Source organism: Ereboglobus sp. PH5-5 (assembly GCF_029504805.1).
Classification (GTDB): Bacteria; Verrucomicrobiota; Verrucomicrobiia; order Opitutales; family Opitutaceae; genus Ereboglobus.
The window spans coordinates 1-57,671 of the sequence record NZ_JAQFIT010000011.1; the positions used below are offsets into that span (position 1 = coordinate 1).

47 protein-coding genes, 2 tRNA genes and 1 pseudogene (1 of these 50 running past the window's edge) are annotated in these 57,671 nt (G+C 60.2%); 12 read left to right on the forward strand and 38 right to left on the reverse strand.

Annotated elements, in window-relative coordinates:
• The first annotated feature begins 69 nt into the window (after positions 1-69).
• The 4 genes and pseudogenes from M2103_RS08415 (at position 70) to tnpA (ending at position 4,568) form a co-directional block, all read left to right on the forward strand.
• Entirely contained in the window at positions 70-1,953 is a 1,884-nt protein-coding gene (locus tag M2103_RS08415) for an N-6 DNA methylase (protein ID WP_277509928.1), read from the forward strand.
• A gap of 13 nt (positions 1,954-1,966) precedes the next feature.
• Positions 1,967-3,496, forward strand: coding sequence for an SIR2 family protein (locus M2103_RS08420; RefSeq protein ID WP_277509929.1), 1,530 nt, complete (start codon positions 1,967-1,969; stop codon positions 3,494-3,496).
• 52 nt (positions 3,497-3,548) lie between these two features.
• Positions 3,549-3,995 (forward strand): annotated as a pseudogene (gene rhuM, locus M2103_RS08425) (RhuM family protein); the annotation flags it as partial.
• A gap of 120 nt (positions 3,996-4,115) precedes the next feature.
• The gene (tnpA, locus tag M2103_RS08430; RefSeq protein WP_277509932.1) at positions 4,116-4,568 is read left to right on the forward strand and encodes an IS200/IS605 family transposase; all 453 of its coding nucleotides are present in this window, start codon (positions 4,116-4,118) and stop codon (positions 4,566-4,568) included.
• Positions 4,569-4,687: 119 nt separating this feature from the next.
• On the opposite strand, the gene M2103_RS08435 is transcribed toward tnpA, so the two are convergent.
• The 14 genes from M2103_RS08435 to M2103_RS08500 form a co-directional block, all read right to left on the reverse strand.
• The gene (locus tag M2103_RS08435; RefSeq protein ID WP_277509935.1) at positions 4,688-4,834 is read right to left on the reverse strand and encodes a hypothetical protein; all 147 of its coding nucleotides are present in this window, start codon (positions 4,832-4,834) and stop codon (positions 4,688-4,690) included.
• Entirely contained in the window at positions 4,835-7,084 is a 2,250-nt protein-coding gene (gene feoB, locus M2103_RS08440) for a ferrous iron transport protein B (RefSeq protein WP_277509936.1), read from the reverse strand.
• Positions 7,085-7,098: 14 nt separating this feature from the next.
• Positions 7,099-8,091 carry a FeoA domain-containing protein gene (locus tag M2103_RS08445; RefSeq protein WP_277509937.1) on the reverse strand — a complete coding sequence of 331 codons (993 nt, stop codon included), beginning with the start codon at positions 8,089-8,091 and terminating at the stop codon, positions 7,099-7,101.
• Between the two features lie 116 nt (positions 8,092-8,207).
• Positions 8,208-9,587 (reverse strand): M20/M25/M40 family metallo-hydrolase, encoded by a 1,380-nt coding sequence (locus M2103_RS08450; protein ID WP_277509939.1) that lies wholly within the window; start codon positions 9,585-9,587, stop codon positions 8,208-8,210.
• A gap of 95 nt (positions 9,588-9,682) precedes the next feature.
• The gene (locus tag M2103_RS08455; RefSeq protein ID WP_277509940.1) at positions 9,683-10,486 is read right to left on the reverse strand and encodes a hypothetical protein; all 804 of its coding nucleotides are present in this window, start codon (positions 10,484-10,486) and stop codon (positions 9,683-9,685) included.
• A 36-nt stretch (positions 10,487-10,522) separates the two neighbouring features.
• Positions 10,523-10,963, reverse strand: coding sequence for a hypothetical protein (locus tag M2103_RS08460; protein WP_277509942.1), 441 nt, complete (start codon positions 10,961-10,963; stop codon positions 10,523-10,525).
• 112 nt (positions 10,964-11,075) lie between these two features.
• Positions 11,076-12,482, reverse strand: coding sequence for an efflux transporter outer membrane subunit (locus tag M2103_RS08465; RefSeq protein WP_277509944.1), 1,407 nt, complete (start codon positions 12,480-12,482; stop codon positions 11,076-11,078).
• 132 nt (positions 12,483-12,614) lie between these two features.
• Complete coding sequence (locus M2103_RS08470) at positions 12,615-15,800, reverse strand: efflux RND transporter permease subunit (protein ID WP_277509946.1); 3,186 nt, start codon at positions 15,798-15,800, stop codon at positions 12,615-12,617.
• A gap of 60 nt (positions 15,801-15,860) precedes the next feature.
• Positions 15,861-17,084, reverse strand: a complete 1,224-nt coding sequence (locus M2103_RS08475; RefSeq protein ID WP_277509947.1) for an efflux RND transporter periplasmic adaptor subunit — start codon at positions 17,082-17,084, stop codon at positions 15,861-15,863.
• Between the two features lie 137 nt (positions 17,085-17,221).
• Positions 17,222-17,893, reverse strand: coding sequence for a TetR/AcrR family transcriptional regulator (locus M2103_RS08480; RefSeq protein ID WP_277509949.1), 672 nt, complete (start codon positions 17,891-17,893; stop codon positions 17,222-17,224).
• 242 nt (positions 17,894-18,135) lie between these two features.
• Positions 18,136-19,590, reverse strand: coding sequence for an NAD(P)/FAD-dependent oxidoreductase (locus tag M2103_RS08485; RefSeq protein ID WP_277509951.1), 1,455 nt, complete (start codon positions 19,588-19,590; stop codon positions 18,136-18,138).
• Positions 19,591-19,655: 65 nt separating this feature from the next.
• Positions 19,656-20,231: an SIS domain-containing protein gene (locus M2103_RS08490; RefSeq protein ID WP_277509952.1), complete on the reverse strand. Its 576-nt coding sequence runs from the start codon at positions 20,229-20,231 to the stop codon at positions 19,656-19,658.
• Positions 20,232-20,321: 90 nt separating this feature from the next.
• The gene (locus tag M2103_RS08495; protein WP_277509953.1) at positions 20,322-20,984 is read right to left on the reverse strand and encodes a hypothetical protein; all 663 of its coding nucleotides are present in this window, start codon (positions 20,982-20,984) and stop codon (positions 20,322-20,324) included.
• 197 nt (positions 20,985-21,181) lie between these two features.
• A tRNA-Glu gene (locus M2103_RS08500) sits at positions 21,182-21,256 on the reverse strand.
• A gap of 89 nt (positions 21,257-21,345) precedes the next feature.
• Here M2103_RS08500 and M2103_RS08505 point away from each other — a divergent pair.
• Together M2103_RS08505 and M2103_RS08510 are read left to right on the forward strand one after the other, a co-directional pair.
• Positions 21,346-22,626, forward strand: coding sequence for an SAM-dependent methyltransferase (locus M2103_RS08505; protein ID WP_277509954.1), 1,281 nt, complete (start codon positions 21,346-21,348; stop codon positions 22,624-22,626).
• A gap of 24 nt (positions 22,627-22,650) precedes the next feature.
• Positions 22,651-23,400 carry an acyl-ACP thioesterase domain-containing protein gene (locus M2103_RS08510; RefSeq protein ID WP_277509955.1) on the forward strand — a complete coding sequence of 250 codons (750 nt, stop codon included), beginning with the start codon at positions 22,651-22,653 and terminating at the stop codon, positions 23,398-23,400.
• Between the two features lie 142 nt (positions 23,401-23,542).
• Here the strand turns inward: M2103_RS08510 and M2103_RS08515 are convergent, their stop codons facing one another.
• Positions 23,543-23,872, reverse strand: coding sequence for a ribbon-helix-helix protein, CopG family (locus M2103_RS08515; RefSeq protein WP_277509956.1), 330 nt, complete (start codon positions 23,870-23,872; stop codon positions 23,543-23,545).
• A 224-nt stretch (positions 23,873-24,096) separates the two neighbouring features.
• Here M2103_RS08515 and M2103_RS08520 point away from each other — a divergent pair, with 224 nt between their 5' ends.
• Positions 24,097-24,867 (forward strand): AMP nucleosidase, encoded by a 771-nt coding sequence (locus M2103_RS08520; RefSeq protein ID WP_277509958.1) that lies wholly within the window; start codon positions 24,097-24,099, stop codon positions 24,865-24,867.
• 24 nt (positions 24,868-24,891) lie between these two features.
• On the opposite strand, the gene M2103_RS08525 is transcribed toward M2103_RS08520, so the two are convergent.
• The 10 genes from M2103_RS08525 to M2103_RS08570 form a co-directional block, all read right to left on the reverse strand.
• Positions 24,892-25,689, reverse strand: a complete 798-nt coding sequence (locus M2103_RS08525; protein WP_277509959.1) for an RDD family protein — start codon at positions 25,687-25,689, stop codon at positions 24,892-24,894.
• Positions 25,686-26,702 (reverse strand): stage II sporulation protein M, encoded by a 1,017-nt coding sequence (locus tag M2103_RS08530; protein WP_277509960.1) that lies wholly within the window; start codon positions 26,700-26,702, stop codon positions 25,686-25,688. The genes M2103_RS08525 and M2103_RS08530 overlap by 4 nt, the downstream gene beginning before the upstream one ends.
• A 100-nt stretch (positions 26,703-26,802) precedes the next feature.
• Positions 26,803-28,146, reverse strand: coding sequence for a DUF58 domain-containing protein (locus M2103_RS08535; protein ID WP_277509961.1), 1,344 nt, complete (start codon positions 28,144-28,146; stop codon positions 26,803-26,805).
• Between the two features lie 105 nt (positions 28,147-28,251).
• Entirely contained in the window at positions 28,252-29,217 is a 966-nt protein-coding gene (locus tag M2103_RS08540; RefSeq protein ID WP_277509963.1) for a MoxR family ATPase, read from the reverse strand.
• Positions 29,214-30,521 carry a DUF4350 domain-containing protein gene (locus tag M2103_RS08545; protein ID WP_277509966.1) on the reverse strand — a complete coding sequence of 436 codons (1,308 nt, stop codon included), beginning with the start codon at positions 30,519-30,521 and terminating at the stop codon, positions 29,214-29,216. The genes M2103_RS08540 and M2103_RS08545 overlap by 4 nt, the downstream gene beginning before the upstream one ends.
• On the reverse strand, positions 30,518-32,212 hold the full coding sequence (locus tag M2103_RS08550) for a hypothetical protein (RefSeq protein ID WP_277509967.1): 1,695 nt from the start codon (positions 32,210-32,212) through the stop codon (positions 30,518-30,520). Before M2103_RS08550 ends, M2103_RS08545 begins: the two co-directional genes overlap by 4 nt.
• Positions 32,209-32,586 (reverse strand): hypothetical protein, encoded by a 378-nt coding sequence (locus M2103_RS08555; RefSeq protein ID WP_277509968.1) that lies wholly within the window; start codon positions 32,584-32,586, stop codon positions 32,209-32,211. Before M2103_RS08555 ends, M2103_RS08550 begins: the two co-directional genes overlap by 4 nt.
• A gap of 20 nt (positions 32,587-32,606) precedes the next feature.
• Positions 32,607-33,281 (reverse strand): ABC transporter permease, encoded by a 675-nt coding sequence (locus tag M2103_RS08560; RefSeq protein ID WP_277509969.1) that lies wholly within the window; start codon positions 33,279-33,281, stop codon positions 32,607-32,609.
• Positions 33,278-33,841: a hypothetical protein gene (locus M2103_RS08565; protein ID WP_277509970.1), complete on the reverse strand. Its 564-nt coding sequence runs from the start codon at positions 33,839-33,841 to the stop codon at positions 33,278-33,280. Before M2103_RS08565 ends, M2103_RS08560 begins: the two co-directional genes overlap by 4 nt.
• A gap of 50 nt (positions 33,842-33,891) precedes the next feature.
• Positions 33,892-34,656, reverse strand: coding sequence for an RDD family protein (locus tag M2103_RS08570; protein ID WP_277509971.1), 765 nt, complete (start codon positions 34,654-34,656; stop codon positions 33,892-33,894).
• A 213-nt stretch (positions 34,657-34,869) separates the two neighbouring features.
• Between M2103_RS08570 and M2103_RS08575 the strand changes: the two genes are divergently transcribed.
• Positions 34,870-37,569: a DEAD/DEAH box helicase gene (locus tag M2103_RS08575; protein WP_277509972.1), complete on the forward strand. Its 2,700-nt coding sequence runs from the start codon at positions 34,870-34,872 to the stop codon at positions 37,567-37,569.
• A 151-nt stretch (positions 37,570-37,720) separates the two neighbouring features.
• Positions 37,721-37,795, forward strand: a tRNA-Asn gene (locus M2103_RS08580).
• 183 nt (positions 37,796-37,978) lie between these two features.
• Here M2103_RS08580 and M2103_RS08585 read toward each other — a convergent pair.
• From M2103_RS08585 to M2103_RS08615, 7 genes are all read right to left on the reverse strand, one after another.
• A complete protein-coding gene (locus tag M2103_RS08585) occupies positions 37,979-39,883 on the reverse strand; it encodes a DNRLRE domain-containing protein (protein ID WP_277509974.1) in 1,905 nt (634 codons plus the stop codon).
• A 41-nt stretch (positions 39,884-39,924) separates the two neighbouring features.
• Positions 39,925-41,304 (reverse strand): FAD-dependent oxidoreductase, encoded by a 1,380-nt coding sequence (locus tag M2103_RS08590; protein ID WP_277509976.1) that lies wholly within the window; start codon positions 41,302-41,304, stop codon positions 39,925-39,927.
• 40 nt (positions 41,305-41,344) lie between these two features.
• Entirely contained in the window at positions 41,345-42,592 is a 1,248-nt protein-coding gene (locus M2103_RS08595; RefSeq protein WP_277509977.1) for an MFS transporter, read from the reverse strand.
• A gap of 210 nt (positions 42,593-42,802) precedes the next feature.
• Positions 42,803-44,188, reverse strand: a complete 1,386-nt coding sequence (locus tag M2103_RS08600) for an FAD-dependent oxidoreductase (protein WP_277509978.1) — start codon at positions 44,186-44,188, stop codon at positions 42,803-42,805.
• 22 nt (positions 44,189-44,210) lie between these two features.
• On the reverse strand, positions 44,211-45,878 hold the full coding sequence (locus M2103_RS08605; RefSeq protein WP_277509979.1) for a ribulokinase: 1,668 nt from the start codon (positions 45,876-45,878) through the stop codon (positions 44,211-44,213).
• 41 nt (positions 45,879-45,919) lie between these two features.
• Positions 45,920-46,591 (reverse strand): ribulose-phosphate 3-epimerase, encoded by a 672-nt coding sequence (locus tag M2103_RS08610; protein ID WP_277509980.1) that lies wholly within the window; start codon positions 46,589-46,591, stop codon positions 45,920-45,922.
• A 35-nt stretch (positions 46,592-46,626) separates the two neighbouring features.
• Positions 46,627-47,658, reverse strand: a complete 1,032-nt coding sequence (locus tag M2103_RS08615) for a galactitol-1-phosphate 5-dehydrogenase (RefSeq protein WP_277509981.1) — start codon at positions 47,656-47,658, stop codon at positions 46,627-46,629.
• Between the two features lie 287 nt (positions 47,659-47,945).
• On the opposite strand from M2103_RS08615, the gene M2103_RS08620 reads away from it, so the two are divergent.
• Together M2103_RS08620 and M2103_RS08625 are read left to right on the forward strand one after the other, a co-directional pair.
• Positions 47,946-48,983, forward strand: coding sequence for a LacI family DNA-binding transcriptional regulator (locus M2103_RS08620; RefSeq protein ID WP_277509982.1), 1,038 nt, complete (start codon positions 47,946-47,948; stop codon positions 48,981-48,983).
• Between the two features lie 136 nt (positions 48,984-49,119).
• Positions 49,120-49,866, forward strand: coding sequence for a phosphatase PAP2 family protein (locus tag M2103_RS08625; protein WP_277509983.1), 747 nt, complete (start codon positions 49,120-49,122; stop codon positions 49,864-49,866).
• A 145-nt stretch (positions 49,867-50,011) separates the two neighbouring features.
• Here M2103_RS08625 and rlmN read toward each other — a convergent pair whose 3' ends face one another.
• The 6 genes from rlmN to M2103_RS08655 form a co-directional block, all read right to left on the reverse strand.
• A complete protein-coding gene (gene rlmN, locus M2103_RS08630; protein ID WP_277509984.1) occupies positions 50,012-51,124 on the reverse strand; it encodes a 23S rRNA (adenine(2503)-C(2))-methyltransferase RlmN in 1,113 nt (370 codons plus the stop codon).
• Positions 51,125-51,152: 28 nt separating this feature from the next.
• On the reverse strand, positions 51,153-52,046 hold the full coding sequence (locus M2103_RS08635) for a DUF1266 domain-containing protein (RefSeq protein WP_277509985.1): 894 nt from the start codon (positions 52,044-52,046) through the stop codon (positions 51,153-51,155).
• Between the two features lie 111 nt (positions 52,047-52,157).
• On the reverse strand, positions 52,158-53,312 hold the full coding sequence (locus M2103_RS08640) for a sialidase family protein (protein ID WP_277509986.1): 1,155 nt from the start codon (positions 53,310-53,312) through the stop codon (positions 52,158-52,160).
• Between the two features lie 211 nt (positions 53,313-53,523).
• Positions 53,524-54,531, reverse strand: coding sequence for a glycoside hydrolase family 43 protein (locus M2103_RS08645; protein WP_277509987.1), 1,008 nt, complete (start codon positions 54,529-54,531; stop codon positions 53,524-53,526).
• A 97-nt stretch (positions 54,532-54,628) separates the two neighbouring features.
• Entirely contained in the window at positions 54,629-55,255 is a 627-nt protein-coding gene (locus M2103_RS08650) for an aquaporin (RefSeq protein WP_192881134.1), read from the reverse strand.
• 206 nt (positions 55,256-55,461) lie between these two features.
• Positions 55,462-55,992, reverse strand: a complete 531-nt coding sequence (locus M2103_RS08655) for a gamma carbonic anhydrase family protein (protein ID WP_277509988.1) — start codon at positions 55,990-55,992, stop codon at positions 55,462-55,464.
• A gap of 162 nt (positions 55,993-56,154) precedes the next feature.
• Between M2103_RS08655 and M2103_RS08660 the strand changes: the two genes are divergently transcribed.
• Positions 56,155-57,671, forward strand: the 5' portion of a protein-coding gene (locus M2103_RS08660) for a DegQ family serine endoprotease (protein ID WP_277509989.1). Its footprint extends 94 nt past the window's final position; the window shows 1,517 of its 1,611 coding nt (coding positions 1-1,517); its start codon is at positions 56,155-56,157; its stop codon lies beyond the right edge, outside the window.

The window sequence follows — 57,671 nt, forward strand, 5'->3', positions numbered from 1 at the left end:
CCGCCTTCATCTGGGTTTTCAGTTTTTTGGTTCATCGGGAGTAGTCCCCCGCTGCTATAGCTTTAAAAAATGTGCGCAAGATTCCGGACGTTATCAATCACCATCGCCCTCATCTACAAGTTCATGGACGACATGGATGCCGAGTCCGAGGAGCTCGGCGGCAGACGCAAATTCTTCACCGGCGTTTACGCCCGTTACGGTTGGGCCAAGCTCATGCGCGCCGGGCTCGGCGGACACGAAACGCTCAACCTTTACGCCGAGGGTATCACCAAGATGACCGAAAACGCCGGCCTGCCGCCGCTCTTTCGAGACATCTTCAAAAATGCCTATCTGCCCTACCGCGACCCCGAAACACTCAAAAGCTTTCTCAAGGTCATCAACGAATTCGCCTACGACCACAGCGAGCGCCTCGGCGATGCCTTCGAATACCTCCTCTCCGTCCTCGGCTCGCAGGGCGACGCCGGACAGTTCCGCACCCCGCGCCATATCATCGACTTCATTGTCGAAATAATAAAACCCCAAAAGCACGAAACCGTGCTCGACCCCGCCTGCGGCACCGCCGGCTTCCTCATCTCCGCCTACAAGCACATACTCCGCGCCAACACCGACTCCAAGGGTCGCACCAAGCTCACGCCAGACGAACGCGCCCGCCTTGCCCGCAATTTCACGGGCTACGATATTTCGCCCGACATGGTGCGCCTCTCCCTCGTCAACCTCTACCTCCACGGTTTCAGCGCCCCGCATATTTACGAATACGACACGCTCACGCAGGAGGAGCGATGGAACGATTATGCCGACGTTATCCTTGCCAACCCGCCCTTCATGTCGCCCAAGGGCGGCATCAAGCCGCACAAACGCTTCTCCATTCAGGCCAAGCGCAGTGAAGTTCTCTTTGTGGACTACATGGCCGAGCACCTGAATCCCGGTGGACGCGCCGGCATCATCGTGCCCGAGGGCATTATCTTCCAAAGCCAGACCGCCTACAAGGAATTGCGCAAGATGCTCGTCGAAAACAGCCTTGTCGCAGTCGTTTCGCTGCCCGCCGGCTGCTTCAACCCCTATTCCGGCGTCAAAACCTCCATCCTCATCCTCGACCGCGGCCTCGCAAAAAACGCCAGCACCATTGCCTTCTTCAAGGTCGAAAACGATGGCTACGGCCTCGGCGCGCAACGTCGCCCCATCGACAAAAACGATCTCCCAAAAGTTCAGGCTGACATCGAAACCTACCTCGCCGCCATCCGTTCCAAAACACCTGTCGAGGAATTGGAACTCACCACTGCACTCATCATTCCCAAGGGAAAAATCGCCGCCAATGGAGATTATAATTTGAGCGGGGAGAGGTATAGGAAGGGCGGGGTATTTAACCACGGATTCCCCTCCGTTTTATTGGGAGATGCAGGACTGTTTAGAATCGAAAGCGGCGGCACTCCAAAATCTGGGGTGGAGAGTTATTGGAATGGCGGCATCCCTTGGGCAACCCTTGTTGATCTTCCGGCGGATGATTTCGTTTCTGAAATCGACGGCACTCAACGAACGATCTCAGAAAAAGGCTTAAAGGAATCAGCTGCTAAGCTGATTCCCAAAAACTCTATTGTTGTTTCCACACGGGCCACTATCGGGCGAATCGCTATCAACCGTATTCCAATTGCAACAAATCAGGGATTTAAAAATATTGTCGTTGAGGATTCATCGCGCGCTATACCGGAATATGTCGCGTTTGCCTTGACAAAATTAGTTCCCACAATGAAGGCGTGGGCGACGGGAGGCACATTTGCTGAAATTTCCAAATCCAAATTCTCCGAACTTCAAATCCCCTTGCCGCCGCTGGAGGTGCAGAAGGAGATCGTTGCGGAGGTCAACGAGCATCTAAATAAAATAGAACGTTTGAAATCTGAGATCAATTCAGAGGAAAGGGCAATCCAATCCACCATCGCCCGCGTCTGGGGCGAGTAGAATTATATTTTTTATGAGTTCAGAAGCACAACTTGCACAAATATTAAGTAACCACAACCGATCACCGTTTCTTTTCATAGGCTCCGGTTTCAGCCGTCGTTATCTTAGAACTCCTTCTTGGGATGATTTATTACGACAATTCTCAGCCAAACTACCCCAGCCCTATGAATTTTATTACTCCCAAGCTGATTCCAAACTGCCTCTTTGCGCATCTTTGATAGCGAAAGACTATGCTGATTTTTGGTGGAAAGACCCGTCCTGTGAAAAAATGAGGGAGGGATACAAAAACGAAATAATATCAAGCAGTTCTCCGCTAAAAATAGCCATATCGGACATGTTGCGAACGCAGACTCGCATAGCTAAAGACCAACAGTTGGTAGATGAACTTCAGGGTTTTCGTTCCCTCAATGTAGAGGGAATAATAACTACAAATTGGGATAATTTATTAGAATATCTTTTTAGCGATTACAAAATTTACATAGGACAGCAATCAATAGTTACACAAACACCGCAGAACATAGGAGAAATTTATAAAATACATGGATGTTGTTCATGTCCCAATAGTCTTGTTTTGACTGATGATGATTACAAAAAATTCAAAGATCGCCAAGCATATCTAGCGGCAAAATTGATTACAATATTTGTTGAGCATCCTGTAATTTTTTTAGGATATTCTGTCAGCGACCCTAATATAATAGATTTGCTTAAATCAATACTTTTAGGATTAGGTTCCGATGAAATTTCCAAGATTCAAAAAAATCTAATTTTTGTTCAACGGGTCAAGGAAGGACGAGACCCAAGTATATCAAAAACCATCCTTGTAGTTGAGGAAACCCATTTGCCGATAACTCATATAGTTAGTGACAATTTCGAATTACTATATTCATCAATATCCCAAACGAAACTGAAGCTTCCTGCCCAAGTTCTTCGTTTTTGCAAAAGTCAAATATATGAAATTGTAACTTCCAAGGAACCATCGGAAAGGCTATGTTTGTTGGATATAGACGAAATTAAGAACAAGAAAAATGTTGAATTTGTTGTTGGGTTAGGTGTTGTGAAAAATCAATTAGGCGATAGGGGGTATCGTGGTATTTCATTGCGTGACATATTTGAATATGTTTTAGGAAAAAAGAAAAATCTCGATCCCGAAAAAACACTGAGGCAGGCAATTCCTGCTTTAGATAACGGTAAAAATTATATACCAGTATTTCATCTGTTAAAAGATGCTAATATGAGTGATAGAATTCCTTCGTTTGAACAACCTATTCAACGATTAGCCGCGGCCACTCGTGATTCATTTAAAACAATGATCTATCAAAAGGCCGCGCTTCGGGAGTTGCATGGAAAATCTTTTAAAGAAATACTAGAAACCTTTTCTCCTGAGAAAATAGCTATGTATGTTCCTCATTTAAACGATGAAAGAATTGATTTGATCAAATTGGCTGAATTTTTGAGTGAAAATATAGGCAAAGCATTCGATGACAAATATAGCACTTATTATAGAAAATTATTCTGTCTTTATGATTACTTGACTGGAAGATAGTATGTTTTTTGAATACAAGCTCCAGTATGATACATCCAGTGCGAATAACCCCATGAATCCCGGAAATTCGGAAATCATCATTTACCAAACCGAGGACGGACTGACAAAAATCTCCGTTCGCATGGAAAATGAAACCATTTTGCTCACACAAGCGCAGATGGCGGATCTGTTTCAGAAAGACGTGCGGACCATTAACGAGCACTTGATCAATATCTTCGACGAAGGAGAACTGCTTCGGGAGGCAACTATCCGGAAATTCCGGATAGTTAGTCAGGAGGGCAAAAGACAGGTGACTCGCGAAATGGAGCATTACAACTTGGAGGCCATTTTGTCAGTCGGCTACCGCGTGCGCTGTCTGCGCGGCACGCAATTTCGCCAATGGGCCACGCAGGTGCTGCATGAGTATTTGCAAAAGGGCTTCGCCATGAATGACGACTTCCTTAAAAATATGGGCGGCGGACTTTATTGGAAGGAACTGTTGGAGCGTATCCGTGATATTTGGATAAAACTTCAATTTGGCCCGGGCTTGGCCCCAACGGGGCATAATGTGATAGCCCAAGGCACCGCCTTGGGAACTTTGAACGTGTTATTTTTTAAGCCCTGAAAGGGCGTAATTGTCATGCCACAATCGCTCGCCCAAATCCTCGTGCATTTGGTGTTTTCGACAAAAAATCGGGAACGCCTGCTTGCGGATGATATTCGGGATGAGCTTCACGCCTATATTGGAGGCATTGCAGAAAACCACAGGGGGGCTTTGCTCAAGGCGGGATCGGTTGCGGATCATATTCATTTGTTGCTCGCGCATCCGCGAACTTCCTCACCCGCCAGATTGGTTGAGGAGATTAAAACGGGTTCGTCAAAGTGGCTGAAAACGCAAGGCACACGTTATTCAAATTTTCATTGGCAAGGCGGATACAGGATGTTCTCGGTCAGCCCGAGCCACCGCGCAGCCCTGGAGTCATACATTGGCAACCAAGCGGAGCATCATCGCACGGTGACATTTCAAGAGGAATACCGGCGGTTGTTGAACAAATACGAAATTCAATATGATGAACGTTATGTATGGGATTGAGCGTGGTTTCGCCCCTTCAGGGCTTGGTATGTTTGTCTCAACAACCCGGAGCGATGCTCCGGGCTCTCACATTGCGCCTCGTTGAGGCTGCCCCGCATCAAACCGCCCAATCCTGAAACCTACTCCAAAATCGTTTCCTTTGTGTTACGCGGGCGGATGACTGAGGCGGCGTCGCCTTGGTAGTAGGCGATGCTGTTGGCGGGCATCGATTGCATCAGCCACACGTTCGAGCCGACGACCGTGTTTGCGGCACAAGATTCGTTCAATCATCCGGCGGCCATGCGCCATACAAACGCGATCAGGCTGCAAAGGGCGACGCCGATGGCGATGGGCATGAAGGTCGCCAGCGCCGTCCATTTGGCCGAACGCGTTTCCTTGTAGATTGTGTAGATCGTCGTGCTGCAGGGGTTGTGGCAGAGGCTGAAAAGCATCAGGTTTATTCCCGTGAGGAGCGTCCAGCCACCCTGGGTCAGGAGCGTTTTCACACTGGCGTTGTCGGTTTCAAAAATCACGCCGGCTTCGCTTCCGGGCACGGCGTGGCCGGTCAGCAGCACCGTCAACATCAGGACTGTGGGGATGACGATTTCGTTGGCGGGTATCGCGATAATGTAAGCGAGCAGAATGACGCCGTTGAGCCCGATGAACCACGCGAGCGGATCAAGGCCGCCGACAATCCACCCGGCGAGGCTGGTGCCGCCGATGGTGACGTTGGCAACAAGCCAGATGACCGCGCCCGCCGGCGCCGCAAACACGATGGCGCGCCACAGGACAAAGAGCGTGCGGTCAATGAGCGACGTGTAGAGCGTGCGCAAAATATTCGGCGGACGATACGGCGGCAGCTCCAGGCTGAACGTGGACGCCTCGCCTCGCAGCACCGTGCGGCTGAGCGCCCACGAGGTGAGCAGCGTCAGCGCGAAACCGAGCACCGCGATCATGAAAACCGCGAGCGTGGCCGTCACGCCCGCGAGCGCGGCGGGTGCAAGCGCGCCGAGGAAAATCGTGGCGATGAGGATTTGCGTGGGCCAGCGTCCGTTGCAGATGGCAAAATTGTTCGTGATGATTGCGATCAGGCGTTCGCGAGGAGAGTCGATCACGCGCGCGGCGATGATTCCGGCGGCGTTGCAACCGTATCCCATCGCCATGGTGAGCGATTGTTTGCCGTGCGCGCCGACGCGCTGGAAAAGCCGGTCGAGATTGAACGCCACGCGCGGCAGGTATCCGAAATCCTCCAGTATTGTGAACAGTGGAAAGAAGATCGCCATCGGCGGCAGCATCACGCTGATCACCCACGCGGCGGCAAGGTAAACGCCGTCGATCATCAGCCCCGCCAGCCACGGCCAGAGGTGCGCGTGCGCCTGGTCGTGCAGAACGGGATAGATTTTGCCGAGCAGCAGGTCGTTGAGCAATTCACTGGGAACATTCGCCCCGCTGATTGTGATCCACAAAACGACGGCGAATGCCAGGCCCATGATCGGGAAACCCGTCCACGGCCCGGTGAGGAGCGCGTCGAGTTTGTTTTGCAAATCGACGCGGCGCGACGCGCCCTTGCGCGCGACCGAGCGCGAAACGATGCGCGAGGACTCCGCGTAAATGGCCTCGGTGAGCCGGTCGCGATAATTTGATGGCAGCTTCCAGCGCATGTGCAGGGCCGTCTCGACAATCGACACGCCTTCGGGATTGTCCGCAGCGGGCGAATTGGCGGCGGATTCGGAGCCTGAGTTCGCGGTGGCGGCGTGATCACCGGCGAGCGTGCCGATGCGCCCGCTTCGCACCAAGTCGGCAATGGAGCGGTCTCCCTCGAGCAGGCGCAACGCGATCCAGTCGGGATGCGCGAGCGCGGGAAATGCTTTTTCCAAGCGCTCCACGATGAGCGGAAGCGCGTCGCGGAGGCCGGGCACATCGAGTTGAAGGCGGCGGGGTTTGCACACCACAGCGCCCGTGGCGACGGCGTGGATTTCGGCGAGCAATTTGTCGATCCCCTCCCCTCGCCTCGCCGCGCACGGCACGACGGGGATGCCGAGGTCGGCGGAAAGGCGGCGCGCGTCGATCACAAGATTGTTGGCGCGCGCCTCGTCCATGAGGTTCAGGCAGAGCACGGCCTTGTCGGTGATCTGCAACACCTGCAAAACGAGATTGAGGTTTCGCTCGAGCGAGGATGCGTCGACCACGATCACCGAAACATCGGGCTGGCCGAACAAAATAAATTCGCGCGCAACGGTTTCGTCGGGACTCGCCGAGCGCAGTGAATACGTGCCGGGCAGATCGACGATTTTGTAGCGTTTGCCCTGATAGGAAAAACCGCCCTCGGCGCGCGCGATTGTCTTGCCGGGCCAGTTGCCGGTGTGCTGGCGCAATCCAGTGAGGCTGTTGAAGACGGTGCTCTTGCCGGTGTTCGGATTTCCCGCGAGCGCGATGACACAATCCCACTGGTCGATGCGCACGCCGAGCCGCTCCAGCCCTTCGCGCGGAGCGGAGGGGCAAGTTGAGCAGGAGGACGGGGGACAGGCGTCGGACATCGGGAGAAATGATTCTAATTTTGCGCCGCAGTGGCGTTTTCGGGCAGCGGACAAATCAAGACCTGCTCCGCCTGCTCGCGGCGGAGCGCGATTAACGTGCCGCGCACACTGAACGCCGCCGGCCCGTGAAACGGGCTTTGCATAGCGTATTCGATCCGGCTGCCGGGCACGAAGCCGAGGTCGAGCAGCCGCGAGCGCTCCACGCCGATGCAGCCGGGCAGCAAAAGCAGCACGTCCGCGCTTTTGCCAATGGTGAGATCGGAGAGCCGGCGCGCGCCCTCGGGCACGCGCTCGTCCGCGGCAACCGGCGGGCGCGCGCGGATCATTGTGGCGAGTTCGGATGGAAGCGATATCTCGCGCGCCTCGACGGAAAGCCGGCAGGCGGCGGCGTTTGTTTCCAACAGGGAGAAACGCATTCCGGCATAAACGCCCGCCTCGACCAGTCGCGAAAACAAGGCCGGCGGTTCGTCCTCGACGTGCTCGATCACTCCGCAATCGCCCGGGTGAAACGCCAGCAGCGACTGCCCCTTGTGCGCCGGCCAGGTGCCCTCGCGGGTCGGGATGGGATCGCCGTGCGGATCGAAGCGGGGATTGTCCAGCTGGTCCGAAAGGCGGTTGACCTCGTCGCGCGAAAGCTGGTGCTCCTCCTCGTGCGCAATCTCGTGCCAGCGCTCGGGCTTGACGCCCGATTGACGGGCAAGCCGCGTTTCCGTCAACCGGTGCGCGCGCATGATGAGCAGGCCAATTTCGCGCCCCTGCGGCGCAAGCGTCCAGTTGCCCGATTCGGAAACCGTCACCAGCCCGGCCTCGCGCGCCTTGCCCAGCGCGCGCAAGACATCCTGCAAGGGAATCCCCGAAACGCCCGCCAGGTGCTCGCCCGACGGCGCGTGATTTTGATACTCGCATTCGAGCATCACGCGGAGGATGTCCTCGATCAACTCCTGCCCCGCGTTGTGCCGCGACGGGGACGGAACTGACTGCGATGATAAACCGGGTTCGGTCGGCATGGCTTAGCCAAGGTAGCACAGACATTCCTGTCTGTGCGGAGAATTCGCGCAAATCACGGCACAGACAGGAATGTCTGTGCCACTTTCAACGAACCACGTTTTTTGAAAAAACGCGTTCATCCGCGCGCGATTTTTTCGTAAACCTTTTCCACTGCCAGAATGCCCTTTTCCATCACGCCGAGGTGGAAGCTCTCGTTCGGCGCGTGCAGATTGTCCTCGGGCAGGAACAGTCCGAGCATCATTGAGTCGAGGCCGAGCACGCGCTTGATGTCCGCGATGATCGGCACGCTGCCGCCCTCGCGCAAATACAGCGGCGCGTTGCCGAACACCTCTTTCACCGCCGAGTCGGTTGCGCGAAACGCGCGCGCAAGCACCGGCGACTGGTCCTTTGGCGTGTTGCTCCGGTCGGGCGGCACCACGACATAGGCCTGCGCGTCGTGCTGGTTGACCAGCTCGAACGTCACATCCTTCGGCATGCGCTCCTTGATCGTGTTGTAAACCAGCTCGCGGATTTTCACCGGGTCCTGATTGGAAACCAAGCGGCAGCTAATCTTCACAAACGCCTTGCTCGGGATGACCGTCTTCGTGCCCTCGCCCTGGTAACCGCCGCCGATGCCGTTGAACTCAAGCGTGGGTCCGTAGCGCGTGGCCTCGAACGGTGTGTAATCCTTCGCCGGATGAAACGCCGGAATGCCGAGGAACTCGCGGTATTCCTCCTCGCTTTGCCCGAACTTCGTCAGTTCGTCGCGCTCCCACTGCTCGACGGGCAGCACGTCGTCGTAAAAGCCGGGCACGTTCACGCGTCCGTCGGGCGAGTGCAGCGACGCGCACACCTCGGTCAGCGCCTGTATTGGATTTCTCAACACACCGCCGTGAAGCCCCGAATGGAGGTCCATTTTCGGCCCCGTCACAATCAGGTCGAGCAGCATCAATCCTCGCAATCCGCACGTCACGACGAGCTGGTCCTCGCGGGGACTGCCCGTGTCGGACAAAATCACGCAGTCGGCCTTGCCGAGACGGTCCTTGTATTGCTCAAGAAACGGCAGGAAGCTCGGGCTGCCCATCTCCTCCTCGCCCTCGATGACAAAAGTGATTTGCAGCGGCAGGTTCGGCTCGCGCTCAAGCAGTTTTGTGATCGCCGCGATGTGCACGAGCAGCGGCCCCTTGTTGTCCGCCGCGCCGCGCCCGTAGATGCGCCCGCCGCGAATCTCCGGCTCAAACGCCGGACTCTCCCACAGGTTGAGCGGATCGGCGGGTTGCACATCGTAGTGCCCGTAAACAATCACGTGCGGCCAGCTTTCGTCGCCGCCGCGGTGCGCGCAAATAACGGGATGCACTCCCGTGGGAATCGAAACCACATCGACCTTGAAGCCGGACGATTTCAGCAGGTCGACCACCAGATCGCGCGCCGCCGCCATGCCGGCCTTGGCGGACGAATCCGTGGAAATACTCGCGCAACGAATGAACTCTTTCAGTTTTTCAACAGGATTAAACATGCCGCACACCGTGGCGCAAAAATCCGCGCTGCGCTAGCCGAAAGATGGCGCAACACAGTCCGCGTTGCGCCGAAAAACAAACAAGGGAAAATCCCTCACGCTTTTTCAACCAGTTCGTGCAGGCGCTCGATGGTCGGCTCTTTTTCGCTGATTGAGGCGAGCGAGACGTAGCGCGGCTTGGGAAGCTCGGCTTGCTGGTTGGTTTCCTCGGGGCGGCCGGCGGCGAGCTCGAAGGGCACGGCCATGCGCAGTTTTCTCATGCTGGGAATGCGCATGCGCGTGCCGGAGAGTTTTTGCCCGAAACCCGTGGGTTTCTCGACCGTGATTTGCACGGAAAGGCGATGAAAGCCCGTGAGAATGTTGGCGTTCGTGCGCACGGGCATCGCGTAAACCGCGGCCTGTCCCGCCGCGAGGTGGAACTTCGTGTAGGTGGCCTTGGGGCGTCCGATGTCGGGAAGGTGGCCGAGGCGCACGGTCACCACGCTTTGGCGCGAGCGGTAGTTTTCGAGGAAGAGAAAGAATGTCGTCGAGCCCGAGCGCACCAGCGAGTCGGGCACAAAAAACGCCGTGGCGGCGACGCCGCGGCAGGTGGCGAGCAGGTCGAAGCCGAGCTCGCCCGCGAGCACGTTGTGCGACTTGGGCGCGTCCACCCGGTCGCGATAGCTCCGGTAAATGCACCAGATGCCGTAGACGCAGGGCGCGCCCAGCGCCACCGCAGGCATCCAGGCCCAAGGTTTGCAGCCCTCCACTTGCATGCCCGCAACCGTGAGGACGATGGCGGCGAGGCCGGCCACGATGGTCCAGAACCACACGGCGGTGCCGCCGCGCCGGGTCGGGCCCGCGTCGGGTGTGCGGTCGGGCGTTTCAGTGTAAAGAATGTCAGAGTCTTTGGTGTTCATGGCGGTTTCGGTGTTTGTGTTTCGGCGCTTTCTTGCTCAACCCGAGTGGCGGCGGCGGTAGCCCGTGCGCACGGCGATTATCAGGCCGAGCATGATGAGGACCTTGGGCACGATGCCGTCGAACATGTGCAGCGGATAAAAGATGCCGATGAGCACCTGGAGGGTCACATAAAACACAAGCGCGGTAACGGAGGCGCGGAACGGCGCGTATTTGCCCCATCCCCACAGGATCGCGAGCACCGTGCCGACGACAACCATGCCGATGGCCATGCCGAGGTCTTTTTCCACGGCCGGATTGATGTCCGTTATGGCCATGGCGTAGTTGATGCACCGGTAAATGGGAAACAGCGCCGAGATAAACTGCACAAGGGCGGTGGCGAACAACCAATCGCGGCCCGAGAGGATCTGCTGCTCGCGCGCGGAGCGCGACTGGCACTCGCGCAGCATTCGCAATGTGTTTTGTAGATTTGTGCTCATGTGGGAATTTTCGATTTTGGATTTTCGATTTGGCGCTTCCGCGCCGTGGGATTTCCGCAAGCGTTTTATACGCCCCGAATCCGAAAACGAAAACTCAAAAAATTGTTAATTGTTATTGTTGCTGCTCCTGGACCCAGCCGCCGCCGAGGGATTTGTAGAGCGTGACGTAGTTGGCCAGTTGCGCGAGGCGGGCCTGCACGAGGCCTTGCTGCGCGGAGAAGAGGCCTTGCTGCGCGGTCAGCACGGTGAGGTAGCTGTCAACGCCCTGCTTGTAGCGGGTGTCGGAAAGGTCGTAGCGGCGTTGCTCCGAGGCGACGCGGAGTTCCTGCGCCTTGATCTGATCGACGTAGGTCGTGCGCGCCACGAGCGCGTCGGACACTTCCTTGAAGGCCGTCTGGATCGTTTTTTCATACTGCGCGAGCATGATTTTCTGGTTGGCCTCGGTGACGGCGAGGTTGGCCTTGAGGCGTCCGCCGGTGAAGATGGGCACGTTTATGCTCGGCGCGAAGCTCCACATGAAGGAGTCGCTTTTGAAGAGGTTGTCGAGTTCGACGCTGCCGAAGCCGCCGTTGCCGGTGAGCGAGATCGATGGGAAGAACGCGGCGCGCGCGGCGCCGATGCTGGCGTTGGCGCCGCGGAGCGTATGCTCGGCCTGGAGGATGTCGGGGCGGCGCGTGAGCAGGTCGGAGGGCACGCCGGCGGGAAGCTCGGCGATGATGCCCTGCCGTCCGAGCGGGAGCGGCGCGGGGAGGTCGGCGGGGAGCGGCGCGCCGACGAGGAGCACGAGCGCGTTGCGGGCTTGCGCGAGCTGGCGCTTGATGTCGGCCACGCTGGCGCGCGTGCTGTGGACTTGCGTCTCGGCGGTCTTCAGGTCGAGTTCGGAAACGACTTCGCCGTCATACATTTTTTTGATGAGGTCGTATGAGCCTTCGACGGTTTTGAGCGTGTCCTCGGCGATGGCGAGTTGCTCGTCGAGCGCGCGCTCGGCGAGGTATTGCGAGGCGACGCCGGCGATGAGCGTGATCTCGGCGCTGCGGCGCGCCTCCTCGGTGGCGAGGTAGTTTTCAAGCGCGGCGTCCTTGAGGCTGCGGACGCGTCCGAAGAAATCGAGTTCGTAGGACGCGATGCCGACGCCGACGGTGAACTGGTTGCCGGTGGAGGGCTGCCTGGTCATGGAGAACTCCGCGGGCGTGCGCGAGCGGGTGTAGCCGCCCGAGCCGGCGACGGTGGGCAGGAGCGCGGCGCGCTCAATGCGGTATTGCGCGGCGGCCTGCTCGACGCGGAGGGCGGCGACGCGCAGGTCGCGGTTGTTTTCGAGCGTGAGGTTGATGATCGCCTTGAGGCGCGGATCGCCGAAGAAATCCTGCCACGCGATGTCCTTCACCGCTGCGGGTTCGTCGGTCGCGCCCGCGTAGGCGGCCTCGACGGGCATGGGCGGTTGCTCGTATTTCGGAGCCATGGTGCAACCGGCGAGGAGCACCAGCGCGATGGCGCCAAGGGTTAAAGTTTTTGTCTTCATTGAGAGTTCTGGAAAATTTTTGAATTTAAAATTGGTTTGTTTTTTAACCACGGAGTTCACTGGGGAGCACGGAGGCGGACGTTGTTTTTATTCATGTTTCCCCGCGCGCTCCGTGGTTAATTCTTTGTTCGTTTATCCGATTTTGTTCGGTTTGCTGCGGAATAGTTTCGTAACGACGACGAAGAGCACCGGGACGAAGAAGAGGGCGAGGACGGTGCCGGTGATGACGCCGCCGAGCACGCTGGTGCCGATGGCGTTTTGCGAGCCGGCGCCCGCGCCGGTGGAGATGGCGAGCGGAACGACGCCGCAGCCGAAGGCGAGCGAGGTCATCAGAATCGGGCGCAAGCGGAGCTTGGCGGCGTGCACGGTGGCCTCGAGCAGCCCCATGCCCTCGTCAAAGGCGTCCTTCGCAAATTCGACGATCAGAATCGCGTTCTTACAAGAGAGGCCGACGGTGGTGATCATGCCGACTTGGAAATAAACGTCGTTGGTCATGTTGCGCGACCAGACGGCGAGCACGGCGCCGATGAGGCCGAGCGGCACGACGAGGATGACTGAGATGGGCACCGTCCAGCTTTCATAGAGCGCGGCAAGACAGAGGAACACGACGATGAGCGAGATGGCGTAGAGCGGGCCGGCTTGCGCGCCGGACTGCTTTTCCTCGTAGGAGAGTCCGCTCCAGGCGACGCTGACGCCGGCGGGGAGTTTTTCGCTTACGATTTGCTCCATGGTGTCCATGGCGAGGCCGGTGCTTTTCCCGGGGAATTCGCTGCCCTGGATGGTGACGGAGGGAAAGCCGTTGAAGCGGTCGAGCGCGGTGGAGCCGTATTCCCAGTGGGTGGTGGTGAAGTCCGAGAAGGGCACCATTTCACCCTTGTTGTTGCGCGCATACCAGAGGCCGATGTCCTCGGGCATCATGCGGTATGGGGCGTCGCCCTGGATGTAGATTTTCTTGACGCGTCCGCGGTCGATAAAGTCGCCGATGTAGCGCGAGGCCCAGCCGATGGAGAGGGTCTGGTTCACCTCGGCGATGGAGAGGCCGAGGGCGCTGACTTTTTCGAGGTCAATGTTGAGGTGGAATTGCGGGGTGTCGTCCATGCCGTTGAGGCGCACCGCGGCCAGATTCTGGTTGTAGGCGGGATCCATGTTAGCGGAATAGATGAGTTGCTGGCGCGCGGCGGTGAGCGCGTCGTGCCCCATGCCCTCGCGGTCGAGGAGTCGCATTTCGAAGCCGCCGGCAACGCCGAGCTCGGCGATGGCGGGGGGCGTGAAGGCGAAGGTGAGCGCGACTTTGATCTTGCTGAAGTGCGCCATGGCGCGGCCGACGACGGCGTCAACGCTGTTGTCTTTTTTGTCGCTCTTTATGCCGAAGAGTTTGCGCACCTTGGCGGAGAAGCTGCTGTCCAGGCGCTCGTCCCAGTCATACAGCTTGATGAAGCCGAGGGAGGCGTTCTGGCCGCGGCCGCCGAAGCTGAAGCCGCAAATGGTGAAGATGGTTTCGACGGCGTCCTTTTCCTCCTCGAGGAAGTAGCGTTCCACCTCCTTGAGCACGTTAACGGTCTGCTCCTGGGTGGAGCCGGGGGGCAGGATGGCCTGCATGACGGCGTAACCCTGGTCTTCCGAGGGAAGGAATGATTTCGGGAGGCGCACGAAGATGAGCCCCATGGCGACGGTGATGCCGACGTAGATGAGCATGACGCGCAGGGGGCGCTTGACGAAGCCCGCGACGCTGCGTTCGTAGCCGTTGGTGCTGCGGTCGAAGACCTTGTTGAACCAGCCGAAGAAGCCGCGCTTCTTTTCGCCGTGGGCTCCGGCCTTGACGGGCTTGAGCATGGTGGCGCAGAGGGCGGGCGTGAGCACGATGGCGATGACCACCGAGAGGATCATGGCCGAGGCGATGGTGATCGAGAACTGCCGGTAAATGACGCCGGTCGATCCGCCGAAGAACGCCATCGGGGTGAACACCGCGGCGAGCACCATGGCGATGCCGACGAGCGCGCCGGTGATCTGGCCCATTGATTTTTTCGTCGCCTCCTTCGGCGACAATCCTTCCTCGGACATGACGCGCTCGACGTTTTCGACGACGACGATGGCGTCGTCAACCAGCAGGCCGATGGCGAGCACGAGGCCGAACATGGTGAGCGTGTTGATGGTGAACCCGAAGATCGAGAGCACGGCGAACGTGCCGAGCAAAACCACGGGCACGGCGATCGTGGGGATGATCGTGGCGCGGATGTTTTGCAGGAAGAGGAACATGACGAGGAACACGAGCACGATCGCCTCGATGAGGGTCTTGACGACCTCCTCGATCGAGATGCGCACGAAGGGCGCGGTGTCCATCGGGTAGATGGCGGCGAGGCTGGGCGGGAAAAACTTGGAGAGGTTCTCGACCTCGGCGTGGATGCGGTCGGAGGTGGCGAGCGCGTTCGCTCCGGAGGCGAGCTTGATGCCGCAACCGGCGGAGGGCTGGCCCTTGTAGCGAGCCTCGAAGTAGTAGCTCTGCTTGTCCTTCTCGATGCGGGCGACGTCCTTGAGGAGCACTTGCGAGCCGTCGGGGTTGACGCGCACCATGATGTTTTCAAATTCCTCGGCGGTGGTGAGGTAGGTCTGCGCGGTGATGGTGGCGGTGAGGCGCTGGCCCTTGGGCGAGGGCGTGCCGCTGAGCTCGCCGACGGAGACCTGGGCGTTTTGCGCCGAGATGGCGGCGAGCACCTCGGATATGCTCATGTTGTAGTTGGTGAGGGCGTGCGGATTGACCCAGATGCGCATGGCATACTTGGCGCCGAAGAACATGACGTCGCCGACGCCGGCCACGCGGCTGAGCGGGTCGCGCACCTGCGTCTCGACATAGTCGGCGATGTCGGAGTCCGACATGGAGTTGTCCGTCGAGTAGAAGGACACCATCATGAGGAAGTTGCGCGTGGCTTTTTGCACGGTCACGCCCTGGTCCTGCACTTCGTCGGGCAGGAGCGGGAGGGCGAGCTGCATCTTGTTTTGCACCTGCATTTGCGCGATGTCGGGATCGGTGCCGACCTCGAAGGTGATGGTCATCGAGAGCGAGCCGTCGCTGTTGCTCGTCGATTCCATGTAGCGCATGTTGTCGATGCCGGTCATCTGTTGCTCGATGATCTGGGCGACGCTGTCCTGCACGGTTTTTGCGGAGGCGCCGGGATACATCGCGCTGATCGAGATCGCGGGCGGCGAGACGTCGGGATATTGCGAGACGGAAAGCGTGTTGATGGACAACAGGCCCGCCAGCATCATGAAGATAGCGATAACCCATGCGAACACGGGGCGGTCGATAAAAAATTTGGCCATGAGAGAATCCTCCTCGGAGGTTTGGAAAACGGTGTGAATTGCTGCGCGCTCGCGCGGTGATTATTCGATGGGCATGGAGCCGGGCGTCTGGCCGGCGGGCCTGGGCTTGACCGGAATGCCGGGCTGGCGGATGTATTGGAGCCCCTCGACGACGACTTGCTCGCCGGCCTTGATGCCATCGGTGATGAGCCACTTGGCGCCGATGGTGCGGTCGGCCTTGAGGACGCGCAGCTCGACGGTGTCGCCGCCGTCCTTGCCCTTGGCGACGACGTAGGCGATGGGCTGCCCCTTGGTGTTGCGCGAGACGCCTTGCTGGGGAACGAGGATCGCCTGGGGCGCGACGCCCTCGACGATCTCAACGTGGACAAACAGGCCCGGCAGCAACTCGGGCACGCCGCCCTTGGTGGTGTTGGCAAATTCAGCGCGCATCATGATCGACGATGTCGAGGGGTTCACGGAAATGTCGGCGAACTGGATTTTGCCGGTCTTGCCGTATTGCTTTCCGGTGAACATGTGGAGGATCGCCTTGTCGAAGCCCTCTTTCGGAGCCTGGAGGAGGCCCGCCTCGCGATATTCCTCAAGCTGGAGCGCCTGGCCCGCCGGCTGGGTGATGTCCACGTAGATCGGGTCGAGCTGCTGCACGGTCGCCAGAAGCGTGGCCGTGGCCGCCTGCACATAGGCGCCCTCGGTGACCTCGGATTTTCCGATGCGGCCGGTGATCGGCGAATACACTTTCGTGTAGGAAAGATTGATCTCGGCGTTTGTGACCGCGGCCTCGGCGGCCTTGACGTCGGCGACGGCGGCCTTGGCCTGCGCGACGACGTTGTCGTAGTCCTGCTTGCTGACCGAGTTGGTCTTGATCAGTTCCGAGTAGCGATCTGCCATCGCCTGCGAGGAAACGAGGCTGGCCTGCGCGCGGGCGAGAGTCGCCTTGGCGCTTTCGAGCGTGGCCACGTAGGGCGCGTCATCGATCTGGTAGAGTTGCTGGCCCTCCTTGACCTCGGAGCCCTCGTTGAAGAGGCGCTTTTGCACGATACCATTGACGCGGGCGCGCACCTCGGCGACGCGGTAGGCGGATGTGCGGCCGGGCAGTTTGCGCGTGAGCGTGACCGGCTCCGCCTTGACTGTGTAAACGCCGACTTCCAAGGCGGCCATCTGACGTCCGCCCTGCTGGGCTTTCTTTGAGCAGCCCGCGGCGAATGCCGTGGCGACGAGCGTCGCAAGGAGCGGAAGGATGACACGGGAAACGGAGCGTCCGTCTCGGGAGTTTTTGCTAGGCTTCATTGTAGGATTAAAAGTGGATGTTTGTTGGTTTTTTGGTGGGAGATGTTCCGTTTCGCAGTAAAAAAAACATGGATGGTCAACGTGGGTGCCGGACGGTCGCGCTTGGCGCATAAACGGCGTTTGAAACAAGCGTCCGCCTAATGCGCGCACGCGCCGTCGAGCGACGCCCTCATGCCCGCCGAGCAGAACGTCAGCAGGCGGCGCAGCTCCTTTTTCACGCTGAGGTTTTTGCCGAGCTTGTGGCAGCGCAGGTCGGCGAAAAGCATGTGGTGGTGCAGTATGGCGAACACCTGGACGGTGCGCCATTCCAGCTCATCCTTGTTCATGTCGGGCAGCGCGCGGGCGAGCATTTTCAAAATGCGATCCTTGAACGGAAGGATAAACGGCGTGAGAAACGAGGTGATCTCGTCGTCGGGATCGAGAAAAAAGCGGCTGATCATCTTGGCGGTGTGCGCGTATTTGTTGCGCTCGTCCTGGTCGGTGTGCAGCAGCGGACGGATCGCGGCCTCAAGGATCGCCTCGACTGTCGGCGCGCGGTCGCCCGCCGCGGCTTCCACCTCCTTGAGCAGCGCCATGCGCTCGTCGTTGAGGGCGGTGATGCGGTGCGCGAGCACCTCGGCGATGAGCCGTTCCTTGGAGCCGAAGTGGTAATTGATCGCGGCGAGGTTGACCCCCGCCTCCTGGGTGATCTCGCGAATGGAAACCTGCTGGACCCCGCGCCCCGCGATCATGCGCTCGGCGACGTCGAGAATGCGCGACTTGGTGTCGCGCTCGGCCTCGGCTGCGTGGTTTTTGTTTCTATCGGTCATTTGAAACGGTTGTTTGAAACGCACGTTGCAATTTTTGGTTTTAGTGTCAAGCGGCTGTTTTTTGCGGCGCATGAAAAAGGCATGGTGCCGCGCCGCGCAACCCGCGCGCAATCACGCTGTTGTCAAAATTATGGCAAAATGTTTTTTTTATTTTTCCAAGCAGGGCGGCTCCCCTGCCCCGCCCCCATGCGGTGACGGCGCGATGCGTGAGCACCAAACCCGCGGTTGCGCGTTTGCCTTGCCTATTTTTTCAACCCGTGCAGGTAGCTGTCGATTTTATTGGCGGTGATCACGCCGTAGTTGATCGTGCCGAGCCAGCCGGACATGATGATGCCAACGCTGCCGGCGTGATAAAGGCCGGGGAGTTTTTCGCCGAGATTCATCGAGACGGGCAACCCCTCGAATTTCGTGCCGAACGACGCGCCCTGGTAATGCCGCGTGTAGCGCTCGACCGTGCGCGGCGTGGCGGCCTCGGTCCAGTCGATCTTTTCGCGCACGCCGGGGATGAAGCGTTCGAGCGCGGTGATGGCCTCGTCGATGAGGCGCGTTTTGTTTTCCTCGTAAGTGGCGTCGTCCATTTTTTCCCAGTCGGGATAGCGGCCGTTGAGCGAGGCGACGACGGTGTGGCGGGGCTCGGGCGCATGGGGGCGCGTTTCGGGATAATAGACGGAAAAGGTGCGGCTGGTCGTGCGCAGGTCGGTGAGCGCGGCGCTGTCGTATTCGGGCTCGTCGGACGTGAAGATAAGGTCGCCGATGCGCGGAATCGTTTCGCCCTTGCGAATGCCGAGATACACCTGGCACGAGCTCGTGTTGATGCGCACGGCGCGGGCCTGCGCGACAAAATCGGCGGGGAAGTTTTCCGCGCCCGCGAGCTTGAAGATGGTGTTGTGGATGTTGGCGTTGGAGAGGACGGCCTTGGCGCGGATGACGCGGCCGCTGGAGGCGACGATGCCGCGGGCGGTTTTGCGCGTCACGCCGTCCGCGCCGGTTGTTTCCTCGACGAGGATTTTTTCGACGAGAACTTTTTTGCGCAGCTCGACTCCGTTTTTGCGGAGTTCGTCGCACATTTTTTTGATGAGCAGATCGGAGCCGCCGCGAAAGGTGAACACGCCCGCGCCCATGAAATTCGAGAAGACGATGCCGTAGGTGATCGCGGGGTCGTCGAAGTTGGAGCCGTTGGCGTAGGAGATCGGCTCCATGAGAAGGCGGTGCACGTCGGGGCGTCCGGGGAAGAAGCGCTCGAACATTTGGCCGGTCGTCTCGGTGTTGTTGTCGTAGTAATTCATCGCGCGCAGGTGGTCGTAGAACGCCTCCACCTGGGCGCGCGGGAGCTTGAACTGCTCGACGAGCACGCGCGTGTAGTCCTCGCGGGTGAATGTCGTCCACACGTCCATTTGCGGATTCACGAAGCGCACGTCCTTGAGTTGCTCGATGGAGTCGGCGATTTCCCGCGTCCAGTAGCGGCGGCAGGATTTGATCATGCCGGAGGGGAAGCCGTGGAGCGAGATGTCGAAAATGTGCCCGCCCTTGCGCGTGAACCAGGTGGCGAGCCCGCCGAATTGGTAATGGTGTTCGAGCAGGAGCACGCGATGGCCGGCCTTCGCGAGGACGTTTGCCCCGGTCAAGCCACCCAAACCGCTGCCGATAACAATGACGTCATATTCATCAGCGACTCCTTTTAACCAATCGTAAGCCATGCAAAATAAACAGAAATGCAAATCGAAGGGCGCGGCGCGCCCTTTGGAAAAATTTTGGATCAGCGTTACTCGACCGCCGCGTCGATCAGGTCGCAGAAATGGTGAACGAGGAACAGGTGCGCCTCCTGCGCGCATCGTCCCGAGTCGCCGGGGATGATCAGGTCGACCGTCGCCATTCCCCTGGCCTTGCCGCCGCCCCTGCCTAGGAAGCTGATGCTTTCGAGGCCGAGCTTTTTGGCCGTTTCGAGGGCGGCGAGGATGTTGGCGGAGTTGCCGCTCGAGGTGATCCCAATCACGACATCGCCCGGTTTCGCGAGCCCCTCGATTTGGCGCGAGAACGCGGCGTCAAACCCGTAGTCGTTGCCGATGCAGGTGATCAGCGAACCGTCCGCATTCAACGCGACGGACGGGAGCGAGCGCCTGTTCTTGAAATAGCGTCCGACGAGTTCCGTTGAGAAATGCTGCGCCTCCGCCGCGCTGCCGCCGTTGCCGCAAATGAGCAGTTTGTTGCCCGAGCGCACGGCCTTGAGAATCAGCTCCGCCGCGCGGTCGATTTCGGCGCGGATTTCCTTGAGCGATTCGATGCAACGCGCGGTTGCGGCGATTGAGTTGTCGAGAAGGTTGGTTGGTGTCGTGCTCATGGTTGGTATTTTCTATTGGAGGAAAATGGATTTCGCGATTCAGTGTGCAGGAAAATGCGGCGGGGCGCGAGGAGGGGCAGCCGGACAGGCTCAATCAAAGTCGTCCTCGGCGGGCAACTCTATGGCCTCGCGGCAGTCCTCCATCATGCGGAGTGATATCTCGCGCAGATCAAAAAGCATGCACAACGCCTCGGCGCGATACTTGGCCAGCGCGGACGAATGCCTGGCCGCCTTTTCGTCGAGGATGGCGATGGCTCTGTTTATTTCGCCAAACATCCGTTTGAACAAGCTGACCGCCATGGCGAAATCCCCGAAGTCCAGCGCGTGCACGGCGAGCACGGCATGCGATTCGCCGCGATGCAACGCGGCCGCGAATGCGACGGCGAGCGGCTGGGGCACGGACGCCGGGTTCGCGGCGATGCGCTCCCATTCGCGCGAGAGCTTCAGGTGGATGGCCTTGAGCGCCACATAAATGTAGTTCTTGTGAACAGTGTAGGGGCCTTGATCGTCGTCCTCCGCGTCGTCGTCATCGTCATCATCCGCCTCGCTTGAGCTGAGCCGCCAGCCCATGTTCGCGGCCACTTTTTCGAGACGTCCCTCGTCGCGAAGAAACAACTCATAACAGCCAATGTAACGATGAATCGTGTCGTCCTGCTCGCGCAGGTAATGCTCCCAGTCGAACTCATTCCAAGCCACGCCGCCGACATCGTCGTCGTCGGAATCGGATGGGTTGTTTGGATCGAAGCTGCTCATTGCTGCATTAAGGAACGCAACGTGTTGCGCCATTCAGCAAAAGGCAATGTTAGAAACGCAAAAAATCACAACACATTGCACTTCAAAATAATGCAAGCCGCATCAAGAAAAAGCGAAACAGCCCGCCGAGTGGCTCCTTTGGCAACGGGCTTTGAACGCTCCAAGGAGAAATCCGAGCCCCTGACGGGGTGGTAAATTGGCGCCCTCACGGGGAATCGAACCCCGCTTTGAAGAATGAGAATCTTCCGTCCTAACCGATAGACGATGAGGGCATTTGCTGTGCAAGAACGCAAAACAGTGCGCATTGCCGCGCTCAGGTCAAGCATTGCGTTTCCCTTTTCACTGTGCCAATGCACTCCCTATGTCACAACCAGCCGCCCGCGAACAATTTTTCGACCTGCTGCGCGCGTCCATTTCCGACGATTCGCTTTCGAAACTCACGCTCGGCAAATATCGCGGCGCCGACGCCTCGTTGCGCAATGTCTTTGTCCGCCCGGTCTCCCTCAAGGGCGGCCCGCACCTCAGCTTCGTTTATCGCCATGCCACGCGCGACATAACCAAAAACCATCAGCCGCGCGAGGCGCTCGCCCTTCTTGAAAAACTCATCGGCGCCGAGTTTCTCGACGCGCACCTTTTTACCGTCGCGCAATCCGCGCAGCTCTCGCACGATTCAAATGGGGGTGCTCGTCTTCGCGTCAAAAAAACAGACGCCGCTCCAAACGCGCCGGCATCCGCCATCGGCGGCATTCCCGCCGCGCATGATCGCGCGCGACGGCAGGCCATTCCGCTCGACGCGCCCTGGCTGCACGCGCTCGGCATCACAAACAAATACGGAAAGCCGCGCGAGGGCATGTCGGCGAAACTTCGCCAGATAAACAAATTCGCCGAGCTGCTTTCGCACCTCGCAACGGAGGCCGCTCTCATCGAAGCGCCCGCAATCATTCCGGGGCTTGGTGAAGAAGCGCGTCGCGACACCGCCTCCATGTTGCGCATTGCCGACATGGGTTGCGGCAAGGGTTACCTCACCTTCGCCACCGCCGCGCTCCTCGGGTCGCGCGCAAGCATTCAAGGCATCGAGACCCGCCCCGAGCTCGTTTCGTTTTGCAACCGCATCGCGCGGGAAACTGGATTTTCCAATTTGAAATTTGTCCAGGGAACCATCGCTGATGCGCAACTGGATGCGGATGTGGAACTCGCGCACGACGCGCCGCAAAACACACTCGACATCCTCATCGCGCTCCATGCCTGTGACACGGCGACCGACGACGCCATTGCCAGGGGAATCCAATCCGGCGCGCGCCTGATCGTCGTTTCCCCCTGCTGCCAAAAGGAACTCCGCCCGCAACTGACCGCGCCGCCCGTCCTTGCCGGGGCGCTGCGCCACGGTATTTTTCAGGAGCGGCAGGCCGAGTTTGTCACCGACGCCCTGCGCGCGCAACTCCTCGAATACGCCGGCTACCGCGCAAAGGTGTTCGAGTTCATCTCGACCGAGCACACCGCGAAAAACCTCATGATTGCCGCGATTAAGACGCGCGCGCCGGGCGACGAAACCGCGCTGGAAAACGCGCGCGCATTCGCCCGTTTCTACGGCATTCGAAAACACGCGCTCGCGACGCATCTCGGCATTGACCTGAACTTTTGATCCACAAATAAAATCACCGCATTCATGACACACGAAGAATTCCGCGTCCGTTACTACGAACTTGCCCCCGATGGCGCCATCCCGCTGCACAAGCTCTGCGATTATTTTCAGGACGCCGCCGGCATCGACGCGCACACACTCGCCTTTGGCAGCGAAGACCTGGGAGACGCCGCCGGGCTGACATGGGTGCTCACGCGCATGCAACTCACCCCGCTATGCCCCGCCAGGGCCGCGGGCGGCGACACTTTCACCGTGCACACATGGCACAGCCGCTCCGAGCGGCTCATGAGCCGGAGGGAATTTTACATAACCAACGGAAAAGGAGAAACCGTTTTGAAGGGGTCAACGTGGTGGCTGTTGATAGACATCTCCACGCGCCGAATCGCGCGCACACCGCAAATGCTCATCGACATGAACCCGCCAACCCCGGAGTTCGTCGTTGAGGAAAACAATCCCAAGATGCCCGATTTCAGCGGAGTCCAACCGGCGGCGACACTTCCAATCATCGTGCGCAACGAGGACATCGACAGCAACGCCCACGTGAACAACACCCACTTCACCGCATGGGCGCTCGAAAGCGCGCCGCCGGAAATCGCCTCCAGCCGCGCGCTCAAGGAATTGGTGATCACCTTCAAGAACGAGTGCTTCGCAAAGGACAAGCTCACCATGTCCGTCCATGAACAGCCCGTCGAAAACGGCAAAGCCCTCTGGCACATCCTCACCCGCGAAAACGACGGCAAGGAAACCGCGCGCATTTACACGCGCTGGGAGTGAGAAAACCGTTCGCGTGACAGTGGCGCGGAAAAATTTTTATCGGTAGGGCGAAGCCTCCGGGTGAGCCGCAACATTAACGGCTCACCCGGAGGCTTCGCCCCTACCAAAGGCATTTCCTTGCGACAATTTAAGCCGAAAAAGCCTAACCGCGCCGGCCTTTTTTGACCGCGGCCTTGGGCGCGTAGGATTCGAGCGCAACGCGCAAAATTTCGCCGATGCTGACCTTTTTCTTTTTGGCCGCCTTGGTGAGTTTGGCCTTCATCTCGGCGGGCAAACGGACGGAAATCTGCCTGTGCGGCTCGCCGGCGGAAACACAACGCTCAATGTCAAAACTTGCGACCGCCTCGCGCACCAATTCGCTTGTGAAGCGGAATCCGTGTTTTTTTTGAGTGGCGTCAATTTTTGCAATCAGCGACACCGGCAAATCAAATGTGAGGGGGGAGGTAACGGGGTTCTTCTTTTTTCTGGCCATGATGGTGGATGGGTTTGGTTCAGTGATGGATGGAGGTCGAGGCGATGGATTTTAAAAGAATGCACAACTCCATTTCCAGCAACGCCAAAACGCAATTCTTATTGGCGCCAACTTCCTCCGCGTTTGGACGCGCCAAATGCCGCGCTTTCATCCTTTCCAACCATACCCACCGCCTCCATGCTGCGCCGCGACAGCAACAGTTTTGCTCCGTCGCCCCTCACATTATGAAAACACGCCAAGACATAGTCGAAAACTGGCTGCCGCGCTACACGGGCGTGCCGCTCAACGAATTCGGAGACCACATCCTGCTCACGAACTTTCAGCGTTACGTGCAGCTCTTTGCCGAATGGCACGGCGTCCCCGTGCGCGGGCTCGACAAACCCATGTCCAGCGCCACCGCCGGGCGCATCACGATGATCAACTTCGGCATGGGCAGCGCCACCGCAGCGACAATCATGGATCTGCTCGGCGCCATCCGGCCCAAGGCGGTGCTCTTCCTCGGCAAATGCGGCGGCGTGAAACACCGCGCCGAAGTCGGCCAGCTCATTCTGCCCATCGCGGCCGTCCGCGGCGAGGGCACAAGCAACGACTACTTCCCGCCCGAGGTTCCCGCCCTGCCCGCCTTCGCGCTGCAAAAAGCCATCTCCACCACGATCCGCGATTACGCGCGGGATTACTGGACGGGCACTGTTTACACGACCAACCGCCGCGTCTGGGAACACGACGATGACTTTAAAAAATACCTGCAAAAAATCCGCGTCATGTGCGTGGACATGGAAACGGCGACGATCTTCACCGTCGGCTTTTTCAACGACATTCCCACCGGCGCGCTCCTACTCGTGAGCGACCATCCGATGACGCCCGAAGGCGTGAAAACCACGGAAAGCGACCGGCGCGTTGACGCCGACCATGTCGAGCCGCACATCCGAATCGGCATTGATTCATTAAACCAGCTCATCAACCGGGGATTAACGGTGAAGCATCTGAAATTTTGACCGCCGCCAAGCCCGGCGGCAGGCTCACCGCGCCTCCGTGGATAAGTGCCTTTCCACAAACAGCACATCCACCACGTTGCGCACGAACTGCTCGTTGCTCACACCGTCGGTCACACTCTCGGGAAAAGCCGTCAGCGATTTGAAATGCTCCGCGAGATCGGCAAACAACTCCGCGCGCGCCGCGTCATCAAGCTTGTCGCGCCGGGCCAGCGCCAGCCACGCCACGCGCGCCTCCTCCGGGGAAACCGCCTGCCGCAAACGCGCCACCACCGGCGCGTGGCCGCGCAGTGTGTTGTATTTTTCACTCCCCAGCAACGCCGGATCGGGCGCCGGCTCCGAAGCCTCCCAAATCACAAGCGTTCCCGCCGCCAGGTCGCCGAGCCGCTGGCAGCGCCGGCTCAGCAACGCCGTCGCGCCGCCCGCGAAATAACCAAGCGGAAGCGCGTCAATCGCCCGCAGCAAATTGCGCAGCACCACCTGCCACAGGGACAGCCGCAAGCCTCGCTCGTCGATCACGCGCAACCGCAGCATCCGCTTGCCCGGCGTAAGGCCGCGCCAGCGCCACTCGAAAAAAATCGAGTAACCCTGCGACACCACAAAATACCCGATCACGCTCACCGCGCGCATCGCGTCCACGCTCACGATCGCCAGCAGGCTGATCGCCACGCTCACAATCCCCCACCCCGCGCTCACAATCATCCAGTCGGCCAGCAGCGCGAGCATCCGCGGCACCGGACTCGCCAGCCGGTGCGAAAATACCGCGCACTCCGGAGTGCGCACGCGGATTGTATCCAGCCTTTCAATACCTTTCACGCCGTTCATGAATTTTCCTCCCCCTCTTTTTTGCGTCCGCAAAACCCCAAATACCACAACAGCACCGCGCCTTCGATCACACCAAGGCCGATCTTGACCCAATACGGCAGCACCGGCGCGTGGTATTGCGAAATGAACGCCTCCACAACGCCCGCCCACACGAGCATCAACGCCGCGCCCGCGCACAACGTCACCACATCCGGCGCGGCCGCCCGCAGGCGCATCGCAAGCCCCTTGCTCTGGCCGCGCCCAATCAACGCGCCCGCCAGCACAAACCCGGCCTGCCCGCCCACGAGAATCGCGGGGATTTCAATCATGCCGTGCGGCAGCAGCCATCCGAACAGGAACGTCGTCTGCCCCGCGAGCACGTAGTCCGCCACCACCGCGCCGAGAATCACGCCATTGTAGAACAACAGCACCAGCGTCCCCGCGCCCCACGTCATGCCGAGCGCCATCACGAGCAAGGTCACGCGAATGTTGTGCGTCATCAAATAACCGGCAAACGTGCCCTTCGAGCCGTCCAGCCGATTGTAATCCTCGCCCGATTCCTCCTTCGCAACGCGCTCCGCCGGATCGCCGAGCAAGTGCGAAAACGGCATCAGCACCTGCTTGGCATCGGGATCAAGCGCCACCGCGAAGCCCCCGAAAACCGCGCCTCCCAGCATCAACGCCAGCGCGAACCAGAACGCGCGTATTCGTTTCCTGAATACACCGGGCAGCGTGACAGCGAACCATTTCCCGGGCCGCCAGTGCTCGACTGAGCGCCCGCCCGCGCCGCCGTGGATTTCCGCGTAACCGCGCGCGACAAGATTCTCCAGATACGCGCGCGTCTCCGGCTCCGCGGAAAACGTGGCCAGGCGCGCCAGGTCCGCCGAGGCCCTTTGATATAAATGCTCCATCTCGCGCACTTCCTCAAGCGGCGGCCTGCGCCAGGGATCGTTCGCCATGCGGTTCAGAATTTTGTCGAGCCGCTCCCACTTTGGACGTTCCGTCTCGATGAATTTGTCCAGGTTTACGATCATGAAAAATCCTCCTGAAAAAAAACGCTGAATGCGCGGAGAATCACAGGGACAAATGCGGCCCGTCCCGTTCCCCGTGCTCCGTCTGTTCGAGAGTCGGCCTTCATAGCAACTGCCTCCGCTTCACCTGCAAATATTGCGTCACCAAGTTCGCCACGAACGCATCGTCATCGAGCACCGCCGCCGTGATGTTGACCTGCTTGAGCGCGCGGATCAGCGCCTGCGTTTCCTCCCAGCGCATGTGGCCCGCAAGCCTCGCGTAAAGATCGCCGCGCCCGTCCGCCCTCCTGCTTGCGAAAAGCGGCTCCACGCCCGGCCCGCGCAACTGGCTCACCAGCATCAAATGCTGGCGCGCCAGCAATGGAGCGTGTCTCGCGAAATCCTCCGCCAGCACGGGGTCGCCCAGGTCGGTCAGAAAAAACAACAGCGCGCGCTGGCGTTGCCGCAACCGAATGTGACGCGCCACCTCGGCCATGTCGGGTGTCACGCCGCCCGGTTGGAGCGTGTGCAACGCCTCGCGGCATGCCGCGTAATGCGCTGCGCCGTTGCCCGCGCGCAAACTCACGCGCACGCGATCATCGTAGGCGATCACGCCGAAGCGATCCCCCTGCCGCTGTGCCGCGAGAAACAAAACCAGCGCCGCGGTCAGGTAGCGCTCGAGCACCGTTTGAGTGACCCCCTCGTGCGTGACGAGCCGCCCCGACAAACGCGACATGTCGATCACCACATAAATCTCCTGCGTGCGCTCGGCCTGAAAAACCTTCGTCACCGGATGCCCGCGCTTCGCCGTCGCCTTCCAGTGGATTTCGTCAAACCCGTCGCCCGGCAAATACTCGCGCAACTTTTCAAACTCGCGCCCGCGCCCGACCGTGCGCTGCAGCTTCGCGCCAAACTGGCCGCGATCCAGAAAAACCGCCGCGAGCTGACGCCGCTCGGAAAACAAATTCGGATACACGCGCAGCTCGCACTCCAGCCGCGCGCGCGCGCGCAACCGCCACAAACCCAGTCGCGATCCCGCCTCGCAACACGCCAGCGCCGCATTCGCAAAACGCCCGCGTCGCGAAGGCGTGCACGCCCATTCGATTTGCGCGCGCGATTTGTCCGCCCCCGCCGGCAGGCGCACCCACAACTCATTGTCCTTTGCCGCAAACACCTTCGGCAATCCGAGCGCAAAACGCAGCTCCATCGCGCGCCCTGTCTCATTTAAAAAACGCACCGGGATCGCGCCGGGCCGGTCCTTCGAAAAACGCACGACCTCCGGAGCCGACACAACCGGCATCCTCACGCTGCGCAGACTCAACGCCAGGTCGGCCAACGCCAGCAACGCCACGATTGCCAGCGCGGCGAAGCACACCGGCATCAACCCGGGCATCGGCCCCGCCGGTATCGCAAGAATCACGACGGCGAAGACAAGCCAGAGCAAGCGTGTTGAGGGAAGAAAGGTCATGTTGTTATTTTCGATTTTGGATTTCCGATTTTCGATTGGGAGTTACCGCTCCATTTTCGATTTCGAGACCGCGCGGTGGCGCGCAATCGAAAACCCCAAACTTCTTCATCTTGGCACCGCCACTTGTTCGAGTATCCGCGAGAGCACCTCGTCGATTGTCAGTCCCTCGATTTCGAACTCGGGGCGCAATATCAGGCGGTGTCCGAGCACCGCGCTTGCAAGGCCGCGCACATCGTCCGGCGTCACATAGTCGCGGCCGTCGAGCGCGGCGCGCGCGCGGCTGCCAAGCAGCAGCGCCTGCGTGGCGCGCGGCCCCGCGCCGACCAGCATGCTCTCGTGGCTGCGCGTCGCGCGCACAAGATCGACCACGTAGCTCGTCAGCTCCTCGCGCAACGTCACCGTGTCGAGCGCGGCGCGCATTGAGGCCAGTTCGCCCGCGCCAAGCACAGCGCGCACTTCGCCCGCGGCAAGCGCGCCCTCCGGCGTGTTGTTTCCGACCATGCGCCGCGCCAGCGAAAGTTCCTCGTCGCGCGCCGGCGGCTCCATTTTGATCTTGAGCATGAAGCGATCCTTCTGGGCCTCGGGCAGCGGATAAGTGCCCTCGGAATCCGCCGGGTTTTGCGTGGCGAACACGGTGAAGTTCTCATCAAGCGAGTGGGTCTCGCGGTCGATCGACACCACGCGCTCCTGCATCGCCTGCAAAAGCGCAGCCTGGGTTTTCGCGGGCGCGCGATTGATTTCATCCGCGAGCAGGAACGACGTGAACACCGGCCCGCGAATCAGCGTGAATGAATTTGCCTGCAAATTAAACACGTTCGTGCCCGTGATGTCGGACGGCATGAGGTCGGGCGTGAATTGCACGCGCCCGCCCGGCACGCCGAGCACGTGCGCGAGCGTGCGCACGAGCAGCGTCTTCGCCACGCCCGGCACGCCCTCGATGAGCGCGTGCTGGCGCGACAGCAAGGTGATGAGCGAAAGCTCGACCGCCTCCTGCTGGCCGATGACGACTTTCGCCACCTCGGCGCGGGCGGCGGTTAGTTTTTCCGTAAACGATTCAATGGTTGGGTTCATAAAATTGATTTCTTTTTTTGGCGGGGCGAAACCCCTCCTGATTTTCTCAGCGCTTCCCGCGCTGTTGTGTAGATTGTCCACGGCGACGCGTTTCGCTCCAGCGTGGCGAGCGCCTTGTCCACGCGCGCAATGTCGGCGGGCGAAGCCGTTTTTTTCCACTCGTCGAGGCACACGCGCGCCACCTGCGCGCGGGGCACCGAGCGGCGCAGCAACGCCTCCAAGCCCGCCGTCGGCTCGTAGCCCGCGCGCTCCTCATCCTCGTCGGCGGGCGGCGGCACGAACAGCGCCATGCGATGCCACACCCACAACACCGCCAGCAACATCGCCAGGCACGCAGCCCCCGTCAGCCCATAGCGCCGCGCAAGCGCGGCCACGCCATGATCCTCCGTCATGCCGAGATGATATTCGTCGAAAATAACAACGCCGTCGCCGCCCGGCGCGGTCACGAGCCATGCGAGCAATGAGGTCGCGCGCGCGCGTTGCAGCGCCTCGTTGCTCAGGAAAAACGAATCCGCCGCCAGCACGATCGAGCCTGTTCCAAGCGCGCGCTCAATCATCACGGGACGCCCCTCGCGCGTGTAAAGCACGCGCCAGTCCGCGCTTTTTTCCGTGTCGAAATACAACTCGCTCATCCAGTCGAGTCTTCCCGGCCATTCGCCCGGTTGTCCTTCCGCGCGCACCGCGGGGGGCAGCCTGCCGTCGTCGTCGGGCTTGATGATGCGCGTCACGATTTTCACGCCCCATTGCCCGCCCGCATCGACAAACACATGTTTCTTGCGACTGCCTTTTTTCTCCGCGGGCTCCGGGGTTTCCCCGGGCGCGACCTCGGGGGCGTCGCGCTTCTCCAAGGCATGCGCGGCAAAATCCGGCGCGCCCGCGAAATTGTATTTTGAATAATCGTCATCGGTGCGCGAATCGCGCCAGCGCTTCAACTCGCGCTCGCCGAAGCCCGCCTTGAACGTCACGACCACGCGCGCGCCGCCGCGAGCGAGCGAGTCGAGTTTTTTCGCGGTGACGCGGTCAGTCCGCAACCACCCGGCGGAATTCACCCCCGCAAACACAATCGTCCCTCGCATGCCGGCCGGCAATTTTTCCGGCTCGCGCAGCCATCGTTGCGCGCGCGCGCCGGGCACAAGCTCCAGGCTTTCATAAAACGCCTTTGTGCCGAGCGGGTCGGCGCGATAGGTCGAGTAAAGCGGATACACATCGCCGCGCGAAATCCTCATGCGCAGCAATTCGGCGATGCCGCCGAGCAACAGCACGACCAGCGCGGCGAGCAGAATCATCGAGGCTCGGCGCCTCATATTTTCGCTCCTTTCTCCATCTCGTCGAACCACGCGCGCACGCGCGCCTCGTCCGTCTGCTCGCGGCCATACCACGCCGCCTCGAACTCGCGCCGCCTCGCGGCAAACCATTCCGGCAGTCCCGCGCGCTGCAGCGCGCGACGCCGCAGTTCGCGCTCGTAATCAAGATTCGTCTTGTGCCGGCGCAGCGTCAGCAATCCCTCCGCGCCGAGGCGCGCGAGTTGCGCGAGGTAGAGCGCGCGCAGCGCCAGTCGCCACTCTCCGAGCGCGATCTGCTCGCGCGCGAGTTGCAGCCACTCGTCCCAAGGCAGTTGCGCCGCCTGCACGTTTTCATCGCGCAAATCCGGTTTCCCCTCGATCTCCGCGACGCCCGCCGCCGCCTCCACAATTTTGCGCCGCCCACCTCGCACCGTTATATAAATCACCCAAACGAGCAATCCCGCCAGCACCGCGAGAAGCGTGTAGAGAAAAAATTTCAACAGCGACAGGTCTCCCGTGCCCGATCGCTCCTTCATTACAACCGGCGAGGAATTATCATTGTCGCTCGAAAGCAGATTCGCCAGCCATTCGACAAAACGCCCCAGCGCGCGAAAAACTGATTTCACACCGCTCCCCATCCAGTTAAAAAAACGCTCGATTGCGCTCGCCTCGTCATCCGAAGGGCGCGCTTTTTCATCCGGCTGCAACTGCCATTGAAAATCGCTGCGCGCCAGCACTTCGTCGATGGCTTGGTCGAGCTCGGCGGGCTGGACTTGTTGCTGCTGTTGCCGGACGGAATCGGAGTCTTGCTCCGCGGCCGGCGCGTCCCCCGAAAACATCAGCGCGCCCGCGAGCAGCGCGACGAGTGTGAAACCTGTTTTGGCGCGCCCCTGTTTTCGGGCGGCGGCAATTTCGATGCGCAAATCCGCGCCGGTGCGCAGGGCGCGCCCGCGAAAAACACGCAGCACGCAAAACGCCTTCGCAAGCGGATCGACCGCGAGCCATGTGAGCGCCGTCACGCACATGAGGAATGTGGTGTTGAGCATCGACCAGCCGTCCAGCGACATGAAGTTTTCCATCCCGAGCAATGTGCGCGCCAGCCACGGCAGCATGTAGAACAAGGCCGCCACGTTTGCAAAAACCACAAGCGAAAGCGCGCTGATCACGAGCAGCCCCACATGCCCCTGCCGCGGCCAGAGTTTCGCAAGCCGCCACACATCCGCCCCCGCCGCTCCGGGTTGCTCCGGGACTTGCCCGGAGCCAAGCGCCGTCGCCGTTTGAAAATACAGCCACACATAACCGAATGGCAGCAGCAGCACACCCGACACCGCCAGCGCCGCCGGTCCCCACGCGTGGATTTTGAATTGCGAGACCGCCAGGCGCGCCGCCCTGCGCCATGTGAATTTCTCCGGCTTCGCGCCAAGGCGAAACGCCAGCAACCGCGCGCACATTTCCGCCTGCGCGACCTTCATCCACGCATACAGCAGCACGAGCGCGCACGCGCCCAGCGCGAGCTCGTCGCGCGACGGCCTGAACCACGAGACGTAAGCCCACGCGAACAAAACCGCCAGCGCCCACGCCCCCGCGCCGAGAAGGTGAAGCACAAACACTCCCGCCGGCGCGCGACGGAGCAGGTGCGCGGATTCCTCGATCAGTGCCAGCGCGGACGGTTCCGTCTCGCGACGGCGCGCGGTTGTTCCCTTGCGCGTCATTCCTCGCCCAGCGCCTCCTCCGCCGCCTGCGCCCACACCGTGCCCTCATGCACCGACTGCGGCAGTTTTTCGATCAGCAAACCCGCCAGGTAAAAACACAACCAGAGCCACGCCACGCCCGCCGCGAGCGACGCCGCGCGTTTCACCGAGTCCGCCGTCAGCGCGAAAAGACCGCGATTGCTCCCGTCCGCATCCGCCTTCGCGTTCGCAACGATTTTCTCCAGGCACGCCGCGCACAACAAGCGCCCCTCGTATTCCGAGACGCACTCGCGGCAAAACGGCAGCCCGCACTCCGCGCAACACGCCGCCGCCTCGCGTTCCGAGTGCCGCGTGCAGCGCAGCCTGCGCATCGGTCCGCCGGCTCGCGACGGCAAAGGTGGATTTTCCGCCGTGCTCATGCCGCGCCCGGGCCTCCGTCCGGATTTTGCGCGTCCGAAGTTTGCCGTGGTTGCATTTGCGGCAGCTCCGGCTGCGAGGGCAACTCGGGCATTGGCGGTTGCGCGGCGGCCTGATTTTCCAACGCCGTTTGCTCAACGGCGGCATCGACCGCGTCCGACACCTGTTCCGCCATCGTCGGTTGCGCGCGCGTCAAATCCGCCTGCGACGCATTGATCAACGGCGTGAGTTGCTCGATCAATTTGTCCGCCTGCCATTTCCGCGCCACGGAGCGCAACAGCACCGTTTGCAATTCCGTCACCACGTAAACTTTCACCGTGCGCCCGCGCCACAGGAACAGGAGCGCGACCGCGAGCATTATCAAAAAACACACCAGCAAACCGGGCGAGCCGCCGCCCTCCCTGCTTGTCATCGCGGTCAAAAACCACATGAGGCCAAAAAAGAACGCGATGAATCCGCAGACAAAGCCGCCGACCTTGGCCGAAAAACCCTCGCCAACCATGATCGCCTTGATGTCGCGCAAATAGAAACGCCGGTAGCGCTCATGCAGTCCGGTCGAGGTGATTTGCAGCACATGGTCGTCCGCGAGCCACAGGCTCCCGCGCGAAAACAGCCCGCCGTTTTGACAGCGCAGATGTTTGTATCGCGGATTATTGCCGTCGTTCGCGCTCATTTTGAAAACATCTCCACAAACAGCCACACCCATCCGGCAATCTGCGCCAGCGAAAGCGCGCCCGCCACCCAGCGCTGCCAGCGAAAGCGCCTCACGATGCTTGCGGGTTTGTTCCAGTTCAACAACACCAGCGCGAACGCCGCCGGCGCCGTCGCAATCGTGAGCGGCCAGGCAATCAGCGGCAGCACCGCGAGCCAAAGCGCGGTGGTGTCCGCTATCCACTTGTCCCGCTCAACCCGCGCCGGGGATGTTTTCCCGCCCGCGATGCACGCCGGGCACAAAACGCGTCCGCCAAAATCGACCGCGCACACGGGGCACAAAAATCGTCCGCACGACGAACACACGCCCTCGGCCTGGTTTTGCGCGTGGAAGAAACAAGTCGCGTCGTCACCGCCCGCCAGTTCGTGCGGCTTCGTCACGACGCGCTCCGCCCGAAACGCCGGGAACTCCACAAACTGGTAGCCATCCTTGCACACCTCGCATTGCGCGCGCCCCGGCGTGAGCAAATAACGTCCGCCGCAAGAGCACGGGCCGTTCAGTGTTGGAGATTTGTTGCTCACGGAATCAAAAAATGCGCATGGAAGATTAAACGCGCGCCGGAAGCTCGCGATTATTTGCGCACCACGCGCGTGTCGCAGATGATGTCATGCAACGCGCGCTTCTGCTCGTCCCAGCCGGCCATTATGTAGCCGATGCACAGGATCAACGCGCTGACACCCTTCGCAAAATTGCGCCCGATAATCCGGCCCACCGAAAGTTTCTCGCCATCGGCGCGCAGAATCTTCAAGCCCAGCGCAAGTTTGCCGGGAGTCGCGTCATACTTTCGAATGAAAAACACGTCGTAGGCCAGCGCCACGGCAAACTGCACAAGATAGAGGGACAATTGCAGAATCAAGACAACCGGTGTCATGCCATCGCTTCCAGACGCGGACGCGATGCCGCCAAGCGCCATCAGGACAAACATGAAACCCATGCTGAAAACCATGTTGATCGCCCACAGGCACATCATGTCGATAATGACCGCGGCGAACCGAATCCAGAATCCCGCGTAACGCATCTCCCCCGGCATCGCGGTGTGTTGCACGCCCTCGCGAATGCGCTGGAAAAACGCGTCCTTGTGCTCGGCGCTCACCCAGCGCCCCTGGTATTCGAGCATCTCGCGCTTCGGGTAAAGGCGCCCGCTCACCGCGCACACGGCCGAGTCGCTTTCCCCGGCGATCCGCGCCGCCGTTTGCGCCCACGGCAGCCACTCCGCCATGCCCGCGTGCCAGACGAGCGTCTCGCCCATGATCGTGCCCGCCTGCGCAAGCTGGTCAAATTGCTCCTGTGAAACCGGCCCGACGCGCTCGCCGTTTAAAACATAATACCATTGCATGAGATTAAAAAAGATTTGGGAAATTTAAACCCAAACGCAAATGTCGGGCGGAAAGCTTGGCAACGGTATATTAACGTCGCGTTTACAATGAATTTGGTCGCGTCGCCTGCCATTGTCCCGAGGGTATGTTTCGCCCGCATCCAAAAAACAATGACACTCGAAAAAGGGATTGCTCCACACTCATGCGATTCTAGCGTTGAACCTTTTCGCGTCATGCAAAAGCACGCCGCAAAACGCATCTACAGTCCGCAATCGCTCGAGTTTTGGTTTGAGAAACTCGAAGGCGATTGGTTCGCCGTGTTCACGGACAGCCAGCTCGCGCACGGCCGCCGCATTTACCGCGACAGCGAAATCCGCGAACTCGAACTCACCAACAAGGACGCCATCATCCACCGCCGCGTTGAAAAACGCGACGAATACGCCGTCATCGAATGGGAAAACGGCGAGCTCAACATCCGCGCATCGACCGACGACACCGAAAAAGCCCGCGCCATCGCGGTCGCCGGCATTCACGAAATCGAGGAGCTCCTTTGCGACGAACTCCCTCCCCTGCCCGCCGAGCCGTCCGCCAATGGCAACGGCGCCCGCGCGCCCGCGCCGCAATCCTCCGGCGCGACAACCAACGGCAAAACCGCCCCGGCACCCTCCGATGCGCCGCCTCCGCGCACCCTCGTCCTCACCTTCGCCACCAGCCACAACGGACTCTCGTTCGAGGCGTTCTGGAAAGACCCGGCCAATGCCCGCGCGCCGCGCGCCCCGGCGTTCACACCGGACAACACCGCCTCGTCCGCCCGCCCCGCAACCACGCGGGCGGAACGCGCCAAGCTCATCGGACTCGCCGCCCTCGCGCGCAAATCACACTTCACCTACAACGCCCAAACCGGCCACTACCTCCTCTCGAACATCATCGAGATTCCATCTTATCTGAAAAACACCCTCCCCGCCTGGCGGCGCGCCTACGAAATCGAGCTCGCCCCCGAAACGGAAAAACTCCTCCACACCGCGCAAACCCTCGAAGTCAGCGTCATCGCCACCCGGCGCAACGGGAAAAAAACACCGGGCGCAAAAACCACATCCAACGACAACGATACCGCCCTCGACTTGCGCTGGATATTCAAATCCGGCGAACGCCTTCTCACCGACGACGAAGTCGCCCTCGTCACCAAACGCGGCGCCTCGCCCACCCTGCTCCCCGGCGTGGGCATCGTCACCCTCCCCGCCGACCGCCTCGAAACGCTGGAAAACTGGCAACGCAACATCGCCGAGGCGGAAACACCCGACGGCAAACTCCCCCCCTACCTCATATTCTCCCTCTTCAATGACGCGCGCCTCAAACTGACCCTTTCGCCCGAAATCGAGACGTGGCGCCGGGCCGTCACCACCCCCGCGCCCTTCACCAAGCCACTCCCCGAAATTCTCCGCCCCTACCAACGCCACGGCGTCGAATGGATGCACCACCTGTGCGACACCGGATGCCACGGACTCCTCGCCGACGAAATGGGCCTCGGCAAAACCCTTCAGACAATCTCGCTTCTCTCCGTCCGCCCCGCCAACGATCCCTCGCTCCCCACGCTCATCGTTTGCCCCGCCAGCGTCGTTCCCGTCTGGCAGGAGGAATTCGCGAAATTCGCCCCGCACATTCGCATCAAAGTCCTGAAAAACGGAAATCCCTTTGTCGGCAACGCCACCGAAACGAATCACGACGCCGAGCCCGAAGCCGGAATCGCAAACGGCAAACTGCAAACCGCGCCCCCCACTGTCTCCGAGCGCATCGTCTGGATCGCCAGCTACGCGCAACTCCGCAAACACCGCGCCCGCCTAGACACCGCGCGCTTCGGCTACACCATCCTCGACGAGGGCCAGTTCATCAAAAACCCCGTCGCCAAAACCACGCAAACCTGCTTCGCCATCCGTGCCCAGCACCGCATCGTCCTCTCCGGCACCCCGCTCGAAAACCGCCAGCTCGACCTGTGGTCCATCTTCCGCTTCCTCCTGCCCGGGCTGCTTGGCACGCGCGCCGTTTTTGAAGCCGCGCTCGCCGCCGACCGCGAAGGCGCGTTCACCCGCCTCCGCGCGCAACTCGCCCCCTTCATCCTGCGCCGCACCAAAAGCGATGTCGCCACCGAGCTTCCGCCCAAAGTTGAAATGGAACTCGTCTGCCCGCTCACCGATGTGCAACGCGCCGAATACGCCCGCGTCTGCGCCGAGGGCCTGCAACGCCTCGGTGACGACATGGACGCCGCCCTGCGCGAGCGCAGCTTCGGATTCCTCGCCCTGCTCACGCGCCTGCGCCAGATCTGTTGCGACCCCGACATGCTCCCCTGGCTGAACACCCCGCTTGCCGACTCCGGCAAAATCAACCTCCTCGTTGAAAAACTCGCCGAAATCATCAGCGGCGGGCACAAAGTTGTCATCTTCTCGCAATTCGTGATGCTCCTTGAGCGCGTCCACGAAGCCATCGCCCTCGCCTACCCCGACCTGCCGCGCTATGAAATCACGGGCATGACCAAGGACCGCCTCAAACCCGTGCAGGCCTTCCAAAACGCGAAAGGCGCCGCAGCGATGCTCGTCTCGCTCAAGGCCGGCGGCACCGGCATCACGCTGCACGCCGCGGACTACGTCTTTCTCCTCGATCCATGGTGGAACCCCGCCGTCGAGGCGCAGGCCGTTGACCGCGTCCACCGCATCGGCCAGTCGAACACGGTTTTCGTTTACCGCATGGTGACCGCCGGAACAATCGAGGAGCGCATCCAAAGCCTGAAGGACAGCAAACGCGGCCTCTTTGAGCGCATCGTTGGCGGCACCGAAGGCAACGACCTCGCCGCGCACTTCAAGACGCTCCACGAACTGGTGCAACTCACAACAGCCGAAGTCGTGGAGCCCGAGCAAACCCCCGACTACGTCCCGATCTGATAAAAGCCGGCCCGAAGTGAAACCAAGCTGGTTCGATTGTGGAAACCGAGAAGTGACAAAAAAATGATTTTTCTACTTGCGCCAAAAATCAAACCCTCCGTAATGACGCCCCTTCACCGGCTGTTCTGAAAAGGACGGCGGAAGAAACTGATGCCCGGTAGCTCAGTGGCAGAGCAGGTGACTGTTAATCACTTGGTCGCTGGTTCGACCCCAGCCCGGGCAGCCACTTTAACCTCAAAGACTCGCACAAGTTTTTGAGGTCTTTTTTTGCCCCATTAAAAAAGTGACCGCCCCCTTACGGCTCCCTCCCTTGCCCCCGCCGCACATCATTTCCCGTGAGACGGTAGAGACCCGCAAAGTCGCCGCCCGAAGGGGGATTTGACCTTGGGCCTTCCTCAACGAGTTTTCTTTATTTCACCGAAGCGTGAATGAATGACTGGAGTTCGGTGCGGGTTGTTTTTTTGGCGTCCGAAATCTCGGCATACCATTCATACACCGAGTTGGCCGCCCTGCCCTTCCAATTGTATTTCGCCCCGGCGCCTGATTCGGCCTTCACTGTGGCGAGTTTTTTGAAGGGTTCGATCTTGGTCCCAAAATCGTAGGCAAGCGTGTATTGCGCCGCGGGATCCGTGCGCGATTTGCCTGTGTAGGGCGAATAGGTGGCCACGCGGATTTCGTTGGTGCGCGGCGAAAAAGTAAGCACGCCGAGAAACCCCGCGCCGCCGTTTTCATCAAACTGAAAGTCCTGAACGATGGAATGCGTCACGGAGCCGTTGCAAGTGTCCGTGCGATGCCCCTCGCCCGTTGTGTGTCCGCCCACGATGAGCATGAGGTTTTTGTGCGATTTTAACGCGGCATAAACGGCCTCACCATCCTCCTGAAATTCGCCCGGGATTCCGGGGAAAAGCGTCGCGTGCGTAATGACAATCGCATGACGATCCGCATGCTTGGTCAAAACATCGCCGGCCCACTTGAGGATTCCGGGATCGTTTCTGAGGCGACCGAATTCCAAGCTGAGCACGACAATCTTCGTTCCGCCTGATTCAAACAGCGTGTAGTGATTGTTATTATTATCGCCGTAGTTTCCGCCGTAATAACTTTTCCCCTTAAAATGATTCACCCCGAAATATTTATTAAACAGTTTCGCCGGACCGTCCCTTTTAAGCTCCCCGTCGGAACCGGGATAACGCTGGTCGTGGTTGCCGACGGCCAGGCAATAGGGAACCCCCTCGGGCAGTCCGCTCAGTTTTGTATCCTCAAGTTTATAGAGCGCCCGGCGGGCAAGTTTCCATTGATCTTCATGAATATCCCCGTGATCCGTGATGTCCCCGAGATGGAGCACGCCGGCTATGTTGCGCGCCCTGGCATTTCGGGCGATCCATTCCGTCTGGGCGTCAAACATTTCCGATTTCCCGCCGAGCCGCTCGTTTGTGTAATATTGCGTGTCGGGAAGGAGAATAATCTGAAAGTCATCCGCGGCGGCGGCCTGTTTGCGTCCGTAAAATGCGACACTCAGGGCGTCCTTGTTGGAGTCAGTCACACGCAGGGAAAGCGTGGCGGTGGTCGCGTTTGCATGCGTCGAGGAAAGGTTTGTCGCCTCGGGCGCGATATTGGACGGATTGGCGTCGTAGGTGACGCGGAGCAGTGGACGCAATTCCCGCCTGTCCACCCGTGACGTGATAAAGGCCGCCGGCACATGGTGCGTGCGTGTTGAATATAAAACCCAGCCGTTGTTCGGCTGCCCGCCCGCCCACGCGCGCAGCGACTCGGTGACATCAATCTCGTAGGCGGTGTTGTTGAGATTGGGGACAAAGAGCGCGTCGGGAGCGGCGACTGCCTCGCGTCCATCGTATTGGATTCCATCGTCACCCCACGCCTTGTATTTCCACGCTGCATCCTTCCCCCACGGCACAAGCATGCGGCTGAGAAATATCCGGTGATAAGTTATCGCGTCCTTTTTCGAGCCCACATTGAGGCGCAATGTCGCCTTGGAAATTTTTGCGCCGAGAGGAATTTGCGAGGCTCCCGAACCGAAAATATTATCAAAACGAACCAGCGCCTGCTTCGCCTTCAGTTGCTCGCCCTTGCTTTCATGCCGCTCGATCCAAAGGTTGTTTGCCTTGTTGCCGAGCACGCCCGGATTTCCCTGGTCGATGCCGATCTCCATCGCGCCCGAGTAGTTATCAAGGCCGTTTTGGAATGTCAGTGTTTTGTCATCCAGATTGGAGTCGGCATGAGCCGGGGAAAGCAAAAGCGCGCATGTCGCTATCGCAAAATAAACGCGAAAAAAACCGGGACGGTTATGCTGCTTCATATTTTCTAGTATATATAAATTTAAGAACACCCGCCTTGTTATTACGCGCGCAAATAGGCTCCGCTTGACTGTAATTTTTCGCGTAATTTTTTAACATCGAGCGACGCCGGCGCGATTCCCCCGGCGGCGCACATTGCGGCGGCGCGACCGGCGGCCTCGCCGACCGCCATGCAGGTGGACATCACGCGCGTGGCGGCCATGGCCTCGTGCGTCGTGCCTATGCAGCGACCCGCGATGAAGAGGTTCTCGATCTTTTGCGGCACGAGCGAGCGGTAGGGAATGTCATAACAATCGCCGCACCATTCGAGCGTGCAGTCGTTGTCGTTTGGCCGGTGAATATCAATCGGATAGCTGCCTACGGCGATCGCGTCGTCAAACTTGCCGCAGTTCAGGAGATCGTCGCGATTCAACATGTAATTGCACACCACGCGACGGGACTCGCGAATGCCGAGAAATGGCGCGGTGTTGGACAACCATGCGTTCTCAAAGCCGGGCACATAACCGGTCAGGTATTTAACGATGCCGTCGATTTGTTTGCGCGCGGTGATCTCGCCGTCGGTGAGACTGTGCGGATCGGAGCCGTCGATATCCTTGACGCGCGTCATGTTGATCCACGCCTCGCCCTTCCTGATGCCGGTTATAATAATCGTGCGATCAGTCGGGATCTGCACGCCGTCCGCGCGGGCTTTTTCTATCAGGTTGCGCAACCCGACCGTGATGAAGCGGCTGTTTTTGCCAAAATAATCCGGAGGGATGAAGTCCATCTGATACGAGTCCGGTTGCCCTGCAATGCTGTTGCGGAGCTTGTCCGTGTCCACGCTGTCGAGGCGGAACATGAGCGTCGGTGGCTGCATGCCGCCCTTGTCGTCGCCCTTCTCGCAAGGCGCGCCCGCGAGGAAAGCCACGTCGCCGTCCCCCGTGCAATCAATCACCTGTTTGGCAAGAATCGCCTCGCGACGCGCCTTGCCCTGGAAAACGCATCCCTTGATTTTGCCGTCCTCCACAATCGCATCGGCAAACATCATGTGCAGGAGAATCTCCACGCCCGCCTCGAGAAGCATGTTCATCGCCTCGGTCTTGACGGCCTCCGGGTCGATGATTGTGAGGCTGACATGCAGCGGGCAGGCTTGGTGCTCGCTGGCCGCGCCCTTCGCCTTGAGCCGCTCCATGAGTTTTTGCGGCAGGCCTTTTATAATCAACTCCTGCTTCTGGCTGAGAAACCCGAGGATGGGAAGCCCGGTGGTGAGATTGCCCCCCACATGGCTGAGCCCCTCGACAAGCGTCACGCGCTGTCCGCCCTCCGCCGCGCCCAGCGCGGCCATGATGCCGGCGGGGCCTCCGCCGACGACCAGCACGTCTGTTTCCTTGTATATTGGCGTTTCCCTTGACGGTTCGATAATCGTATTGTTTTCGGTTTTCATGATAATATTATTTTAATAAGTTATATATATAAATTATAAACTAACGCGCGGACGGCGGGTTTTCTTTTCGCGCCATTGTCCAAAGCACGGCAACGGCAACCAAGTGAAGTCCGCCCATGACGGCGAAGATGGGAACGGGGCCGACCGTATCAAGCGCGCGTCCTACGAAGAGATTGAAGATCACGGAGCCGAGGGCGCCAAAGCCTGCCGAGATGCCAAGCACTCCGCTGACGTTGCGCGTGGGAAAGGTCTCGGTCAGGATGACGGGGACGTTGAAAAGCCAGCTCAGGCAGATGGCGCACACGACGCTGAATATGGCGATGACAACAACGGGGCTGGCGATGTGCGGGGTGAACGCGAAGACCGGCATGACGATGGCCATGACGGTAAGGAGGACTTTGCGGGCGCGAAGCGGCGCCATGCCGGAGCGCACCATGAAGTCGGAGACAATGCCGCTGCCGATGCCGCCAAGCGCGGCAAAGAGAAACGGAATCCATCCGAACATGCCAACTTGCTGCTCGCTTAGGCCGGCGGACTTGAGGTAGCCGGGAAGCCAGAAAAGGCAGAAATACCAGACGGGATCGCTGATGAAGCGAATGAGAATGACGCCCCAGAGCGTGCGGGTTTTCCAGAGTTGCGGCCAGGTGAACGCGGTGCCTTTCGCGGCGGAAGCCTCGCCGGTGTTTTCGGCGAGCACATCCGCGGGCGGGTTGCGGTAAAAGGCAAACCACAGGACCGCCACGACAATACCGAGCACACCGGGAACGAGAAACGCGGCGCGCCAATCGTAGGTTTCCTTGAGGCCGACGAGGAGCGGAGCGGCGATGACCATGCCGATCGTGCCGCCGGCAACGCAAAGGCTGTTGGCCGTCGCGCGAAGTTTCTTGGGAAACCATTCCGTGACGGCGCGGAGCTGCGCGGCGTAGGCCATCGGCTCGGCGGCGCCAAGGACGGCGCGGCAGGCGCCAAACGTCCAGGCAACGCGAGTGAACACCGCCGCGATGCAGGCGGATGACCAGACCAGAATGCCGCCAAACATAAACCGCCGGACGCCGTCGCCGTGTCCGAATCGGTCAATAAGCCAGCCGGAAACGGGATACATGATGGCGTAAAAGAAAATAAACACGTTGGCGATCAGCGCGTAACCGAAATTATCGAGGCCAAACATCGTCTGGATTTCATCCTTGAGGAAGGAGATGGTTACCCGGTCGATGTAGTTGAGCACCATCGCCGCGAATATGATCGCGACAATAATCCAGCGGCGGAGCGAGGGTTTTAGAAAGGGCATAAAATTGGGCAACGATTGAGTTTTGCAGTTTATATTAAATCGGTCTCCGTTGTTTTCGGATTGCGCGCTACACGAGTTTTCATGAATGGGCTAAATGGCGTTGGGATGAGTCCGGCGGGATACTAAGCGGAGGCAGGAGAATTGGCTCCTGTCCGAGCCCAAGGCAGGGCATAATAAAAAAGCGGTCAATATTTTATCTTGAATGAATATTCACGGGGCCAACGGGCGCAGGTATGCGCCTTTTTCGAGGAGCTCCTTTTGAACTTCCGCAACATTCACGCCGGATGGTTTCATGCCCCCGCGCAAGGCGATCCTTGCCGCCCGCCCCGCCGCCTCGCCCAACGCCATGCAGGTGGACATAACGCGGGTGGACGCCATCGCCTCGTGACTCATCGAGGAGCAGCGCCCGGCGACCAGCAGGTTTTCCACAGTTGCCGGAAGCAGCGAGCGGTAGGGAATGTCGTAGCTGTCCGCGCAAAACTCCATCGTGCAATCCGCGCCCTTGGCGTGGTGGATGTCAACCGGGTAGCCCGCCACCGCAATCGCGTCGTCGAAGCGGCGGCAGTTCACGATGTCGTCGCTCGTGAGGATGTATTTTCCGACGATGACGCGGCTTTCGCGGATGCCGAGGAAGGGCGCGGTTTTCTCAGGCCGGGCGTTTTCAAAACCGGGCACGTATTTTTTCAGGTATCGGACGAGTTCCTTGTTTTGTTTGCGCGCCTCGATTTCGCCAAAGGTGCTGCTGACCGGGTCGGTGGAGTCCACGCCGCTCACGCGCGACATGTTCACCCAGATTTCGTCGTCGCCCAGGCCGGTGATCAATATGGTTCGTGCCACGGAAATTTTGAGACCGTCGGCAAGGGCCTGCTTGATTTTTCCACGCAAGCCCACGGTTATGAATTTGCCCTCCCTAAACTGCTCGGGCGGCATCACGTCCATGTCGTATTCCCCGGGATGGTTGACGATGGCGTCGCGGAGTTTTTGAGTTTCAACACCGCGCATGCAGAACATTAGCGTGGGCGGCTGCATGCCGCCGTCACTGTCCCCCTTGCGGCATTCGACACCCGCGCGGAAGGCAACATCGGCGTCACCGGTGCAGTCGATAATCACCTTTGCCATGATCGCCTCGCGGCCCGCCTTGCTCTCGATGATGACGCCTTTGATTTCGTTTCCATCCATGATCGCGTCCACACACAGGGCATACATCAGCACCTCAACGCCCGCGTCCGCCATCGTTTGAAGGGCGACGGATTTTGCCTCCTCCGAGTCGATGATCGTCAGGCTCATGTGATTTTTGCAGGGCTTGTGTTCGCTGGCCGCGCCGCGCTCGCGCAGACGGTCGATAAATTTTTGCGGCAGGCCCTTGATGACCTGCTCGCCCTTGCAATTGAGGAAGGCCAGGATGGGCAGGCCGATTGTCAGGTTGCCGCCAAGAAAGCTCCGGCTTTCGAGCAGCATCACGCTCAGCCCCTCGCCGGCGGCGGCTTGCGCCGCCATGATTCCGGCGGGGCCGCCGCCGACAACGAGGACGTCCACCGAGCGGCGCACGGGAGTTTCACGCGCGGGTTCGCGCAGGGTTTTCGCTTTGTTTTCCATAATGTTTTTCGGGAGGTTGGTTTTAGTTTTTTGCCAGGGTTCTCGTGAATGCGTCAGCCGTCTTGTATCGCTCGTAGCCGCGAAGATGGCCGCGGTGTTTGAGCATGTCCGGCCGGTAAACGGTGACGGCGGGTTTGCAGAGTATTTTTTGCGCGGCGGCCACGCTGCCATGGACGCCCGCAACGACGGACGCAAACACCGCCGCGCCCAGGGCGCAGGTGTGGGGGCAGCCTGTCACGCGGATTTCGCGCCCCAGCACATCGGAGAGCGTTTGCATGACGAAGGGGGATTTTTGCGAGATGCCGCCGGCGGCGACCAGGTGGTCGATTTCCAGGTTGTTGGCGGCGAGGTGATCGACGATGGCCCTTGTCGCAAAGGCTGTCGCCTCGACGAGCGCGCGGTAGAGTTGCGGCGCGGTCGAGGAAAGCCGCAGTCCCGTGATGCCGCCGGACAAGGCTGCGTCGGGCGCGGGGCTGCGGCGTCCGTTCAGCCAGTCGGTGGCGAAGGGCGCGTTTTCGCCGGGCGTGGTTGCGGCGGCGGCGTCCAGTTCGCGGAGAATGTTGGCGCGGATTTCGGCGATGAGTTTTTGCGCGGTGTCCGCGTCGAGCAGTTTGCTTTTGGCGAGTATTTCCGTGAGCGGATAGGCAAGCAGATCCCGGAACCATGCATAGACATCCCCGAACGCGGAGAGGCCCGTTTCGATTCCGACAAGTCCGGGAATGATGAGGCTGTGCGCCTGTCCGTGGACGCCCTCGACAAACCTGTCGCCAAGGACAGCGGGCGGCACAACCGTCATGCAGCAGGCGGAGGTTCCCAGGTTGAGAACCAGCATTTTATCGACGACGCCCGCGCCAACCGCGCCGGAGTGCGAGTCAACATTTCCGACGCCGATTTTTATGCCCTCCGGAAGCGCGAGGCGCGCGGCCCATTCGGGCGAAAGGGCGCCGGCGGCATGGTCGCAGGTGTAATTTTTTTCGCCGAGGCGGCTGACGAATTCCGGCAGGCTCGGATCGAGGCGGGCGAAGAACGCCGACGGCGGGTAGCCGTTCCATTTTTCCGACCACAGCCATTTTCCGGCCATCGTGCAGCGGCTTCTTTTCAGTTCGTTGATGTCGCTGATTCCCGCAAGGAGCGCGGGGATGAAATCGCAAAGTTCAATGGCCGAGCGCGCGTCTTTTTTGAGCGCGGGTTCCTCGCGGAAAATGTGCGTTATCTTGGACCAGAAATTTTCGGCTGAGTAGTGGCTGCCGGATTGGCGCGCGTAGTTGACCGGGCCCGCCGAGCAAAGGGCGGTGATTTCGGCGGCCTCTTTTTCCCCCGTGTGATCCTTCCACAGGACAAACATCGCGTTGGGGTTTTCGGCATACTCCGGACGCAGGGCGAGCGGACGGCACTCAGCGTCCACAAGGCAGGGGGTGCTCGCCGTGGTGTCCACGCAGATCGCCCTCACATGCCCCGCGATTTCGGGATGCCTTTTCGTGAGCGTTCCGATGACGCTTTCCACGCCCTCAATGTAATCCAGCGGATGCTGGCGAAACTGTGTTTTTTGCGCGTCGCAATACATTCCCCCTCCCCAGCGCGGGTAGTTGAAAACAGTGGAGTCAACCTCCCCGCCGGTGAGCGCGTTCACCAGCAGCGCGCGAACGGAGTCCGTTCCGAAATCCATTCCTATGACGTGGGGGTCGATCATGGTTTTTACTTTTTGGGGAAAGCGTGGGCGGGAGGTTTTGTTTATAATGTGATGGCTTTTCTAAAAAGCGGTATTGTTTCCTCCAAGCGCCGCCCCTCGCGGTAGATGCCCGCGGTGCCGCCGACAAATATATCCGCGCCCATCTCCGCCATCATTTTGGCGCGCTCGACGCTCACGCTGCCGTCCACGCTGATCATGATATTGCCACGGCCTTTCTTCGCAAAATAAGCGCGGGCCTCGACGACCTTGTCCATGATGCCCTCGATCAAGGTGCCGCGGGCGAACCCGGGGCTTACGAGCATGAGGATGACAACATCGGCGAGCGGCAGGACTCCCGCGAGCGCCCCGACCGGCGTTTCCGGATCGACGGCGATGCCGAACAAGGCGCCGGCCCGCCTCACTTTTTGGCTCATGGCGGCGATGCCTCGAATGCCGCCCTCGGTGTGGACTGAAACGATGTCGCCTTTGCGGATATCGAGCTTGGCAATGATGTCCGCCGGGTGCCGCACCATCAGGTGGATGTCCAGCGGGAGATCGGTCGCCCTGTGCATGGCGCTCACGAAATCGAGCCCGAAGGTGAGGTTGGGGACGAAATGCCCGTCCGTGATGTCAACATGCAGGTAGTCAACACCGCACGCCTCCAGCGTTTTAATCTCCCGCCCAAGGTGCAGGAGATCGCCGCACATTATGGATACGGATATTTTTTTTGCCATGGTTGTGTTTTTTGAAAATGCGCGCCGTTCTTTTCTCAGGGTTTGAACAGCACTTTGTTGCAGGCCAGTTTTTTGCCCGCGATGTCGTTGAAGATGCGCTCGCCCTCATCGAGCGACGGCGTGTGGCTTATCAAGGGGGCGACGATCAATTTTCGATCCATCATTTCAAGCACCACGGACCAATCGTCATCGGGGCGCGGGACCACCTTGCTGTTCCAGGTGCCGTATATGCGCAGCTCCTTGCGGAGAATCTGCGAGAAGTCCTTGTCCCCGACCTCAAAGGTGCCGCGGATATTGCCCATGAACACCACCTGTCCCCCGCGTCCCGCGGAGCGAAGGGCGTTGAGAAAAGTGACGGGAAGGCCGACGGCCTCCACGACGATTTTGGCGCCTTCGCCGCCGGTGATGGAGGCGATTCTTTCAACCGGATCGCATTCGGCGCTGTTGAGCGCGACGAAGCCCATGCTTTCCGCCAGGTCGAGTTTCGCGCGGTCCACATCGACCACGATCACCGGATCGCAACCGGCGATCCTGAGCCATTGGGCGGTCATGTTTCCGATGGGGCCGCAGCCGTAAACCACCGCGCTTGAGCCGACGCTTATTTCGGCGCGGCGCACGCCGTGAAGCGCGACAGCCGCCGGCTCGGTCATCGCCGCGTGCGACAAATTCACATGGTCGGGAACGCGGAACAGGTTTTCCTCGGGGATGGCGACATACTCCGCAAAACCGCCGTCGCGGCGCGAACCGTAATAATCGTAATCGGAACACTGAGCGAAATCCCCCGTCTGGCACGCGGCGCACTGCTTGCAGGGAATGAGCGGAAAACCCGCCACGGGGTCGCCCGGCTTGTATTTGCCCCCGGGAAACGATTTCTCAACCACGCCGGAAAACTCATGCCCCATGACGAGCGGATAGTGGTAGGCCTTGCCGCCGAAACCCCGGTCGATGTCCGACCCGCAAATGCCGCAGGCATGAACTTTCACGAGAACCTCGCCCTGTTTGGGCTCGGGCATGGCGACCTCCGAGTATTTGAGAACCTTGTCTTCCAGCAATACGAGCGCTTTCATTTTTTTTAGTGCGGATTGATTTGAGGTTTTGTTTGCGAAGTTCGGGGAAACATTTGGGTTTGCGGCGGAAAAGTCTCGCGAAAACGACGAATGGCTTTGCCTGCGATTAACTGTCACGGGCGCGGTCTTTTCGTCGATAACGAAGTTGCTGAATTCGTTGAGTCAACCCAGCGCCCAAGCGGCGGCAGCCACGACGGGCCGCCGCCGGCTCTTGGCGCGGCAATTCCCTCATCCCCGTCTCTTGACAATAATCCGCCCCCGGAAAAAACTCGCGCGTGTCTGGAATCATGAGGGTAACCATTGCGGATGTGGCCAAGGCCGCGGGCTTGAGCGCCAGCGGAACTTCCTACGCACTGCGCGGGCATCCGAGCATTCCGCCGGCGACAGTGGCGCGCGTCCGGCGCGTGGCTGAAAAGCTTGGTTACAAACCCGACCTGCGCATCAGCTCGCTCATGGCAAACGTCCGGCGGGGACGCGGCCTTGGAAAAGGGGAAACCATCGCGCTGGTGTGGATGAACACACCGAAAGACCTCTCGAAATTGCCCGAAAACTGGCACCAGGCGGGAAAGAATTTCCTGCTCGGCGTGACGCGAAGGGCGGAGCAAGTCGGCTGCGCGGTTGACCAATTCTGGCTCTCCGACAAGGAGGGCATGCGACCGGAACGCCTGCACCGGATACTGGTTTCGCGCGGCATCTCCGGCCTTGTGTTCGCGGCGGTAAAGGGCGGCGCGCGCGTCGCGCTGGACTGGGATTGGAGCCCCTTCGCCGCCGCGGTTATCGGCCACACGGAATTCCCCCTGCCCATGAACCGCTCGGCGCATTTTCATTACCGAAGCGTGCGGTGCCTTCTCGCGAAACTTCACGCGGAGGGCTGCCGGCACCCCGTCGTCATTCTCAATCCCGACTCGCAGGAACGCACGCACTCAATGCAACTGGCGGCGGTTCTCACAGGCCATCCCGACCGCGCAAACGCCGCGAAGCATGTCGTCTATGCGCGCCCGGACGAGCTTCCCCTCATGGGAAAATGGCAGAGGGAAAAGGCGGATTCGCTGGTGGTCGGCTGGCAACTTTCCCGCGCGGACGCGGACGCGCTGCGGGAAATGGCGCCACACGCGCGAAGAGTCGTGACACTGGAATGGCATCCGCGCGGCGTGCTCCCGGGCATCGATCCGCTCAACGAAAAAATCGCCTCCAACGCGCTCGACCTCGTGGTGACGCAACTGCAGCACAACGAACTCGGAATCACCGCCAACCCCGCAACCATGCTGCTCGAAGGCGTCTGGGTCGAGCAGCCGGACCGCGCGCGCCAAGGACGCAGGGCCTGATATTTTCCCCGGCACCAAACGGATCCAAACAGGCACACCCGCGACCGCCCGTGTGATTCGTTGACACAACCTCGCATTGGTTGCGTATTTTGTCCGAACAAACAACCACACCTCACCCTTGGCACCGCACACACCAATGAGAAAAACTCCCGTCATAACAGCAACAATCGCGCTCCTCCTCGCCGCCACGCTCGGCGCCGCGGAACAACCATTTCTCACGACAGACCCCGCTGCAATCATCGCGATGGTTCCGCCGCCGCCGGCCAACGATTCCCCCGCGGGAATGGCCGACCTTGAAACCGTGCTTCAAGTGCAGAAAGACCGCACCCCCGCGCAAGCCGCGCGCGCCGAGCGCGTCAGCGCCCACGACAGCCTCTCGATGGGCGCGCAAGTTTTCGGCCCCGCGTTCAACGAAAAAAACCTGCCGCGCACCATCGCCATTCTGACAAAGGCCACCAACGAACGCCGCCCGGTTGTCCACGCCTCCAAAAGACAATGGAACCGCACCCGCCCCTACGATCGCGGCCTTGGTGTCGAGCCCTGCGTGAAAAGGCAGGACAACACCTCGTATCCCAGCGGACACTCCGCGGCGAGCGCGCTCTGGGCGGTGTTGCTCGGCAAGGCGATGCCCGAATACGAAATCCTTTTCATGGACGACGTGCGCGAAACCATGTGGTGTCGCGTGATCGGCGGTGTGCATTATCCGTCGGACACACAGGCGGGCAAACTCATCGGAACTATTATAGCCAACGAAATGCTGCGCAACAAACAGACCCGGGACGCGATCAAGGAAATGCGCGACGAGCTGCTGGATTTTCTGAAAAAAAATCCCGACGCCAAAAAAAGAGCGCAGACACTTCTCGAAAAAACAGCATCCAAATAATGTTTTTTGGGGAAATCGGCGGTTTCGGAGGTTCGAGCGCCAGCGACAGTCTGCCAACCGCCCTACCCTTGGCTGCACAGGAGGGATTAAACTTTTTTCCGAGCGGCATGGCCGCGGATTCGCCAATCCATCGGGCGCGGGCGCGCTACAACCGCTGATCCCGCTCCTTTTCCGTCCGCAGGCGCAATTGGCCGCAGGCGGCGTCGATGTCGTGGCCTTTTTCGCGGCGCAATGTCACCGATATCCGGGCGTTGCGCAGCACGTCGGCGAAACGCTCCTGACGATTGTTGCTCGGACGTTTCCACGGCAGCCCTTCGACGGTGTTGTAGGGAATCAGGTTCACATGCGCGTGCAGGTCGAGCGCGATGTCGCGCAACTTTTCCGCCTGCTCAAACGAGTCATTCACGTCCGCGATCAGGATGAATTCCAGCGTGATCATGCGTCCGTGTTTTTCGGAAAACGCCTTCACCGCGGGCAAAAGTTTCGCGAGCGGATAGGCCTTGTTCACAGGCATGATTTTTTCGCGAACCTCGTCGGTCGCCCCGTGCAACGAAACGGCGAGGCGAAACCCGAGCGGCTCGTCGGCAAGTTTCAGGATTTTCGGAACCAGCCCGCTCGTCGAAACCGTGATGCGGCGCGCGCCGAAACCAAGCCCCCAGTCGGCGTTGACGATGGTGAGCGCGCGCATGAGCGCGTCGTAGTTGGCAAGCGGCTCGCCCATGCCCATGACGACGATGTTGTCGAACGAGGCGAGCTCCGCATGCGCGCGCGGCGTGAGCGCGTCCTCGCGATAACAAACCTGCAAAAGTTGCGCGACGATTTCGCCGGCGGTGAGATCGCGCTTGAGCCCGGCGAGCCCGCTCGCGCAAAACACACAGGCCATCGCGCAACCGACTTGGGTTGAAACGCAGATTGTTTTGCGCGAGTGATCGACGCCCACGCCATCCTGCGGCGCGCGGATGATGACGGTTTCGATGAGCGATTTGTCCCCGAGCTCGAGCAGGAGCTTGTCGGTCACGTCGGCGGACTGGCGCCCGAGCACGAGCGCGGCGGGCATGAGTTCGAACGTGTCCGCGAGCCAGGCGCGGAGCGGCTTGGAAAGGTTGGTCATCGCATCCCAGGAACGGACGCGCTTTTTATACAGCCATTCGAGGATTTGCCTGGCGCGAAACGCCGGCTCGCCGCGCTCCTTGAGGCGGTCGGAGAGCGTTTCGAGCGTTTCGCCGGTGAGCGGCGGCTTGGCGGGCGTGTGTTTCATGCGGCAAACAACTGTCTGCGCTGCACCGTCACCACTCAATCGTCACCCACGGACTTTTGGGATCGCTCAAGAGGACGTCCATGTTGGCCTTCATCAGTTCGTAGGTGTCGTCGCCAGTCCAGACATAACGGGCAAATTGGTAGGCGACCGACATTTCCTTCCACGAACCATACGCGGCGCGAATTTTTGCGGCGGCGTCCATGATCGAGGCGAGCGCCTCCTCGCGCTCCAGATAACCGGCGTCGAAACCGGCGCGCGAAATGTTTATGATGCGGGCAAAATCCCACACCATCATGTCGGGCACTTTTTTCTCGGAGCTGATCAGCCCGTCCTCGACAAACTGCTCAAGTCCGTCGCGAAGATTGCGGAGGCGTTCGACCGCAACATCCTCGTCCATCACACCCGCGAGGTCCTCGCGGAGGTAGCGTTTGCCTTCCTTGGCGTCCAAAATCGTGTAAGCCTGCGCGATGATTTTAAACTGTCCGCGATGCCCTGTTTTTTGAAGGCGCGCGATGGTTTCGAGCATTTCCTCGCGCCCGTCGATATCCCACCACTGGGAAAGAAGCTGGCGGCAGTTTTTTTTGCCGAGGCCCGTGGGAAGGTCGTTGAGATATTGGTCGTTGAGCATGCACAGATCCGCGCCGCAAGCCACGGCGCGCTGCTCGTCCGGCGTGAGCGTGGTTTTGTCGGAAAGCGTGATTTCGGAGCCCCCGGTCTCGTCGTCGTCGCCATCGCCGTCGCCGAAAAGCTCGTTGAACTGCTGCATGTTTTGCGTGAACTGGGAGATATTCTGGTTCCACTGCGACGCCGCGTTCATCGAGGCCGCGAATTGCTGCTTGTAGGCCTCGATCATTTCGTCGGTAAGGCCCATGGCCTTGAGTTGCTTGAGATAGGCGTCGAGTTGCTGTTCCTGGGGAGTCATCGTTAAAAGGAGTGCTGTTTTTCTATATGATGTGAAAAAATGAGCGGCTCGCCCCCGTTATGTCAATGCACGCGCTGGTTTGCCGCCCGGCGCACTCCTCGTGCGTTGACTTCACTTAATATCATCCAATGAGAATCGCGCGAAGACGATGCGCCGATAGGACTGCTTGCGGGTCTTGCCGCCTGCCTCGTAGAGACAGCCGGCCTCATTGTCCGAAAGCGAAACAAGGCACGAATACGCGGCGGACTCCCCTCGCAAGGCCAATGAACGCGGCCATGTCGCCCCGTCGTCCTCGCTCAGGCGCACCGTCATGTTTTCGCGGGCGGTTTTTGACGCGGGATTGGAGAACAGCATGACGCCGGGTTTCTTGCCTTTCGGCCAACTGTGGCGCAATACGCTCGCCTGGCAGCGCGGCTCGACAAGCGCGGGCGCGTCGACCGGCCCGGTCCATGTCACGCCGCCGTCCCTGCTGCGCGCAACCGCCCGGCAGCCGTTATCAAAATACGAGCGCATGTTCATCTCAAGCGAACCGGCGGGCGAGGCGAGCTCGACCACCTGGCACTCGTTCATCTTGGGTTGAATTACGCCGCCGAGCTTCCACGTCTTTCCGTGGTCGTCGGAGTAAATGCTGTGCGAACCGTATTCATACGGGCCTCCGCGCAAATTGCCCTGCGGATCATCGTAGCTGTGCACGCAGGGAATGACGAGTCGCCCCCTGTTCGGGCCGCGCGCGATTTGGATGCCGACGCCGGGACCGGTCGCATACCAGCCCCACGACGGATTTTTGAGCGTGGACGTGAGATCCACCGGCTTCGACCACGCGCGCCCGCCGTCGCGCGAGTTCATCACCCACACCGTGCGCGTGCTCGCGGCGCGCTTGTGGATTATGTCCACCTCGCGATCAGTCCCGAGGTTGTGCGTGCTGAAAAGCCAGATGACACCCGTGTCGCCATCGACCACGGCGCAGGGATTACCGCAAGTGTTGCCGGCATCATCCCAGATCACGCTCGCGGAGCTCCATGTGCGGCCGTTGTCGCTGGAACGCTTCACCAACAAATCGATGTCGCCGGCGTCGCCCTTGCCGCCCTTGCGCCCCTCGGCGAAAGCGAGCAAGTCACCGTCCGCAATGCGCACGATGGACGGTATTCTATACGTGTGATAACCGTCGCGGCCGGAAACAAAAACATCGGTAGTTTCAACAGCGGCATTCGCGATTCCGGATGTCATTATTATCAAGCCAAGGAGTGTGATGGTGAGGTTTCGCATGATGATATTAGGTTCAATAATTGGCGTGAAATTGCATGTATTAAGCCCGTGTTCGATAAAACGAATCGGGGCGTGAACGAGGGCGCTAAGCAACCTCACAAGGCAACTGTTTTTACCTCGTGGAAAAGCTTTCACGGAAGGTATTTTCGCCAAACCATGAGCGCGACGCCGTGCTCCCCGCGAGGCAAGTTGCCAGGCGGCGCGCCAGGCCTCACGGCAGAATCAACGGTGCCCGCGGCGGCGGACGCCTCATGGCAAGATCGGTTGAGCGCAACTTGTCGATGAGGGCTGCGGGCACCTCAATCACTGTGCCGTGGCGCACCCCGGAGGGCAGCGAGATTTTGTCGGTCACATCCTCCCACGTTTTCATATCGCGCGAACGCATCGCGCCGTAGTGTTTTTCACGATACACGTCGAAATACACAAGCACCTCGCCTTCGCGCCCGACAAACGCCGCCGGCCCCTCAACCCAATCGCGAGTGAACGGGGCCGCGGGCGGCGCGACAAAGGGCCCCGTGGAGTGCGCGCCGGTCGCAATGCGCAAATGTTTTTTCGGAGGCGTCACGGTTTCATCCTTCACGATGAGATGCCAAAGTCCGCCAAACTTGATGAGCGTGCCGTCAATCACACTGAAGCCCGGCTCGTAGAGCAATTGCGCGGGCGGGAAGCTTTTGAAATCGGTCGTGGTCGTGTAATAGAGACGATGGTTGTATTTGTTTTCCGATGTCCCGGCGGTTTCGGGGAAACGACCCTCGACAGTCGATGACCAATAGATGACAAACCGCCCCGCCTCGTCGTCGTAAATGATTTCGGGCGCCCAGCAGTTGCGCGTGCCGTCGATGCCCGCCATGACTGGAATCGCCTCCTGTTCCGACCATGTGAGAAAATCGCGCGTCGATGCGTGACCGATTGTCCGTCCGTCCCATGAAGTCGTCCACACCATGTGATAAACGCCGTCGGGGCCGCGCGCCACACAAGGATCGCGCATGAGCTTCGACTCGCCGACACGGGGTTTCAGGTAACTCGCGCCCGATCCGAGGGCGTTCCACTTGTAGCCGTCACCGCTCCAGGCGAGGTGCAGGCCGCTTTTGCCGTTGCCGGTAAAATAAGTGAAAAGATAGGCGGTTTGCGGCGAATCGGAATTGCGCGGCGTCGCACACGCTGCGAACCCAAACACCAGCGATGCGAACAGGAGGGTGGTTGCAATGAAACGCGTCATGATTTGGGGATTATCCGCCAACCATGATTTTTCCAAATGAAAAAAGCCGGACGAAACACGTCCGGCTTTCGAAGCAAATTGAGGATTGCGAGCAAACTCAGTCGTTGCCGTTGACAATCTTGTAGGTGAGCGCCGCGACCGCGCCGCCGACGAGGTCGGTGACGATGTAGAGCACGAGCATCGCGAGATTGGCCTTGCCCATCGCGAACACGCCGAGGCCGACCGCCGGGTTGAACGCGCCGCCGGAAATGCCGCCGACCGAAATCGCGCAGACAAAAACCGTGAAGCCGATCGCCAGCCCGTAAAACGAGTTGCCCGCAGTGCCCTTGGACGTGGCGGTGTTGAGCACCACCCAGACAAGCGCGAACGTGCCGATGAACTCGGCGATAATGCACGGAACGACCTTCTCAATGCCGCCGCCCACCCCGAGGCTCAAGCTCGCGTCGACCGCGAGGCAAACAACAATCGCCGCCACGACCGCAGCCGCGAATTGCGCGATCCAGTAGGGCACGACATCCTTCGCCTCACATTTGCCGCGCAGGAAAACGCCGAGCGTCACCGCCGGGTTGTAATGGCCGCCGGAAATATGGCCGCCGGCATAAACCATGACCATGAGCGCGGAGCCGATGGCAAGCGCGCCAAGGACGGGGCCTTGGTTGACGACCATGCCGACGGTGAACACCAGAAAAAAGGTGCCGATGAATTCAACAATGAGTTTTTTCATAATAGTATGTGATGGAATTAGGATGTGTCGCTACCCGCCCCAGGGCGAATAACATGAACGGAAAAATTGAAGCCCGCGAAAAAAGGCAACACGCAAAAATTTTGCACACAATCTTTTTAACCGGTGCCAGCATGCGCTCATTGCGCGCATCCGCCCGCAAAAACGGACGCTCCGGCACAACTTACCGCCTTTTCACGATTCGCACATTATTTTTTCGCAGCCGCCGCGTGCGCGGCGGAAACATGCACATACTTTTCAGCCCAGCCCTTGAGCCTCGCCTGCTCCTCCTCGCTGAGCGGGCGCACGACCTTTGCCGGCGCGCCAAGCACCATCGAGCCCGGTGGGATCACCGTGCGCGGCGTCACCACCGCGCCCGCACCCACAATGCTCCGCGCCCCCACCCTCGCGCCGTCGAGCACCGTCGCGCCCATGCCGATCAAGCACTCGTCCTCAATCGTGCACGCATGGATGATCGCGCCGTGGCCCACGGTCACCCAGTCGCCGATGATCGCGTCGAGATCGTCCGCCAAGTGCACCACGCAGTTGTCCTGAATGTTCGAGCCCTCGCCCACCACGATCCGCGCAATGTCGCCGCGCAACACCGCCCCGTAAAACACGCTGCTTTTGGGTCCGAGCGTGACATCGCCCACAACGGTCGCGTTGGCGGCGACCCAATTGGCGCTGGCTGTGTCGGGAGTTTTCGAGAGATGGGCTGCGAGACGATCGTGAACGGTCATGATTGTTGAAAATGTTACACGGAGACACTACTCCCAATCCCGCAAAAGCACACGGAAAATTACAAAAAAGTAAGCTTCACGAAAGTTATCCGAAAATAATTCGTGCGATAGTCGGGGCGAAACATTCCAAAAGACACATCCATTTTTCAAACATCCGCTCTTATGACAAACCACAACACGCAACCCGCCCATCACGCAAAAACCGCACGCCGCCCGTTCGCCCTCCTCGGCGGCAGCCTTGTCGCCGTGGCTGCGATCACGCTCTCGGCCGTCGCCTTCGCGAAACAGGACGAGAAACCGGGCGTCACAATGAAAGTTGACGCCACCCCGCTCACCCGCACCGCGCCCTCCGCCACCGAAAGCTACGCGCCCATCGTCAAGGAAGTCGCGCCCAGCGTCGTCAAGGTGCTCGTCACCGAACGCGCCAAAAACGTCCCTGTCGCCGACAATCCATTTTTCAGCGACCCGCGATTCCGCGATTTCTTCGGCCCATTTTTCGGACCGTATGGCGACGATGACGGCAGCGGAGGCAATCGCGGCAACAACCGCCGCGGCAGCCGCATGCAACGCCAGCCCGAGCAAACCGGCCTCGGCTCCGGCGTCATCGTCTCCGCCGACGGCTACGTGCTCACCAACGCGCACGTCGTCAACGGTGCCGACGAAATCAAAGTCTCCCTCAACGACGGGCGCGAATTAAAGGCCAAGGTCATCGGCACCGACCCGAAAACCGACATCGCGGTCATCAAGGTCGAGGCCACCGGCCTGCCCGCCGCCACCTTTGCCGACAGCGACCAACTCGAAGTCGGCGACCGCGTGCTCGCCATCGGCAATCCCTTCGGCATCGGCCAGACCGTCACCGCCGGCATGATCAGCGCCCTCGGACGCGGCGTCGGCATCATTGAGGACGGCCAGGGCTACGAAGATTTTATCCAAACCGACGCCTCCATCAACCCCGGCAACTCCGGCGGCGCGCTCACCGACATGAGCGGACGCGTCATCGGCATCAACACCGCCATCCTCTCCCGCTCCGGCGGTTTCCAGGGCATCGGCCTCGCCATTCCCTCCAACCTCGTCCGCAGCGTCATGGAGCAACTCGTCGCCAATGGCAAAGTCGTCCGCGGCTTCATCGGCGTCGCCGTGCAAAACCTCACGCCCGAAATGGCCGGGCAATTCAAACTCAAAAACGCCGACGGCGCGCTCGTCGCCGAGGTCACGCCCGACGGCCCCTCCTCGAAAATCGGCATTCAGCCCGGCGACATCATCACCGATTTCAACGGACGCGCAGTCAAGGACGGGCGCACGCTCCGCCTCGCCGTCGCCGCCGTCGCTCCCGGCACCAGCGCATCCATCACCGTGATGCGCGACGGCAAGCCCGAGCAACTCGCCATCGTCGTCGGCAACCAACCCGGCGAGAAATCCACATCCGGCGACAACGCGTCCGGCGACACCAAAACCGAGGATAACGGCACGCTCAACGGCGTCGGCGTGGCCGATCTCGACGCCCGCACCCGCCGCGCCTACGGCATTTCAAGCAACATCACCGGCGCGGTCATCACCGACGTCGATCCCGACTCGCCCGCCGCCGCCGCCGGCCTGCGCCCCGGCGACGTGATTCAGGAAATCAACCGCGAACCCGTCGCCAACGCCGACGAAGCCGTCAAACTCACCGAGAACCCGCC

Coding starts and splice junctions, on each gene's coding strand:
- M2103_RS08655 (WP_277509988.1), bottom strand. CDS start 55,992: ATGACCGTTCACGATCGTCTCGCAGCCCATCTCTCGAAAACTCCCGAC.
- M2103_RS08575 (WP_277509972.1), top strand. CDS start 34,870: ATGCAAAAGCACGCCGCAAAACGCATCTACAGTCCGCAATCGCTCGAG.
- M2103_RS08485 (WP_277509951.1), bottom strand. CDS start 19,590: ATGGCTTACGATTGGTTAAAAGGAGTCGCTGATGAATATGACGTCATT.
- M2103_RS08450 (WP_277509939.1), bottom strand. CDS start 9,587: ATGTTTAATCCTGTTGAAAAACTGAAAGAGTTCATTCGTTGCGCGAGT.
- M2103_RS08495 (WP_277509953.1), bottom strand. CDS start 20,984: ATGAGCAGCTTCGATCCAAACAACCCATCCGATTCCGACGACGACGAT.
- M2103_RS08610 (WP_277509980.1), bottom strand. CDS start 46,591: ATGGCAAAAAAAATATCCGTATCCATAATGTGCGGCGATCTCCTGCAC.
- M2103_RS08595 (WP_277509977.1), bottom strand. CDS start 42,592: ATGCCCTTTCTAAAACCCTCGCTCCGCCGCTGGATTATTGTCGCGATC.
- M2103_RS08615 (WP_277509981.1), bottom strand. CDS start 47,658: ATGAAAGCGCTCGTATTGCTGGAAGACAAGGTTCTCAAATACTCGGAG.
- M2103_RS08460 (WP_277509942.1), bottom strand. CDS start 10,963: ATGAGCACAAATCTACAAAACACATTGCGAATGCTGCGCGAGTGCCAG.
- M2103_RS08590 (WP_277509976.1), bottom strand. CDS start 41,304: ATGAAAACCGAAAACAATACGATTATCGAACCGTCAAGGGAAACGCCA.
- feoB (WP_277509936.1), bottom strand. CDS start 7,084: ATGTCCGACGCCTGTCCCCCGTCCTCCTGCTCAACTTGCCCCTCCGCT.
- M2103_RS08470 (WP_277509946.1), bottom strand. CDS start 15,800: ATGGCCAAATTTTTTATCGACCGCCCCGTGTTCGCATGGGTTATCGCT.
- M2103_RS08475 (WP_277509947.1), bottom strand. CDS start 17,084: ATGAAGCCTAGCAAAAACTCCCGAGACGGACGCTCCGTTTCCCGTGTC.
- M2103_RS08480 (WP_277509949.1), bottom strand. CDS start 17,893: ATGACCGATAGAAACAAAAACCACGCAGCCGAGGCCGAGCGCGACACC.
- M2103_RS08640 (WP_277509986.1), bottom strand. CDS start 53,312: ATGCGAAACCTCACCATCACACTCCTTGGCTTGATAATAATGACATCC.
- M2103_RS08465 (WP_277509944.1), bottom strand. CDS start 12,482: ATGAAGACAAAAACTTTAACCCTTGGCGCCATCGCGCTGGTGCTCCTC.
- M2103_RS08635 (WP_277509985.1), bottom strand. CDS start 52,046: ATGACTCCCCAGGAACAGCAACTCGACGCCTATCTCAAGCAACTCAAG.
- tnpA (WP_277509932.1), top strand. CDS start 4,116: ATGCCACAATCGCTCGCCCAAATCCTCGTGCATTTGGTGTTTTCGACA.
- M2103_RS08445 (WP_277509937.1), bottom strand. CDS start 8,091: ATGCCGACCGAACCCGGTTTATCATCGCAGTCAGTTCCGTCCCCGTCG.
- M2103_RS08645 (WP_277509987.1), bottom strand. CDS start 54,531: ATGACGCGTTTCATTGCAACCACCCTCCTGTTCGCATCGCTGGTGTTT.
- M2103_RS08490 (WP_277509952.1), bottom strand. CDS start 20,231: ATGAGCACGACACCAACCAACCTTCTCGACAACTCAATCGCCGCAACC.
- M2103_RS08650 (WP_192881134.1), bottom strand. CDS start 55,255: ATGAAAAAACTCATTGTTGAATTCATCGGCACCTTTTTTCTGGTGTTC.
- M2103_RS08550 (WP_277509967.1), bottom strand. CDS start 32,212: ATGACGCGCAAGGGAACAACCGCGCGCCGTCGCGAGACGGAACCGTCC.
- M2103_RS08625 (WP_277509983.1), top strand. CDS start 49,120: ATGAGAAAAACTCCCGTCATAACAGCAACAATCGCGCTCCTCCTCGCC.
- M2103_RS08510 (WP_277509955.1), top strand. CDS start 22,651: ATGACACACGAAGAATTCCGCGTCCGTTACTACGAACTTGCCCCCGAT.
- M2103_RS08515 (WP_277509956.1), bottom strand. CDS start 23,872: ATGGCCAGAAAAAAGAAGAACCCCGTTACCTCCCCCCTCACATTTGAT.
- M2103_RS08525 (WP_277509959.1), bottom strand. CDS start 25,689: ATGAACGGCGTGAAAGGTATTGAAAGGCTGGATACAATCCGCGTGCGC.
- M2103_RS08560 (WP_277509969.1), bottom strand. CDS start 33,281: ATGAGCGCGAACGACGGCAATAATCCGCGATACAAACATCTGCGCTGT.
- M2103_RS08455 (WP_277509940.1), bottom strand. CDS start 10,486: ATGAACACCAAAGACTCTGACATTCTTTACACTGAAACGCCCGACCGC.
- M2103_RS08520 (WP_277509958.1), top strand. CDS start 24,097: ATGAAAACACGCCAAGACATAGTCGAAAACTGGCTGCCGCGCTACACG.
- M2103_RS08605 (WP_277509979.1), bottom strand. CDS start 45,878: ATGATCGACCCCCACGTCATAGGAATGGATTTCGGAACGGACTCCGTT.
- M2103_RS08415 (WP_277509928.1), top strand. CDS start 70: ATGTGCGCAAGATTCCGGACGTTATCAATCACCATCGCCCTCATCTAC.
- M2103_RS08535 (WP_277509961.1), bottom strand. CDS start 28,146: ATGACCTTTCTTCCCTCAACACGCTTGCTCTGGCTTGTCTTCGCCGTC.
- M2103_RS08600 (WP_277509978.1), bottom strand. CDS start 44,188: ATGGAAAACAAAGCGAAAACCCTGCGCGAACCCGCGCGTGAAACTCCC.
- M2103_RS08545 (WP_277509966.1), bottom strand. CDS start 30,521: ATGAGGCGCCGAGCCTCGATGATTCTGCTCGCCGCGCTGGTCGTGCTG.
- M2103_RS08530 (WP_277509960.1), bottom strand. CDS start 26,702: ATGATCGTAAACCTGGACAAATTCATCGAGACGGAACGTCCAAAGTGG.
- rlmN (WP_277509984.1), bottom strand. CDS start 51,124: ATGAAACACACGCCCGCCAAGCCGCCGCTCACCGGCGAAACGCTCGAA.
- M2103_RS08505 (WP_277509954.1), top strand. CDS start 21,346: ATGTCACAACCAGCCGCCCGCGAACAATTTTTCGACCTGCTGCGCGCG.
- M2103_RS08570 (WP_277509971.1), bottom strand. CDS start 34,656: ATGCAATGGTATTATGTTTTAAACGGCGAGCGCGTCGGGCCGGTTTCA.
- M2103_RS08540 (WP_277509963.1), bottom strand. CDS start 29,217: ATGAACCCAACCATTGAATCGTTTACGGAAAAACTAACCGCCGCCCGC.
- M2103_RS08585 (WP_277509974.1), bottom strand. CDS start 39,883: ATGAAGCAGCATAACCGTCCCGGTTTTTTTCGCGTTTATTTTGCGATA.
- M2103_RS08420 (WP_277509929.1), top strand. CDS start 1,967: ATGAGTTCAGAAGCACAACTTGCACAAATATTAAGTAACCACAACCGA.
- M2103_RS08620 (WP_277509982.1), top strand. CDS start 47,946: ATGAGGGTAACCATTGCGGATGTGGCCAAGGCCGCGGGCTTGAGCGCC.